55 protein-coding genes (1 of these 55 cut by a window edge) are annotated in these 54,021 nt (G+C 60.2%); 18 read left to right on the top strand and 37 right to left on the bottom strand.

The window, feature by feature from the left end:
* Nucleotides 1–520: 520 nt before the first annotated feature.
* On the top strand, nucleotides 521–1,774 hold the full coding sequence (locus MA884_RS20155) for an OprD family porin (protein ID WP_256232129.1): 1,254 nt from the start codon (nucleotides 521–523) through the stop codon (nucleotides 1,772–1,774).
* Between the two features lie 281 nt (nucleotides 1,775–2,055).
* Here MA884_RS20155 and pcaC read toward each other — a convergent pair whose 3' ends face one another.
* From pcaC to MA884_RS20095, 12 genes are all read right to left on the bottom strand, one after another.
* Nucleotides 2,056–2,448 (bottom strand): 4-carboxymuconolactone decarboxylase, encoded by a 393-nt coding sequence (gene pcaC / locus MA884_RS20150; RefSeq protein WP_122566795.1) that lies wholly within the window; start codon nucleotides 2,446–2,448, stop codon nucleotides 2,056–2,058.
* A gap of 11 nt (nucleotides 2,449–2,459) precedes the next feature.
* Entirely contained in the window at nucleotides 2,460–3,260 is an 801-nt protein-coding gene (gene pcaD, locus MA884_RS20145) for a 3-oxoadipate enol-lactonase (RefSeq protein WP_256232128.1), read from the bottom strand.
* A 12-nt stretch (nucleotides 3,261–3,272) separates the two neighbouring features.
* Nucleotides 3,273–4,637 (bottom strand): 3-carboxy-cis,cis-muconate cycloisomerase, encoded by a 1,365-nt coding sequence (locus tag MA884_RS20140; RefSeq protein ID WP_256232127.1) that lies wholly within the window; start codon nucleotides 4,635–4,637, stop codon nucleotides 3,273–3,275.
* Between the two features lie 45 nt (nucleotides 4,638–4,682).
* Nucleotides 4,683–5,978 (bottom strand): MFS family transporter, encoded by a 1,296-nt coding sequence (locus MA884_RS20135; protein WP_256232126.1) that lies wholly within the window; start codon nucleotides 5,976–5,978, stop codon nucleotides 4,683–4,685.
* A 251-nt stretch (nucleotides 5,979–6,229) separates the two neighbouring features.
* Entirely contained in the window at nucleotides 6,230–6,796 is a 567-nt protein-coding gene (gene pcaG / locus MA884_RS20130) for a protocatechuate 3,4-dioxygenase subunit alpha (RefSeq protein ID WP_047228311.1), read from the bottom strand.
* Between the two features lies 1 nt (nucleotide 6,797).
* On the bottom strand, nucleotides 6,798–7,502 hold the full coding sequence (gene pcaH, locus MA884_RS20125; RefSeq protein ID WP_256232124.1) for a protocatechuate 3,4-dioxygenase subunit beta: 705 nt from the start codon (nucleotides 7,500–7,502) through the stop codon (nucleotides 6,798–6,800).
* A 37-nt stretch (nucleotides 7,503–7,539) separates the two neighbouring features.
* Nucleotides 7,540–8,745, bottom strand: a complete 1,206-nt coding sequence (pcaF, locus tag MA884_RS20120; RefSeq protein WP_256232123.1) for a 3-oxoadipyl-CoA thiolase — start codon at nucleotides 8,743–8,745, stop codon at nucleotides 7,540–7,542.
* Nucleotides 8,742–9,524 carry a CoA-transferase subunit beta gene (locus MA884_RS20115; RefSeq protein ID WP_256232131.1) on the bottom strand — a complete coding sequence of 261 codons (783 nt, stop codon included), beginning with the start codon at nucleotides 9,522–9,524 and terminating at the stop codon, nucleotides 8,742–8,744. The genes pcaF and MA884_RS20115 overlap by 4 nt, the downstream gene beginning before the upstream one ends.
* The gene (locus MA884_RS20110) at nucleotides 9,521–10,378 is read right to left on the bottom strand and encodes a CoA transferase subunit A (protein WP_256232122.1); all 858 of its coding nucleotides are present in this window, start codon (nucleotides 10,376–10,378) and stop codon (nucleotides 9,521–9,523) included. The genes MA884_RS20115 and MA884_RS20110 overlap by 4 nt, the downstream gene beginning before the upstream one ends.
* 232 nt (nucleotides 10,379–10,610) lie before the next feature.
* Nucleotides 10,611–11,957 (bottom strand): MFS transporter, encoded by a 1,347-nt coding sequence (locus tag MA884_RS20105; RefSeq protein WP_256232121.1) that lies wholly within the window; start codon nucleotides 11,955–11,957, stop codon nucleotides 10,611–10,613.
* 285 nt (nucleotides 11,958–12,242) lie between these two features.
* The gene (gene pcaR / locus MA884_RS20100; RefSeq protein ID WP_256232120.1) at nucleotides 12,243–13,085 is read right to left on the bottom strand and encodes a pca regulon transcriptional regulator PcaR; all 843 of its coding nucleotides are present in this window, start codon (nucleotides 13,083–13,085) and stop codon (nucleotides 12,243–12,245) included.
* Between the two features lie 91 nt (nucleotides 13,086–13,176).
* Nucleotides 13,177–13,371 carry a hypothetical protein gene (locus MA884_RS20095; protein WP_256232119.1) on the bottom strand — a complete coding sequence of 65 codons (195 nt, stop codon included), beginning with the start codon at nucleotides 13,369–13,371 and terminating at the stop codon, nucleotides 13,177–13,179.
* Between the two features lie 288 nt (nucleotides 13,372–13,659).
* On the opposite strand from MA884_RS20095, the gene MA884_RS20090 reads away from it, so the two are divergent.
* Complete coding sequence (locus MA884_RS20090; RefSeq protein ID WP_047228318.1) at nucleotides 13,660–13,860, top strand: hypothetical protein; 201 nt, start codon at nucleotides 13,660–13,662, stop codon at nucleotides 13,858–13,860.
* Between the two features lie 365 nt (nucleotides 13,861–14,225).
* Nucleotides 14,226–15,701 (top strand): inorganic phosphate transporter, encoded by a 1,476-nt coding sequence (locus MA884_RS20085; RefSeq protein WP_256232118.1) that lies wholly within the window; start codon nucleotides 14,226–14,228, stop codon nucleotides 15,699–15,701.
* A 250-nt stretch (nucleotides 15,702–15,951) separates the two neighbouring features.
* On the opposite strand, the gene ccoM is transcribed toward MA884_RS20085, so the two are convergent.
* The 3 genes from ccoM to MA884_RS20075 all read right to left on the bottom strand — a co-directional run bounded on the left by ccoM (nucleotide 15,952) and on the right by MA884_RS20075 (nucleotide 16,814).
* Nucleotides 15,952–16,068, bottom strand: coding sequence for a cytochrome c oxidase subunit CcoM (ccoM, locus tag MA884_RS27890; protein WP_025212288.1), 117 nt, complete (start codon nucleotides 16,066–16,068; stop codon nucleotides 15,952–15,954).
* 148 nt (nucleotides 16,069–16,216) lie between these two features.
* Nucleotides 16,217–16,378 (bottom strand): hypothetical protein, encoded by a 162-nt coding sequence (locus MA884_RS20080; protein ID WP_256232117.1) that lies wholly within the window; start codon nucleotides 16,376–16,378, stop codon nucleotides 16,217–16,219.
* Between the two features lie 94 nt (nucleotides 16,379–16,472).
* Entirely contained in the window at nucleotides 16,473–16,814 is a 342-nt protein-coding gene (locus MA884_RS20075) for an aspartate-semialdehyde dehydrogenase (protein WP_256232116.1), read from the bottom strand.
* Between the two features lie 248 nt (nucleotides 16,815–17,062).
* On the opposite strand from MA884_RS20075, the gene rapA reads away from it, so the two are divergent.
* Nucleotides 17,063–19,909, top strand: a complete 2,847-nt coding sequence (gene rapA / locus MA884_RS20070; RefSeq protein WP_256232115.1) for an RNA polymerase-associated protein RapA — start codon at nucleotides 17,063–17,065, stop codon at nucleotides 19,907–19,909.
* Between the two features lie 230 nt (nucleotides 19,910–20,139).
* Here rapA and MA884_RS20065 read toward each other — a convergent pair whose 3' ends face one another.
* The 3 genes from MA884_RS20065 to MA884_RS20055 all read right to left on the bottom strand — a co-directional run bounded on the left by MA884_RS20065 (nucleotide 20,140) and on the right by MA884_RS20055 (nucleotide 23,068).
* Nucleotides 20,140–21,024: an ATPase gene (locus tag MA884_RS20065; protein ID WP_256232114.1), complete on the bottom strand. Its 885-nt coding sequence runs from the start codon at nucleotides 21,022–21,024 to the stop codon at nucleotides 20,140–20,142.
* Nucleotides 21,025–21,132: 108 nt separating this feature from the next.
* Entirely contained in the window at nucleotides 21,133–22,125 is a 993-nt protein-coding gene (locus MA884_RS20060; RefSeq protein WP_256232113.1) for an NAD(P)-dependent oxidoreductase, read from the bottom strand.
* Nucleotides 22,126–22,174: 49 nt separating this feature from the next.
* Nucleotides 22,175–23,068: a LysR family transcriptional regulator ArgP gene (locus MA884_RS20055; protein ID WP_092397134.1), complete on the bottom strand. Its 894-nt coding sequence runs from the start codon at nucleotides 23,066–23,068 to the stop codon at nucleotides 22,175–22,177.
* 96 nt (nucleotides 23,069–23,164) lie between these two features.
* Here MA884_RS20055 and MA884_RS20050 point away from each other — a divergent pair, with 96 nt between their 5' ends.
* Together MA884_RS20050 and MA884_RS20045 are read left to right on the top strand one after the other, a co-directional pair.
* Nucleotides 23,165–23,767, top strand: a complete 603-nt coding sequence (locus tag MA884_RS20050; protein WP_256232112.1) for a LysE/ArgO family amino acid transporter — start codon at nucleotides 23,165–23,167, stop codon at nucleotides 23,765–23,767.
* Nucleotides 23,768–23,942: 175 nt separating this feature from the next.
* Nucleotides 23,943–24,539: a superoxide dismutase gene (locus tag MA884_RS20045; RefSeq protein ID WP_256232111.1), complete on the top strand. Its 597-nt coding sequence runs from the start codon at nucleotides 23,943–23,945 to the stop codon at nucleotides 24,537–24,539.
* On the opposite strand, the gene MA884_RS20040 is transcribed toward MA884_RS20045, so the two are convergent.
* The gene (locus MA884_RS20040) at nucleotides 24,536–24,802 is read right to left on the bottom strand and encodes a hypothetical protein (protein ID WP_256232110.1); all 267 of its coding nucleotides are present in this window, start codon (nucleotides 24,800–24,802) and stop codon (nucleotides 24,536–24,538) included. The two genes, MA884_RS20045 and MA884_RS20040, sit on opposite strands and share 4 nt — an antisense overlap.
* 40 nt (nucleotides 24,803–24,842) lie before the next feature.
* On the opposite strand from MA884_RS20040, the gene MA884_RS20035 reads away from it, so the two are divergent.
* Nucleotides 24,843–26,894, top strand: coding sequence for a bifunctional diguanylate cyclase/phosphodiesterase (locus tag MA884_RS20035; protein ID WP_256232109.1), 2,052 nt, complete (start codon nucleotides 24,843–24,845; stop codon nucleotides 26,892–26,894).
* Between the two features lie 271 nt (nucleotides 26,895–27,165).
* Nucleotides 27,166–28,500: an imelysin family protein gene (locus MA884_RS20030; protein WP_256232108.1), complete on the top strand. Its 1,335-nt coding sequence runs from the start codon at nucleotides 27,166–27,168 to the stop codon at nucleotides 28,498–28,500.
* A 299-nt stretch (nucleotides 28,501–28,799) separates the two neighbouring features.
* Here MA884_RS20030 and MA884_RS20025 read toward each other — a convergent pair whose 3' ends face one another.
* The 4 genes from MA884_RS20025 to MA884_RS20010 all read right to left on the bottom strand — a co-directional run bounded on the left by MA884_RS20025 (nucleotide 28,800) and on the right by MA884_RS20010 (nucleotide 31,382).
* On the bottom strand, nucleotides 28,800–30,032 hold the full coding sequence (locus MA884_RS20025) for an RNA polymerase sigma factor (protein WP_256232107.1): 1,233 nt from the start codon (nucleotides 30,030–30,032) through the stop codon (nucleotides 28,800–28,802).
* A complete protein-coding gene (locus MA884_RS20020) occupies nucleotides 30,032–30,508 on the bottom strand; it encodes an SRPBCC family protein (RefSeq protein ID WP_256232106.1) in 477 nt (158 codons plus the stop codon). The genes MA884_RS20025 and MA884_RS20020 overlap by 1 nt, the downstream gene beginning before the upstream one ends.
* A gap of 27 nt (nucleotides 30,509–30,535) precedes the next feature.
* Nucleotides 30,536–30,880, bottom strand: coding sequence for a YciI family protein (locus MA884_RS20015; RefSeq protein WP_256232105.1), 345 nt, complete (start codon nucleotides 30,878–30,880; stop codon nucleotides 30,536–30,538).
* A 67-nt stretch (nucleotides 30,881–30,947) separates the two neighbouring features.
* Nucleotides 30,948–31,382, bottom strand: coding sequence for a nuclear transport factor 2 family protein (locus MA884_RS20010; RefSeq protein ID WP_256232104.1), 435 nt, complete (start codon nucleotides 31,380–31,382; stop codon nucleotides 30,948–30,950).
* 142 nt (nucleotides 31,383–31,524) lie between these two features.
* On the opposite strand from MA884_RS20010, the gene MA884_RS20005 reads away from it, so the two are divergent.
* Nucleotides 31,525–32,010, top strand: a complete 486-nt coding sequence (locus tag MA884_RS20005; protein WP_256232103.1) for a GNAT family N-acetyltransferase — start codon at nucleotides 31,525–31,527, stop codon at nucleotides 32,008–32,010.
* A gap of 109 nt (nucleotides 32,011–32,119) precedes the next feature.
* Here the strand turns inward: MA884_RS20005 and MA884_RS20000 are convergent, their stop codons facing one another.
* Nucleotides 32,120–32,608 carry a GyrI-like domain-containing protein gene (locus MA884_RS20000; protein WP_256232102.1) on the bottom strand — a complete coding sequence of 163 codons (489 nt, stop codon included), beginning with the start codon at nucleotides 32,606–32,608 and terminating at the stop codon, nucleotides 32,120–32,122.
* Between the two features lie 78 nt (nucleotides 32,609–32,686).
* Nucleotides 32,687–33,349 carry a LysE family translocator gene (locus tag MA884_RS19995; RefSeq protein ID WP_256232101.1) on the bottom strand — a complete coding sequence of 221 codons (663 nt, stop codon included), beginning with the start codon at nucleotides 33,347–33,349 and terminating at the stop codon, nucleotides 32,687–32,689.
* 210 nt (nucleotides 33,350–33,559) lie between these two features.
* On the opposite strand from MA884_RS19995, the gene alaC reads away from it, so the two are divergent.
* Nucleotides 33,560–34,777 carry an alanine transaminase gene (alaC, locus tag MA884_RS19990; RefSeq protein ID WP_256232100.1) on the top strand — a complete coding sequence of 406 codons (1,218 nt, stop codon included), beginning with the start codon at nucleotides 33,560–33,562 and terminating at the stop codon, nucleotides 34,775–34,777.
* Nucleotides 34,778–34,944: 167 nt separating this feature from the next.
* Here alaC and MA884_RS19985 read toward each other — a convergent pair whose 3' ends face one another.
* A complete protein-coding gene (locus MA884_RS19985) occupies nucleotides 34,945–36,297 on the bottom strand; it encodes a GntP family permease (RefSeq protein ID WP_256232099.1) in 1,353 nt (450 codons plus the stop codon).
* A gap of 91 nt (nucleotides 36,298–36,388) precedes the next feature.
* A complete protein-coding gene (locus MA884_RS19980; protein WP_256232098.1) occupies nucleotides 36,389–36,922 on the bottom strand; it encodes a gluconokinase in 534 nt (177 codons plus the stop codon).
* Between the two features lie 215 nt (nucleotides 36,923–37,137).
* On the opposite strand from MA884_RS19980, the gene MA884_RS19975 reads away from it, so the two are divergent.
* The 3 genes from MA884_RS19975 to MA884_RS19965 all read left to right on the top strand — a co-directional run bounded on the left by MA884_RS19975 (nucleotide 37,138) and on the right by MA884_RS19965 (nucleotide 39,588).
* Entirely contained in the window at nucleotides 37,138–38,169 is a 1,032-nt protein-coding gene (locus MA884_RS19975; protein ID WP_256232097.1) for a LacI family DNA-binding transcriptional regulator, read from the top strand.
* A gap of 159 nt (nucleotides 38,170–38,328) precedes the next feature.
* Nucleotides 38,329–38,883, top strand: a complete 555-nt coding sequence (locus tag MA884_RS19970; protein ID WP_256232096.1) for a hypothetical protein — start codon at nucleotides 38,329–38,331, stop codon at nucleotides 38,881–38,883.
* A 282-nt stretch (nucleotides 38,884–39,165) separates the two neighbouring features.
* Nucleotides 39,166–39,588, top strand: a complete 423-nt coding sequence (locus MA884_RS19965) for a GNAT family N-acetyltransferase (protein WP_256232095.1) — start codon at nucleotides 39,166–39,168, stop codon at nucleotides 39,586–39,588.
* 122 nt (nucleotides 39,589–39,710) lie between these two features.
* Here MA884_RS19965 and def read toward each other — a convergent pair whose 3' ends face one another.
* The 3 genes from def to MA884_RS19950 form a co-directional block, all read right to left on the bottom strand.
* A complete protein-coding gene (def, locus tag MA884_RS19960) occupies nucleotides 39,711–40,250 on the bottom strand; it encodes a peptide deformylase (RefSeq protein ID WP_256232094.1) in 540 nt (179 codons plus the stop codon).
* Between the two features lie 2 nt (nucleotides 40,251–40,252).
* Nucleotides 40,253–41,197 (bottom strand): YihY/virulence factor BrkB family protein, encoded by a 945-nt coding sequence (locus MA884_RS19955; protein ID WP_256232093.1) that lies wholly within the window; start codon nucleotides 41,195–41,197, stop codon nucleotides 40,253–40,255.
* Nucleotides 41,198–41,370: 173 nt separating this feature from the next.
* The gene (locus MA884_RS19950) at nucleotides 41,371–41,562 is read right to left on the bottom strand and encodes a CsbD family protein (RefSeq protein ID WP_058545733.1); all 192 of its coding nucleotides are present in this window, start codon (nucleotides 41,560–41,562) and stop codon (nucleotides 41,371–41,373) included.
* 195 nt (nucleotides 41,563–41,757) lie between these two features.
* On the opposite strand from MA884_RS19950, the gene MA884_RS19945 reads away from it, so the two are divergent.
* Nucleotides 41,758–42,135, top strand: a complete 378-nt coding sequence (locus MA884_RS19945; protein ID WP_025212261.1) for a hypothetical protein — start codon at nucleotides 41,758–41,760, stop codon at nucleotides 42,133–42,135.
* Nucleotides 42,136–42,345: 210 nt separating this feature from the next.
* Here the strand turns inward: MA884_RS19945 and fadD1 are convergent, their stop codons facing one another.
* Nucleotides 42,346–44,037 (bottom strand): long-chain-fatty-acid--CoA ligase FadD1, encoded by a 1,692-nt coding sequence (fadD1, locus tag MA884_RS19940; RefSeq protein WP_256232092.1) that lies wholly within the window; start codon nucleotides 44,035–44,037, stop codon nucleotides 42,346–42,348.
* A 369-nt stretch (nucleotides 44,038–44,406) separates the two neighbouring features.
* Entirely contained in the window at nucleotides 44,407–46,095 is a 1,689-nt protein-coding gene (gene fadD2, locus MA884_RS19935; protein ID WP_256232091.1) for a long-chain-fatty-acid--CoA ligase FadD2, read from the bottom strand.
* Nucleotides 46,096–46,331: 236 nt separating this feature from the next.
* On the opposite strand from fadD2, the gene MA884_RS19930 reads away from it, so the two are divergent.
* Nucleotides 46,332–47,276, top strand: a complete 945-nt coding sequence (locus MA884_RS19930; RefSeq protein ID WP_256232090.1) for an alpha/beta hydrolase — start codon at nucleotides 46,332–46,334, stop codon at nucleotides 47,274–47,276.
* Nucleotides 47,277–47,316: 40 nt separating this feature from the next.
* Nucleotides 47,317–47,787 (top strand): MaoC family dehydratase, encoded by a 471-nt coding sequence (locus MA884_RS19925; RefSeq protein WP_003184579.1) that lies wholly within the window; start codon nucleotides 47,317–47,319, stop codon nucleotides 47,785–47,787.
* Between the two features lie 165 nt (nucleotides 47,788–47,952).
* On the opposite strand, the gene MA884_RS19920 is transcribed toward MA884_RS19925, so the two are convergent.
* The 4 genes from MA884_RS19920 to MA884_RS19905 all read right to left on the bottom strand — a co-directional run bounded on the left by MA884_RS19920 (nucleotide 47,953) and on the right by MA884_RS19905 (nucleotide 51,644).
* A complete protein-coding gene (locus MA884_RS19920) occupies nucleotides 47,953–48,816 on the bottom strand; it encodes an HlyD family secretion protein (protein WP_256232089.1) in 864 nt (287 codons plus the stop codon).
* A 10-nt stretch (nucleotides 48,817–48,826) separates the two neighbouring features.
* Nucleotides 48,827–49,033, bottom strand: a complete 207-nt coding sequence (locus tag MA884_RS19915) for a DUF1656 domain-containing protein (RefSeq protein ID WP_047228349.1) — start codon at nucleotides 49,031–49,033, stop codon at nucleotides 48,827–48,829.
* A complete protein-coding gene (locus tag MA884_RS19910; protein WP_256232088.1) occupies nucleotides 49,020–51,020 on the bottom strand; it encodes an FUSC family protein in 2,001 nt (666 codons plus the stop codon). The genes MA884_RS19915 and MA884_RS19910 overlap by 14 nt, the downstream gene beginning before the upstream one ends.
* Before the next feature lie 159 nt (nucleotides 51,021–51,179).
* The gene (locus MA884_RS19905; protein ID WP_256232087.1) at nucleotides 51,180–51,644 is read right to left on the bottom strand and encodes a PA2169 family four-helix-bundle protein; all 465 of its coding nucleotides are present in this window, start codon (nucleotides 51,642–51,644) and stop codon (nucleotides 51,180–51,182) included.
* Nucleotides 51,645–51,850: 206 nt separating this feature from the next.
* Between MA884_RS19905 and MA884_RS19900 the strand changes: the two genes are divergently transcribed.
* Entirely contained in the window at nucleotides 51,851–52,087 is a 237-nt protein-coding gene (locus tag MA884_RS19900; RefSeq protein WP_047228352.1) for a DUF3820 family protein, read from the top strand.
* A 12-nt stretch (nucleotides 52,088–52,099) separates the two neighbouring features.
* A complete protein-coding gene (locus MA884_RS19895; RefSeq protein WP_256232086.1) occupies nucleotides 52,100–53,287 on the top strand; it encodes an aminotransferase class V-fold PLP-dependent enzyme in 1,188 nt (395 codons plus the stop codon).
* A 241-nt stretch (nucleotides 53,288–53,528) separates the two neighbouring features.
* Here MA884_RS19895 and MA884_RS19890 read toward each other — a convergent pair whose 3' ends face one another.
* Nucleotides 53,529–54,021: the 3' portion of a bifunctional 4-hydroxy-2-oxoglutarate aldolase/2-dehydro-3-deoxy-phosphogluconate aldolase gene (locus MA884_RS19890; RefSeq protein WP_256232085.1), read on the bottom strand. 173 nt of this gene lie beyond the right edge of the window; 493 of the gene's 666 nt are visible here — the last part of the coding sequence; the start codon falls outside the window, past its right edge; its stop codon occupies nucleotides 53,529–53,531.

The raw sequence follows: 54,021 nt of genomic DNA, 5'->3' as shown, positions 1-54,021 counted from the left end.
CCGGGATAGCCGCGCTGGGCCATGGATGGCCCTTCGCGGCGGGCCCACGGAGCAACGCCGGAGTGAGGGCATGCCGAGCCTAGGCGAGGTGCCGAGTGGTGGGGCATGAGCGTTTTGCTTACTTTTGACTGGGCCGGCTCCCGGGCTTTTCAAAAGTGAGCCGCCGTCAGGGCGGAACCCTAAGCGGCCGTTACCGCAGAAACGGATATGTACGCAATCAACAAAACCCTGGCTAGCTGTAAGGCCGCCTTCGCGAGCAGGCTCGCTCCCACAGAGATTACATCCATCCAATCAGTTTTTGCCGTTCGATAATCGCCCAAAACCCGTAAACGGCAATTGAACCGATCCCGGGTGGCCCTTCACCATCGCTCGCACAAAACCAATAACAACAGGTTCGACGCCATGCCCACACGCCCTACTTCGTCCGGCTGATCAACTGACCGCCCAGTTCCACCGCACCGTCTGCAACCCAAGGTTGCGGCAGCGACCCGCTTTGCCCACAAAAACTAGAGACATGCCCATGAAACCTACACAGCATTTGTTTCCCAGCCTTATCGCCATCGCCCTGTCTGGCGCCGCCCTGCCCGTTCTGGCCGCAGAGTCGGGGTTTGTTGAAGACGCCAAGGTCAATCTCAACCTGCGCAACTTCTACATCAACCGCAACTTCACCAACCCGGACAACGCCCAAGGCAAAGCCGAGGAATGGACCCAGAGTTTCATTCTCGACGCCAAGTCCGGCTTCACCCAGGGCGTGGTCGGTTTCGGCGTGGACGTGCTGGGCATGTACTCGGTCAAGCTCGACGGGGGTCGCGGCACTGCCAATACCGCATTGTTGCCGGTGCACGATGATGGCCGTCCGGCCGATGACTTCGGTCGACTGGGTGTCGCCCTCAAGGCCAAGGTGTCGAAAACCGAACTGAAGGTGGGCGAATGGATGCCGGTGCTGCCGATCCTGCGCTCGGACGACGGTCGCTCCCTGCCGCAAACCTTCCGCGGCGGCCAGGTAACCTCCACCGAAATCAGCGGCTTGAGCCTCTACGGCGGTCAGTTCCGCGCCAACAGCATGCGCAACGACGCGAGCATGGAAGACATGTCCATGAACGGCCGCGGTGCGTTCCTTTCGGACCGCTTTAACTTCGGCGGTGGCGAATACGCCTTCAACGACAAACGCACCCAGGTCGGTGTCTGGTATGCCGAACTGTCCGACATCTACCAGCAAAAGTATTTCAACCTGACCCACAGCCAGCCCGTCGGTGACTGGACCCTGGGCGCCAACCTCGGTTACTTCATCGGTAAGGAAGAAGGCAGCGCCTTGGCCGGCGACCTGGACAACAAAACCTTGTCCGCCATGCTCTCGGCCAAATACGGTGGCAACACCTTCTACGTCGGCCTGCAAAAACTCAGTGGCGACGACGGCTGGATGCGCGTCAACGGCACCAGCGGCGGCACCCTGGCCAACGACAGCTACAACTCCAGCTATGACAACGCCGAGGAAAGATCCTGGCAAGTGCGCCACGACTTCAACTTCGCCGCCGTCGGCGTACCGGGCCTGACCCTGATGAACCGCTACATCAGCGGTGACAACGTACACACCGGCACCATCACCGACGGTAAGGAATGGGGTCGCGAAAGCGAACTGGCCTACACCGTACAGAGCGGTGCGTTGAAGAGCCTCAATGTGAAATGGCGTAACTCGACAATGCGCCGGGATTACAGCACCAGTGAGTTCGATGAGAACCGCTTGATCGTCAGCTATCCGATCAGCTTGCTGTAAAAACCAACATGGATGGAGGCTGTACCACCGTCATCGCGAGCAGGCTCGCTCCCACAAGGGGATCAGCGTCGGGCACAAAATGTGTGCTCACTGAAGATCCACCGTGGGAGCAAAGCTTGCTCGCGATGGCGGCGTCCCATTCAACCTCAATGCAAACTGACCCACCACTTCGCGAGCAAGCCCGCTCCCACAGGAGGATCAGCGTCGGGCACAAAACTTGTGCTCACTGAAGATTCAGTGTGGGAGCAAAGCTTGACTCCCACAGGGGATGGCGGTGGATGTTAAGTCCGTGATTCGACGCCCAGTTCATCCCACACCGACTCGGCCAGGTGGAAGGTGGCGTTGGCCGCCGGGATACCGCAATAGATGGCGCTTTGCATGATCACTTCCTTGATCTCGCTGCGGCTCACGCCGTTATTGGCGGCGGCGCGCAGGTGCAGTTTGAGTTCTTCGTTGCGGTTCATGCCGATCAGCATGGCGATGGTGATCAGGCTACGGGTGTGGCGCGGCAGGCCCGGGCGGGTCCAGATGTCGCCCCAGGCATGCCGGGTGATCATCTCCTGGAACTCACTGTTGAACTCGGTCAAGGCATTGAGACTGCGGTCGACGTGGGCATCGCCCAGCACCGCGCGGCGTACTTGCATGCCTTCGTCGTAACGTTGTTTCTCGTCCACAAAAAACGCCCTCAAGAACGACTGGAATCGAGCAGGAAAGCCAGTACCCGCTCGCTGAACGCAGCGCCGGCCTGGACATTGGACAGGTGCGCGGCATGAAATTCGGCGTACTCGGCCCCGTTGACCCGCTCCTGGATAAAGTGCCCGCCCGACGGTGGCGTCACGGCATCTTCGGTGCCGGCGACCACCAACAGCGGTACGCGAATCGACGACAGCTGCTCACGGAAATCGGCATCGCGCACCGCCGTGCAGTTAGCCGCATAGCCCTGGGGCGAAGTGGCGGCAAGCATGTCGGTGATTTTCCTGGCCTTCTCTGGATGAGCCTGGGCAAAGTCCGGTGTGAACCAACGGGCAATCGAGGCACCCCGCAGCGCGACCATCGCCGCTTTGCCATCACGCAGTACGGTTTCGATCCGCGGGTCCCATACGGACGGGTCGCCAATCTTGGCAGCAGTGTTGCACACCACCAGTTTGTGCAACCGCTCGCCGGCATTGATCCCCAGCCATTGACCGATCAATCCGCCCATGGACAACCCACAAAAATGCACCTTGTCGATGTTCAACTGATCGAGCATCGCCAGCACGTCGCGGCCCAGCTGTTCAATGCTGTACGGGCCCTCTGTGACCAACGACTGACCGTGGCCGCGCGTGTCGAAACGCAGCACGCGAAAGTGTTCACTGAAGGCGGCGATCTGCTCGTCCCACATGTGCAGGTCGGTGCCCAGGGAGTTGGAGAGCACCAGCACCGGGCCATCTTGCGGCCCATCGAAGCAATAGTTCAGTTCGCCTTCGGCGAGTTTGACCAATCCCACAACAATCTCCTTTCAGGCGTTCAAGGCAAGGTGTTCAGCTACTGCGCGAGCGACCCAGGTCTGGGCCTGGCCCAGGTAATGGGCGGGGTCGAGCAAATGATCCAGCTCAGCGACGGACAGTTGTGCGGTGACTTGGGGCTCATCCCCCAGTACAGCCCGCAGATGACGTTGTTCGGCTACGGCACGCTTGCAGCATCGCTCCAGTAAATGGTGCGCGGTGTCGCGCCCCACACGCTGGGCCAGCACGATGCTCACCGCCTCGGCCAGCACCAGTCCCTGGGTCAGTTCCAGGTTGCGAGCCATGCGCGCCGCGTCCACTTCCAGACCTTCGGCCAGCAGTCGCGCCTGTTGCAGGGCGCCGGACACCAGGCAACAGATCTCCGGCAAGGTTTCCCATTCGGCATGCCACAGGCCCAGGCTGCGTTCGTGTTCCTGGGGCATAGCGCTGAACAGCGTCGACAACAGGCCAGGGACCCGGGTCGCGGCACCAATCAACACCGCCGCTCCCACCGGGTTACGCTTGTGCGGCATGGTGGACGAACCGCCCTTGCCCGGTGCCGAGGGTTCGAAGGCTTCACCGGCCTCGGTCTGCATCAATAAGCTGATGTCGCGGCCCAGTTTGCCCAGGCTGCCAGCGATCAACCCCAGCACCGAACCAAACTCAACCAGACGATCGCGCTGGGTGTGCCAAGGTTGTTCCGGCAAGCTCAGTTGCAGCTCGGCGGCCAGGGCTTCGGCGATGGGCAAGGCCTGTTCACCCAGTGCGGCAAGCGTTCCGGAGGCTCCACCGAACTGCAACACCAGTAAACGCGGCTTGAGCTCATTCAGGCGCTGGCGGCTACGGGTGATTGCTCCCAGCCAACCGGCGATTTTCATGCCCAGGGTCACCGGCGTTGCGTGTTGCAACCAAGTGCGTCCGGCCAGCGGTGTAGCAGCGTAGCGTTCAGCTTGCCTGGCCAGGGTTACGGCAAGTTGCGCCAGTTCGCCTTCAATCAGGTGCAGTGCCTGGCGTAATTGCAGCACCAGCCCGCTGTCCATCACGTCCTGGCTGGTAGCGCCCAGGTGCACGTAGCGTTCAGCCTCCGCGTCTTGCGCGGCAATGCGCTTGCCGAGGGCCTTGACCAGTGGAATCGCTGAATTGCCAGCACTGGCAATCGCTTCGCTCAACGCCAGAAAATCGTACAACCGGGCGTGACAGGCGTTCTCGATCGGCGCCACCACGCTCAGGGGAATCAACCCTACCCGCGCTTCAGCCCTGGCCAATGCTGCCTCGACATCCAGCATGGCCTGTACCCGGCCCGCATCGCAGAACACCTCGCGCATCTCGCGAGCCGTGAAGTAGGCATCGAACAGCTGATTGCCCGGTCGTTCGTTCATAAACAATCCTTGGATGCGCCCGCCTCTCGGTCGGACGCGGTTGGGTCAAAGGTCGTGATGCAAATACGCCGGTTGCTTGGGCAGGCGGAAGCTGAACAGAAACGCCACCACCATCATCACCGTGACGTACCAATAAAAGGTGTTTTCCATGCCTTGGGCCTTCAGGCTCAGGGCGACGTACTCGGCCGAGCCACCAAAAATCGCATTCGCCACCGCATAGGCCAACCCTACTCCCAGCGCCCGCACTTCAGGTGGAAACATTTCAGCTTTCACCAACCCGCTGATGGAGGTGTAGAAGCTGACGATCGCCAGTGCCAGGGTAATCAGCACAAACGCCAGGAACGGGCTGCTGATACTTTTGAGGGTCAGCAGGATCGGCACTGTGCACAACGCGCCCAGAGCGCCAAACCAGAGCATGGAGTTACGCCGACCGATCTTGTCCGCCAGCATGCCGAACAGCGGCTGCATGCACATATAGAGGAACAACGCACCGGTCATGATGTAGCTGGCGGTCTTGGCGTGCAGGCCGGCGGTGTTCACCAGGTATTTCTGCATGTAAGTGGTGAACGTGTAGAAAATCAGCGAGCCGCCAGCGGTGTAGCCCAGCACGGTGATGAATGCGGCCTTGTGGTCGCGAAACAGCGCGGCGATGCTGCCGGCGTCCTTGTTCTCACGCATTTCCTTGCTGCTGGTTTCCTTCAGGGAGCGGCGCAGCAACAGAGAGATCAACGCCGCCACCGCGCCGACCACGAACGGGATCCGCCAGCCGTAGGCGCGCAGTTCGTCTTCATTGAGAAACTGTTGCAGGACCACCACCAGCGACACTGCCAGCAATTGCCCGCCGATTAGCGTTACATACTGGAATGAGGCAAAAAAACCGCGCTGGCCCTTGAGAGCGACTTCGCTCATGTAGGTGGCCGTGGTGCCGTATTCACCGCCCACCGACAGGCCTTGCAGCAAGCGCGCGAGCAACAGCAGCACCGGCGCCCAGACGCCGATGTCCTTGTAGGTGGGCAGGCAGGCGATGAGCAACGAGCCGAAGCACATCATCAGCACCGAAATCATCATCGAGTTCTTGCGCCCGTGACGGTCCGCCACCCGGCCGAAAATCCAGCCGCCGATAGGTCGCATCAGGAACCCGGCGGCGAACACACCCGCGGTGTTGACCAGTTGCACCGTGGGGTTGTCCGACGGGAAGAACGCTGGCGCAAAATAAATTGCGCAGAACGCATAGACGTAGAAGTCGAACCATTCGACCAGATTGCCGGATGAGGCGCCGACGATGGCGAAGATGCGCTTGCTGCGTTCTTCGCCGGTGTAGTGACTGATTGGGACGGCCATGGGTTACTCACTCGTTGGGGACTGAACAACTCTAGACACACTTTGTAACAGTCCCGTTCCACAAACAGTCTTTCAAGCAGTGGCGCCGCCATCGCGAGCAAGCTCGCTCCTGTAGGAGCTGCCGAGCGAAGCGAGGCTGCGATCTTGTCCCAATCACTTGAGTTTCAAGTGAAAGATCAAAAGATCGCAGGCTTCGCCAGCTCCTACAGAGCCGAGCGGGAGCAATCTCTGCCCACAGGATGCCCCGTCACTCAATAATCGAAGAACACCGTCTCGGCATCTGTCCCCTGCAGGACCACGTTCCACTGATACACGCCCGAAGCATCGGGCTTGCTCACGATAGTGGCGCGACGTTCCTCGGGCACGCAGGCCAACAGCGGATCGGTCTCGTTGGCCTGTTCGCCATCGAAGTAGATTCGCGTCAGCAAATGCTTGACCAGGCCGCGGGCGAACACCAGCACGACAAGGTGCGGTGCCTGGGTCGTACCGCCAAGGCCCGGCACGGAGCCCGGCTTGATGGTGGTGAAGCGAAAACGTCCTTCGGCATCCACCGGCACCCGGCCAAAGCCTTCGAAATTCGGGTCCAGGGGTTTGTCCTGGTCGTCTTCCGGGTGCGCGTATTTTCCGGCGGCGTTGGCCTGCCAGACTTCCAGCATCGCGTCATTGACGAACTCGCCGTTGCCGTCGATCACCTGCCCGGTGATCGCCACGCGCTGGCCGAGGGTTTGGGCGACGGTCAGGTCTTCGCGGTTCAGCCACGTCAGGCCGATGTGGTAGTAAGGACCGACGGTGTGGGAGGTGGTGGCGGTGAGCGTCATCTTATTTCTCCATCGGCGTGGCATCGCGGCCGCGCAATACGATGTCCCAGCGATAACCGAGGGCGTAGTGAGGAATGGTTTTTTCCAGGTCGAAACTGGCGATCAGGCGTTCCTTGGCGCGGGTGTCCGGCACGCAGTTGTAGATCGGGTCGTAGGCCAGCAGCGGGTCGCCGGGGAAATACATCTGCGTCACCAAGCGCGTCAGGATGCTCGGGCCAAACAGTGAGAAATGGATATGCGCCGGGCGCCAGGCATTGTGGTGGTTGCCCCAGGGATAGGCGCCAGGCTTGATGGTCTGGAACTGGTACCAGCCTTCGGCGTCGGTGACCGTGCGACCGGTGCCGGTGAAGTTCGGATCCAGCGGCGCGTCGTGCTGGTCACGATCATGGTTGTAGCGACCGGCGGCGTTGGCCTGCCAGATCTCTACCAGGATGCCCGGCACAGGTTGGCCATGCTCATCCAGCACGCGTCCATGAATGATAATGCGTTCCCCCAGTGGCTCGCCGACATGCTGGGCAGTCAGGTCGCTGTCCTTCTCCTGCAGGCGATCGGCACCTACGGTCGGTCCGGTAATTTCCGACAGCGAATGGGGCAGGTACACCAACGGCTTGGACGGCGAACGCAGGTTGGTGGACTGGTACGGCGGGTGCAGGTACTCCGGTTGGCTGCCCGCTTGGGGGCGACGATAACCAGGCTTGTCAGTCATGAAGCATTCCTCGGTTTCTTATTAGTAGAACGACGTGTCAGACGCGTTCGATTGCCAACGCCAGACCTTGGCCGACGCCGACACACATGGTCGCCAGGCCTTTCTTGCCGCCGGTCTTTTCCAGATGATGCAGCGCCGTCAGCACCAGCCGCGCTCCGCTCATACCCAGCGGATGGCCAAGGGCGATCGCGCCGCCATTGGGGTTCACCTGCGGCGCATCGTCCGCCAGGCCCAGATCGCGCAGCACCGCCAGGCCCTGGCTGGCGAAAGCTTCGTTGAGCTCGATCACATCAAAGTCTGCGACCGCCAGGCCCAGGCGCTCAGTAAGCTTGCGCACTGCGGGCACCGGGCCGATGCCCATCACCCGGGGTGCCACGCCAGCGCTGGCCATGCCCAACACTTTGCCCCGAGGCGTCAACCCGTGCTTCTTCACCGCTTCGGCTGAAGCCAGGATCATAGCCGCCGCGCCATCGTTCACGCCCGAGGCGTTGCCGGCGGTGACAGTCTTGTCCGGACCGTTGACCGGCTTGAGTTTACTCAAGGTCTCCAGCGTGGTGTCGGCGCGAGGATGCTCGTCCTGCTCGACCACGGTTTCGCCTTTCTTGTGGGCAACGCGCACCGGGACGATTTCTTCGGCGAAAAAACCTGCGGCCTGGGCCGCCGCCGTGCGCTGCTGACTGCGCAAGGCGAAAGCGTCCTGGTCGGCGCGGGACACCGCATAGTCATCGGCCACGTTATCGGCAGTCTGGGGCATCGCGTCCACGCCGTACTGGGTTTTCATCAACGGGTTGATGAAACGCCAGCCAATGGTGGTGTCTTCCAGTTTCATGTTGCGGGAGAACGCTGCGTCGGCCTTACCCATCACAAACGGTGCGCGGGACATCGACTCCACGCCGCCGGCGATGGCCAATTCCATTTCGCCGCTGGCGATGGCGCGGAACGCCGTGCCGATGGCGTCCATGCCCGAGGCGCAGAGGCGATTGAGGGTCACGCCGGGAATGCTCTGCGGCAGGCCAGCCAGCAGCAGCGCCATGCGCGCCACGTTACGGTTGTCTTCACCGGCCTGGTTGGCGCAGCCGAGGAACACTTCGTCCACGGCATTCCAATCCACTGACGGGTTACGCGCCATCAACGCCTTGATCGGTACGGCGGCCAGGTCGTCGGCGCGCACCGCGGACAAACCGCCACCGAAGCGACCGATGGGGGTTCGAATCGCATCACAGATATAAACGTCACGCATCACGCTTCTCCCGGTGCCTGGCCGTGAGCCGCGGCGGTGCGAGCTTCCAGATCGCGCAGTGCGCGCAGCTCTGTTTCGGTCGGCTCGGCGGTGATTTGCACCTGGTCGGCAAAACGAATCGCCCAACCGGTGGCGGCAACGACTTGCTCGCGGGTCACGCCGGGGTGCAGCGCGGTGACCACGAACTCATGGCTGCCGGCTTCCGGTTCCATGATGCACAAGTCGGTGATGATACCTACCGGGCCTGCGCCCGGCAGGCCCAGGCGTTTACGGGAGTCCCCACCCTCGCCGTGACCGACCGAGGTGATGAAATCCAGCTTATCGACGAACGAGCGCGCCGACTGCTTGAGGATGATCAATACACTCTTGGCCGAACCGGCGATTTCCGGGGCGCCGCCGGCGCCTGGCAGACGGACTTTTGGCTGATGGTAGTCACCCACCACCGTGGTGTTGATGTTACCGAAACGGTCGACCTGGGCTGCACCGAGGAAGCCGACGTCGATGCGTCCGCCCTGCAACCAGTAGCGAAAAATCTCACCGGTGGGTACGACAGTGTCTGCAGTTTCAGCCAGCTCACCATCACCGATGGACAGGGGCAATACGCTGGGTTTGGCCCCGATCGGACCGGATTCGTAAATCAGGACGACATCCGGTGACGAGGTCAGCCGCGCCAGGTTGGCTGCCTTCGATGGCAGGCCGATGCCCACGAAGCACACAGCATTGTTCTGCAATCGACGGGCCGCGGCGACGGTCATCATTTCATTGGTGGAGTACGTCATTATTTCACCTGCGAAGTGGCAGCCAGTCGGGCCTGGAATTCACTGAAATCTTTCGTTGCGTGGATGTATTCGTTGATCCATGCGGTAAAGGTCTCACGGTCCCGGGCGATCGGATCCCACGCCTGGTAGAAACGGTTGTCACGTTCGGTGTAGCCGTGCGCGTAAGAAGGATGAGCGCCGCCCGGTACGTGGCACACCGCGCTTAACGCCCAGGTCGGCAGGACGCAGGCGTTCATTGGCGCGTTCAGGTCATCGACAATCTCTTCCACGGTGACGATGCAGCGCTTGGCGGCCAGGGCGGCTTCTTTCTGCACCCCGAGAATGCCCCACAACAGGACGTTGCCCTTGCGGTCGGCTTTTTGAGCGTGGATCACCGTAATGTCCGGGCGCACAGATGGCACGGCAGCCAGCACTTCACCGGTGAAGGGGCAGGTCACGCTTTTGATCAGCGGATTGACCTTTGGCAGGTCGGAGCCGGCGTAGGCCCGCAGCACCGCGAATGGCAGGCCCGAGGCCCCGGCGACGTAGGCATTGGCCAGGTCGGCGTGGCTGTGCTCTTCGATTTCCAGCGGGTGCGGCCATTGCTTTTCCACGGCATCGCGCAGCCGGTGCAGGGAGCCCACCCCAGGATTGCCGCCCCAAGAGAAAATCAGCTTGCGAGCACAACCGGCACCGATCAACTGATCGTAGATCAGGTCAGGCGTCATCCGCACCAGGGTCAGATCTTTCTTGCCTTGGCGAATGATTTCATGACCTGCTGCCGTCGGAATCAGGTGAGTGAAGCCTTCGAGCGCGACGGTATCGCCGTCATTGACGAATTGCTTCACCGCGTCGTGCAGCGAAAGGATTTCAGCCATGGGGCAGGCTCCCGTTTTTCAGTAAACCGATATGAAGAATAAGGCGCGAGGTCAGGCGCCGGAGTGACTGAAGATTAAGCTGAGGGTGAAAGCCAAACAATCCGATAATCGACTGAGTGTTCGTTTATCGAACAGATTGTTGTTTGGCTATCGATTTCTCCGACACCCCTGAGCCTGTGGGAGCGAGCAGGCTCGCTCCCACAGGTCTCCCGCCATGGTTCAGATCATTGCCTCACGTCGCATCCGCATGACTGACCATGCCCTTGATCACCACCGCTGCAGTCGCCAGGGCCGCGGGAATGACCAGGGCAGTCAGGACCTGTTCGAAGTTCCAGCCCAGGCCCAACAGCGTGGCGCCCATCCAGGCGCCGAGGATCGCGCCGAAACGACCGATGCCCAGCATCCACGACACACCGGTGGCCCGGCCTTGGGTCGGATAGAACCGCGCCGCCAGCGACGGCATCGCCGATTGCGCGCCGTTGACGCACATACCGGCCACCAGCACCAGCGTGGCGAGCAAGGTGATGCTGCCCAGGCTCTGCCCTACCGCGTAGGCAAATATCCCGGCCATCAAGTAGAAAATGCCGATGACCTTGTGCGGATTGAATCGGTCCATCGCCCAACCCACACCGACCGCGCTCAATACGCCGCCGAACTGAAACAACGCCCCAATAAACGCCGCCTGCTCCATGCTCGCGCCGCTGTCGCGCATCAGAGTCGGCAACCAACTGGTCAACAGGTAAACAATCACCAGCCCCATGAAGTAGGTCAGCCACAACAACAAGGTACCGGCGCTGTAGGTGCCGGAGAAAATCACCGCCAGCACATTGCGCGCTTTTACGGTTTTCTGTTCCGGCACGCTGAAGCTCGCCGCTTGGGCGACGGTATTCGGGTCGATCGGGGCCAGGGTCTTGCGCACTTTGTCAGTGCCGCGATTGCGCACCACCAGATAACGGGCCGACTCCGGCAGCCAGAACACCAGCACCACCGCCAGGATCAACGGCAGGATCCCGCCGATCAGCAGCAGGCTGTGCCAGCCGAATGCCGGTATCAACTTGGCCGAGATGAATCCACCACCGGCCATACCCAGGTTGAAACCGCAGAACATGCCGGTCACCAGCAACGACTTTTTACGCTCCGGGGTGTATTCCGACAGCAAGGTGGTGGCGTTCGGCATGCCGGCGCCCAATCCCAGGCCGGTCAGAAAACGCAGCACCAGCAATTGATCGATATTGGTGCTGTAGGCCGATGCCAGGCTGAACGCGCCGAACAGCACGACTGCGCCTACCAGCACAATTTTTCGCCCGAAGCGGTCCGCCAACGGACCGGAGCCGAGTGCACCGAAGACCATGCCGATCAGTGCGGCACTCATAACCGGCCCAAGGCTGGCGCGATCAATGCCCCAGTCCTGGGAGAGCGCCGGAGCGATAAAACCCATGGCCGCGGTGTCGAGGCCGTCGAGAAAAACAATCAGAAAGCACAGAATCACTACCCGCCACTGATAGCGCGAGATGGGTTGAGCGTTGATGAAGGACTGCACGTCAAGGCAATTGCCTACGGAGGTCTGGGGTTGGTTCATCTTGTTTTTATTCCACGCAAGAAAACGCAGGCGAACAGAGGCCGGCAAAAAACCGGAAGGCTGTAAAGAAGGTGTTGGGTTAGCGAACGATCTGGCAGGCCGGTCGATCGTCAAGGTGAAGGCCGAGGGAGGTATGCATGGCAGGTGTGCCTCTCATTATTATGGGGTCGCCATCCATCGCTCGAGCCAGGCTCGATCACGCCGGATGACGCTGTCGCGACATTAATGAGCCGAGGCAAATACCGTCAATTCGTCAGCGGCAACTCTGTGCGTTTATCGAACAGCTTAAGTGAACAGTTGCGCGCTCAAGTCGCGGCTGGCCCCCAACAGGCCCGGCAGGAAGCGCTGTTCCAGTTCGTTGCGGCTGACCCGCCCGGCATGGGTACTGACATTCAGCGCCGCCACCACCTGCCCGGACGCATCGTAGACTGGCACGGCAATGGAACGCAGCCCCTGTTCCAGTTCCTGGTCGACGATGCACCACCCCTGCTGCCGCACCTCTTGCAAACACTCCAGCAAAGCTTGGGGGGTATGCAGGGTCCGGCTGGTCTTGGCTTGCAGGTCGGCATGGTCGAGGTAATCACGCAAGGAAGCGTCGTCCAGCGCCGCCAGAAGAATCCTGCCCATCGAGGTGCAATAGGCCGGCAGGCGTCCACCGACGGACAGGTCCACGGATATCAACCGCTGGGTGGTGGCTGAACGGGCGATATAAAGAATGTCGTCGCCTTCTAGCGTCGCCATATTGCAGGCCTCATGCAGCTGTTCGCTCATGCGATCCAGATACGGTTGCGCGGACACGGCCAGGGGCGTCGATGACAGATAGGCATGACCCAGGGTCAATACTTTGGGCAGCAGCGAATAGGTCCGTCCGTCAGTGGTGGCGTAGCCAAGCTTGATCAAGGTATGCAGGCAACGCCTGACGGCGGCGCGGGGAATTTCCGTGCGGTGGCTGATCTGGGCGATGGTCAGGTGCCGCTTGCGCTCCTGGAACGCCTGGACCACGGCCAACCCGCGGGCCAGGGACGTCATGAAGTCCGGATCTCCGGTCAAAGCCTGGATCCGCTTGGCCGGCGAGGCGACGATCGGTGGCGCTACAGAAGTGAAGGCATTGCGCATTTGGTCGTTCATGTCTGGTCCTTCCGGGGAATGACGGCTATTACAAGCGGCTGCCCAAGGACAGACAAGAGCTGACCACCAGGACCGTTCGATTATCGAACCCTCAACCGATAATCGCAATCAGCGCGATACCATCGACCTCCGCTTTGACCTTAGCGGCGTGGCTGGCTTGATAAATAAGTTGAGGCACGACACGCAGTATTGAACGTATTGCCGAGTTTGGCGTCAGGATACCGACATGGCCTGTCAACACCCGAGACCTAATGGCCACAAGTTGCTCATACAAATATTGATTCACACAACAACAAACTCTTTTAACTTTTCCCGATAGTGTTCTTCGGGCAGGCCGCTATAATGCACCCCAGTGACGGAACGGCAATCGACCGCTCCCGTCCGCAGGCATTGCAGGTTTCTATCCTGCATGGTGCCGGCAGCCGGTGCCTGAAGCACCCGGATGGCGCTTCCCCGTATCGGCGATATACGAAAGTTCTGATGCTACGTCAGCTGTCAGTTCTGGTGCCGTGGCCGTCTGCATGTCTACATGCAGTGCGTATCACCAGATCAATTCAATCCATTAGGTAAGACTGTGACGAAAGACGAACTGCGCGCGGAACTTGAGCGCCAGGAACAACGTTACAAGGAAGTTTACGGCGGGGAAATCACCACCTACGCCGCGCAACCTGAACCAGAACGCAAGCCTTGGCGTAAACGCGCCACCGTTCAGGACCAGGCCTTTACCCAGGAACTTCAGAAAATGGAACAGGAACTCAAAGCGGAAGAGCGATGACGCTCCGGGTTTGATGTTCTTGTGAAGCGGCATCCGGTCAACACCCTGGCCGCCCCCCCCGTACTGGACGCCCGTCATGAGCGGGCCGCCATTTCCCCGACAACCGTCGAGGAATACCCATGACTGACCTTCATTTCAGATTTTTCGCACAACCGCTCAAGGCCCTTTCAGCGCCGGGGCAACCCCAGCCCTTTGCTCTTTCCACTCAAGAATCAATGGGTTGCACAACCCGTTAAAACCCTGGGTCCGATGGGTCTCCGACAAATTATTTCATTGAAGAATGTTACCGATGAGCAGGCAATGCATCGATTACCGAGGTTTTCTGGCATAATCGCGCCCCCTTACGACCGGGTCAGAAAACCTTCATGATCGATTTATTCAGCGGACTGGATGCTTGGGTGCTTGTGAGCCTCTTGCTCGCCCTGGCCTTTGTCCTCGCCTTCGAGTTCATCAACGGCTTTCATGACACCGCAAACGCGGTGGCCACTGTTATCTACACCAAAGCCATGCCGCCTCATCTGGCGGTGTTCTTTTCCGGTGTGTTCAACTTCCTCGGCGTGCTGCTGGGCGGTGTGGGCGTGGCGTATGCCATCGTTCACCTGCTGCCGGTAGAACTGCTGATCAATGTGAACACCGGACACGGGCTGGCCATGGTGTTCTCGCTGCTCGCAGCAGCCATCACCTGGAACCTGGGCACCTGGTACTTCGGTATCCCGGCCTCCAGTTCCCATACGCTGATCGGCTCGATCCTCGGTGTGGGCCTGGCGAACGCGCTGATCAACGATATCCCGTTGGCCGACGGGGTGAACTGGCAGAAGGCAATCGATATCGGTGCCTCCCTGGTGTTCTCCCCCATGGCAGGCTTCCTGGTTGCCGCCCTGGTATTGATTGGCCTGAAGTGGTGGCGCCCCCTGTCGAAGATGCACAAGACGCCGGAACAGCGCCGCAAGATCGACGACAAGAAGCATCCACCGTTCTGGAATCGCCTGGTGCTGGTGATTTCGGCCATGGCTGTCAGCTTCGTCCACGGCTCCAACGATGGCCAGAAAGGCATCGGCCTGATCATGCTGGTGCTGATCGGTATCGTACCCGCACAGTTCGTGCTTGACCTGAACAGCACCACCTATCAGATCGAGCGAACCCGCGACGCGACTTTGCACCTGAGCCAGTTCTACCAGCGCAACAGCGAATCCCTGGGTGAATACCTGGCGCTGGGCAAAAGCGTGAAGGGTGATCTGCCAGAGAAATTCCGTTGCAACCCGCAGCAGACCGAACCCACCATCGCAGCCCTGCTCGACACGCTCAAAGGCGTGGCGGATTACCACTCGTTGCCGTCGGAAAGCCGCATCGAAGTGCGTCGTTACCTGCTCTGCCTGGACGACACGGCGAAGAAGGTTGGCAAGTTGCCAGGGCTCGCCGCCCGTGAAAAAGATGACTTGAACAAGCTGCGCAAGGACCTGACCGCCACCACCGAATACGCCCCGTTCTGGGTGATTCTGGCAGTCGCCCTGGCCCTGGGCCTGGGCACCATGGTCGGCTGGAAGCGTGTGGTACTGACCATCGGTGAGAAGATCGGCAAGCAAGGCATGACCTACGCCCAAGGCATGTCTGCGCAAATCACCACCGCGTGCATGATCGGTGCGGCGAATATCTTCAGCCTGCCGGTATCCACCACCCATGTGCTGTCGTCCGGCGTGGCAGGCACCATGGTTGCCAACAAGAGCGGCCTGCAAAGTGGCACGGTACGGACCATCCTGCTGGCCTGGGTACTGACCCTGCCGGCGACGGTGGCCCTCTCGGCCGCGCTGTTCTGGCTGGCGTCCAAGGCCCTCGGCAGCTGATATCAGCGGCTCGTAAAAAAGGTGCGACCCTTGCGGATCGCACCTTTTTTTATGCCCAAGACACCACCCTTCCTGTGGGAGCGAGCCTGCTCGCGATAGTGTCGGGTCAGACACATCTGCATTGTTTGATGCATCGCCATCGCGAGCAGGCTCGCTCCCACAGTTGTTGTGTGTGGAACAAAAAAATGTAAAAAAAAGGGCGACCGAAGTCGCCCAAAATGCCTTGCGTGCTCGTTGTCGCCGGAAAAACCTATGGCTTTTTGCGCTTGTGTGCGTCTTTCCAGATGAATAATCCAAAACCTGCGAAAAATACGAACATGAGGCCGACGGTCAACACCCCGGCAAACACCACATTATCGAAAAACATGACTGGCCTCCTGGTCTTGCCCCCGTTGCGATGGGTTCAAGTTAACCAATCAGGCCTGGATGAAAATTGACCGGGGTCAATAACGCTCGCAACGCGGCGAAAAGGAGAGGAAATAACTGATCTGCATCAATGGATCGAGGGGGTAGTGTCAGCGTTTCTTCGGTTTTTTCTTCGGCTTTTTCTTGGCCTTGCCTAATGGCATGGCTTGCTCGAAAGCCTGGCGGACTTCGTTAAGGCGTTTTTCGTTGAGGTCGTGAACGCGTTTGGCGCGCTCAGCGCTGAGGTCGATCAGTTTGTCGTCTTGGCTCATGGCGTGTCGGCATCGTACGGTGAACTGCGGATGTTCCCATGATGAGGGCTGTTGACCGGGTTGACCAGCCTGCGTGCGTCGACAAAAACCGGGATCAGACCTGGATATCGACCCACAAACCCTGACGCTCCTCCCCTTCCACCAGCGGCACCACTGGCACAGTGTTATCGGCGTTCAGTTCAGTACCCGGTACGGCCAGGTGCTCTTCGGGATCTTCGTCGGCTTCGCGGCGGCGCTTGTTGCGTTCCTGCTGGCGGCGCTGCTCCTCGCGCAATAACAGCGCGGTCTCTTCCGGGTCACGCTTTTGCAGGTCGATGGTGCTTTCGTTGGAGCTTTGCTGCACCGGGACCACGGGCGGTATGTCCGGTCGCTGGCGGACCGGATCCTGTTGAGCGGTGACGGGTACGGCGCTCAAGGGGAGCATGGGTGGCAACATAAAGGTCTCCTGTCTTCAGGTTGTCGGCTGAGGCGGTGACAGCTTGAACCGCTGGTCTGAAACTTGTGACCCGGTTGGCATTATCACAATAGGCCGGGCCGAGCTCGTTTGATCACTCAATACACTTTAGTTCCGCACCGCCGGTAAGCAATCAATGCCGATGGCAGCCCGATGTCTACGTAAATCCTTTGGTCTGAGGGATCATTCCGTTAAGATAACCGGCTTTTTCAAGGCGGGAGTCAGGCAGCATGGCGCAGCAGTATCAACCGGGGCAACGCTGGATCAGTGACAGCGAAGCCGAGCTGGGTTTAGGCACCGTTCTGGCACAGGACGGCCGCTTGTTGACCGTGCTCTATCCGGCCACTGGCGACACTCGCCAGTACGCGCTACGGAATGCGCCCCTCACCCGTGTGCGGTTTTCGCCGGGCGATGTGATCACTCACTTCGAAGGCTGGAAAATGACTGTGCGCGAAGTCGATGACGTCGATGGGCTGCTGGTCTACCACGGCCTCAATGGGCAGAACGAAGTTGTTACCCTGCCGGAAACCCAGCTGTCGAACTTTATCCAGTTCCGCCTGGCCAGCGACCGTCTGTTCGCCGGCCAGATCGACCCGTTGGCGTGGTTTTCCCTGCGTTACCACACCCTGGAACACACCAGCCGCCAGTTGCAATCGCCGCTCTGGGGCCTGGGTGGCGTCCGTGCCCAGCCCATCGCCCACCAGTTGCACATCGCCCGGGAAGTGGCCGACCGCATTGCGCCACGGGTATTGCTGGCGGACGAAGTGGGCCTGGGCAAGACCATCGAAGCCGGCCTGATCATCCACCGTCAACTGCTCTCCGGCCGCGCCAACCGCGTACTGATCCTGGTGCCGGAAAACCTTCAGCACCAGTGGCTGGTGGAAATGCGTCGGCGTTTCAACCTGCAGGTCGCCTTGTTCGACGAAGAACGCTTCATCGAAAGCGATGCCAGCAACCCGTTCGAAGACACTCAACTGGCTCTGGTGGCGCTGGAGTGGCTGGTGGACGACGAGAAGGCCCAGGACGCGCTGTTTGCCGCTGGCTGGGACCTGATGGTAGTCGACGAAGCCCACCACCTGGTCTGGCACGAAGACCAGGTCAGCCCGCATTACGCCTTGGTCGAACAGCTTGCCGAGACAATCCCGGGTGTGCTGCTGCTGACCGCGACCCCGGAACAACTGGGCCAGGACAGCCACTTCGCGCGTCTACGCCTGCTGGACCCGAACCGTTTCCACGACCTCAAGGCCTTTCGCGCCGAGAGCGAGAATTATCGCCCGGTGGCCGAGGCCGTGCAGGAGCTGCTGGACAAGGGCCGTCTCTCGCCCGAAGCCCACAAAACCATCCACGGCTTCCTGGGCAACGAAGGCGAAGCGCTCCTGACCGCCGTCAATGATGGTGATGTAGAAGCCAGCGCCCGCCTGGTCCGTGAGCTGCTGGACCGCCACGGCACCGGCCGCGTGCTGTTTCGCAATACTCGCGCCGCCGTCCAGGGTTTCCCGGAGCGCAAGCTGCACGCCTATCCGCTGCCATGCCCGGATGAATACCTCGAACTGCCCCTGGGCGATCACGCCGAGCTGTACCCGGAAGTCAGCTTCCAGGCTCAGCCGGACGCCAGCGAAGAACAACGCTGGTGGCGTTTTGACCCACGGGTCGAGTGGCTGATCGACACCCTGAAGATGCTCAAGCGCACCAAAGTGCTGGTGATCTGCGCCCACGCCGAGACTGCCATGGACCTGGAAGATGCCTTGCGGGTGCGCTCCGGCATCCCGGCGACGGTGTTCCATGAAGGCATGAACATCCTGGAGCGCGACCGCGCGGCGGCTTACTTCGCCGACGAAGAGTTCGGTGCCCAGGTGCTGATCTGCTCGGAAATCGGCAGCGAAGGCCGCAACTTCCAGTTCGCCCACCATCTGGTGCTGTTCGACCTGCCGTCGCACCCGGACTTGCTGGAGCAGCGAATCGGTCGTCTGGATCGGATCGGCCAGAAACACACCATCGAGCTGCACGCGCCGTATCTGGAAACCAGCCCGCAAGCGCGGTTGTTCCAGTGGTATCACGAGGCCCTGAACGCGTTCCTCAATACCTGCCCGACCGGCAACGCCTTGCAGCATCAGTTCGGCCCGCGCCTGCTGCCATTGCTGGAAGAAGCCGACGATGGCCAGTGGCAAGCACTGATCGACGAAGCCCGTGCCGAACGCGAACGCCTGGAGGCCGAGCTGCACACCGGCCGCGACCGGCTGCTGGAGCTCAATTCCGGTGGTGCCGGTGAAGGCGATGCGCTGGTGGAGGCCATTCTTGAACAAGACGACCAGTTCGCCCTACCGATCTACATGGAAACCCTGTTCGATGCATTCGGCATCGACAGCGAGGACCATTCGGACAACGCGCTGATCCTCAAGCCGAGCGAAAAAATGCTCGACGCCAGCTTCCCGCTGGGCGACGACGAAGGCGTGACCATCACCTACGACCGCAACCAGGCACTGTCGCGCGAAGACATGCAGTTCATCACCTGGGAACACCCGATGGTGCAAGGCGGCATGGACCTGGTGTTGTCCGGCTCCATGGGCAATACCGCCGTAGCGCTGATCAAGAACAAGGCCCTCAAGCCCGGCACTGTGTTGCTGGAACTGCTCTATGTCAGTGAAGTGGTTGCCCCGCGCTCACTGCAGTTGGGCCGTTATCTGCCGCCGGCCGCCCTGCGCTGCCTGTTGGACGCCAACGGTAACGACCTCGCAGCCCGTGTCTCGTTCGAGACCCTGAATGATCAATTGGAGAGCGTGCCCCGAGCCAGCGCCAACAAGTTCATCCAGGCCCAACGTGACCAGCTCTCGCCACGGATCAACGCCGGCGAAGAGAAGATCGCCACGCGTCACGCCGAACGCGTGGCCGAAGCCCAGCGTCGCCTGGCGGCCGATACCGACGAGGAACTGGCGCGCCTGACCGCCCTGCAAGCGGTCAATCCGACCGTACGCGACAGCGAGTTGGTGGCCCTGCGCCAACAGCGCGAGCAAGGTTTGGCGATGCTTGAGAAGGCAGCGCTGCGTTTGGAGGCGATTCGGGTGCTGGTGGCGGGCTGATTGCCACAGCGACTCAACAAGAGGCCCGCAGCGATGCGGGCCTTTTTTGTGCATTGTTTCGTCCCGCTTGCCGATCAGCGCAAGGATCAGCTCGTCCACCGGTTTGCAGCGGCTGAAAATTTGCAGGCGCCAACGGCTCACAATGTGGGAGCGAGCCTGCTCGCGATGGCGGTGGCACATCAGTCACTGATGCAAACTGACTGAACCCACCGCGCGCGACTACAGCTTCGTCACTGAGCCCGGCTGCCGAGTTGCTGCTGCAGGTTACGGATCTGCGATTGCAGCGTGTTGATGTTGCGGGTGACCTGGCCGCGGAAGGCGTCGAACTCTGCAGTGCTGGTGCCACCGTTGTCCTGCTGGCTCTTGAGCACGATCATGTCCTGTTCCAGGCGGTCGATGGCAGAGTTGGAGGTGGCACGTTTCAGGGCGGTGATGTCGGCACCGATGCTCTTGAGCCGGGCATCGAGAGCACCATCCTCACCCTGGTTTTTCAGGGCGGAAACTTCAGCCGCCAGCGCCTTGACCTGGTCCTGGAGCTCCTTGTTGGAAGCTTGCAACTGAGTGTTGGTGTTCTGCTGCTCAGTGGTCTGGGCAATGATCTGGGCCAGTTCCTTGTCCAGGTCGGCGGACGGACCGAACGCGACCATCTGTTGTTTGTACTGCTCCTGCAGCTTGCTGTCGAATTGCTTGCCCTGATCCTGAAGCTTTACTTCCAGCTGTTTGATCTGCAACTTCAAGGCTTCACTGTCGCTCATGACGTTGGACTGACCGGCTACAACCTTGCCGGAAATGTCCTGCAAGCGCCCCGCCGCATCCTCACTGATACGGGCGAAACTTTCCTGGGTGGCCACCAGTTGCTGTTCCATCAGGGATATCTGCTGGAAGCTCCACCACGCCAGGAAGGCAAGCGCACACAACAGCGCACCGACCAGCGCCCACAGCGGCCCGGTGCTGGGGCCCTTGACCTTGGCCGCCGCAACGGGTGCCGGGCGCGCTTGCACGTGGGGCGGACGTTCGCGCTCAGGCAGAAAATCATCGTCATCGGGAATGTCGGCCCGCATCCGCAAGCTCGGTACATCATCGAAGTCGTCGTTGGCATCGTTACGCATGGGCATTGGGTTCAACCTTTGGGAAACCGGTGATGGCTTGATGCGGCGAGTATAACCCCCTCGCCCGCCGCACCGATTGACCCCGAACCTGGCACTCGGTTCATGACGGGGCGATCAGCGGGCATCCTGGGCTTTCCACCAGGCGCAGAACTCATCAAGAGCGGTCCACAGGCTGACCTGTGGATCGTAATCCAGATAATGCCGGGCCCGACTGATGTCCAGGGTGAAATTCCTGTTCATGACCTGCATGCCCAGCCGCGACAACGTCGGTTCGGGACGGCCCGGCCATAACGTGCAAAAGCTTTCATTAAGGGCGGCGACGCTGTAGGCCAACCCGTAGGAACGATAACGCCGGACCTGTGGGACTTCCATCTGTCGCATCACATAATTGACCACATCCCACAACGGCACCGGCGTGCCGTTGCTGATGTTGTATGCCTTGCCAAGGGCCGATTCACTGGCCAAAAGACTGCTGAGCAGCGCTTGATTGAGGTTCTGCACGCTGGTGAAGTCCACCTTGTTCAACCCGTTGCCGACAATGGCCAAGCGGCCCTTGCGCTGCATCTTCAACAGCCGGGGAAAAATGCTCATGTCGCCGGCGCCGGTCACGAAACGAGGGCGCAGGGCCAGCACTTCGAGGCCGAACTCCTGGGCACCGAAGACTTTCTGTTCGGCCAGGTATTTGGTGGCGGCGTAGGGATGTTTGAAGCGCTTGGGCACTTGTTCTTCGGTCAGGTCCAGATGGTCGCGGCCGTCGAAATAAATGGAGGGCGACGACAGATGAACCAGGCGCCGGACCTTCTGCTTGAGGCAGGCTTCAACAACATTTTCCGTGACCTGGACGTTGCCCTGATGAAAATCCTGGTAGCGGCCCCAGAGCCCCACGGCCCCGGCGCAATGCACGACGCTGTCTACGCCCAGGCACAGGTCGCGGGCCAGCAATGGGTCGCTCAGATCCCCCTGGATGAACTGCGCCCCGCGACGCACCAAGTGCTCCACGCTCTCGGCCCGGCGACCGTTGACCCGCACATCCAGGCCCTGCTCCAAGGCAAAACGCGCAAAGCGCCCGCCGATGAAGCCGCTTGCGCCGGTGACCAGAATTTTCATGAAGACTCCTAAAATCAGATTCGAGCTAAAAGCCTCAAGCCAATCGCTTTCAACTAACTGCTTGTAGCTTGCTGCTTGCCGCCTTGATCAATCGTTCAGTCAACAAACCAAGCAACTGCCCACCATTGCGCCAATGATGCCAGTACAACGGCACATCGATCGGTTTATCTGCCAGCAATTCCACCAACTCGCCCCGCTCCAGTTGCTCACGCATTTGCAACTCCGGCACCAGCCCCCAGCCAAGCCCCGCTTCGGCGAGCCGAATAAAACCTTCGGACGACGGGCACAGATGGTGCTCGAAACCACCTTCCACCCCCAGGGAAGCCAGGTAGCGATGCTGCAGGAAATCATCCGGGCCGAACACCAGCGCCGGCGTGCGCGCCAGTTGATCGGCGCGAACCCCATCGGGGAAGTGCCTGGCGATGAACGCCGGACTGGCCAACGCCCGGTAACGCATAGCCCCCAACAGTACGCTACGGGCACCGGCCACCGGACGTTCACTGGCGCAGACGCACGCCGCCACCTCACCAGCACGCATGCGCTTGAGCCCGACGTTCTGGTCTTCCACCACCAAGTCGAGCAACAGATGATGTTCAGCGCAGAAATCCCCAACGGCCACCGCCCACCAAGTGGCCAGACTGTCGGCATTCAGGGCGATGCGCAGTCGCTCGGGCAGGCCCTCTTCATCCAACGCCGGCACCAGGCTTTGCAGGTCGCGCTCCAACAGACGCACCTGTTGCACGTGGTTGAGCAAGCGGCGACCGATCTCGGTCGGTGCCGGCGGCGTGACGCGCACCAGCACAGGCTGGCCGACCCGCGCCTCCAACAGTTTGATCCGCTGTGAAATCGCCGACTGCGACAGCCCCAGCACTTGGGCGGCGCGCTCGAATCCGGCCTGTTCGACAACCGCCGCCAAGGCAGAAAGCAATTTGTAATCGAACATCATTTTTCCTAATGGGCAATCAGCAAGATTGGTTTTTCTTATAACGCTTCCCACCGGAGAATGGCCAGCATTCATCCATACATGGGGAGTAAATCTATGTGGCAAAGCTACATGAACGGACTGCTGGTGGCCCTCGGGCTGATCATGGCCATCGGCGCTCAGAACGCCTTTGTGCTGGCCCAAAGCCTGCGCCGCGAACATCATTTGCCGGTCGCCGCCCTGTGCGTCACGTGCGATGCGCTGCTGGTGGCCGCCGGGGTGTTCGGGCTGGCGACGCTGCTGGCCCAGAGCCCGGTGCTGCTTTCGATTGCCCGTTGGGGCGGCGCGGCGTTCCTGCTCTGGTATGGCAGCCTGGCACTGCGCCGGGCCTGTTCGAAACAGAGCCTGCAACAAGATGAAAAGCAGGTGGTGCGCTCGCTACGGGCCGTGCTGCTCAGCGCGTTGGCGGTGACGCTGCTCAACCCCCACGTGTACCTCGACACCGTGCTGCTGATCGGCTCACTCGGTGCCCAGCAAAGCGTGCCCGGCGCTTATGTCGTGGGAGCGGCCAGCGCCTCGTTGCTGTGGTTTTTCACCCTGGCTATCGGTGCGGCATGGCTGGCACCGTGGCTGGCCCGGCCGAGTACCTGGCGGATACTGGACGTGCTGGTGGCGACAATGATGTTCACCGTGGCAATACAGTTGATTGTCTCTGGCTGATTATTCCAAACCGCTCTGGAACCTCTATTCCACACAGTTGTTGCGTGGTTATGCCGTTCCCCCGGTGCTATGATCCGACTCCTGCGCCGCAATGAGTACAAACTCCCCGGCGCTAGTCTGGCCGCCCGTGATCGGCCTTGCGCTCACCGCAACTGACCTGGTTAGGAGAATCACCATGGCTTTCGAATTGCCGCCGCTGCCTTATCCACACGATGCACTGCAGCCGCACATCTCCAAAGAAACTCTGGAATACCACCACGACAAGCACCACAACACCTATGTCGTGAACCTGAACAACCTGGTGCCTGGCACCGAGTTCGAAGGCAAGACCCTGGAAGAAATCGTCAAGACTTCCTCGGGCGGTATCTTCAACAACGCCGCTCAGGTCTGGAACCACACTTTCTACTGGAACTGCCTGGCGCCAAACGCCGGCGGTCAACCTACCGGCGCGCTGGCAGAAGCCATCAACAGTGCCTTCGGTTCGTTCGACAAGTTCAAGGAAGAGTTCACCAAGACTTCCGTCGGCACCTTCGGCTCCGGCTGGGGCTGGCTGGTGAAAAAGGCTGACGGTTCCCTGGCCCTGGCCAGCACCATCGGCGCCGGCAACCCGCTGACCAGTGGCGACACCCCGCTGCTGACCTGCGACGTATGGGAACACGCCTACTACATCGACTACCGTAACCTTCGTCCGAAATACGTCGAAGCGTTCTGGAACCTGGTCAACTGGAAGTTCGTGGCCGAGCAGTTTGAAGGCAAGACCTTCACCGCTTAAGCCGTGATGCCAGACAAAAGAACCCGGCGCGTTGCCGGGTTTTTTTTACCTGGCACAAAACGCCCGGATTTGATCCGGGCGAATACCTCGCGTCTGAAACCCAACAAAAATAAAACCCAGGCCTCAAGTTGCGGCTCCTTCCATCCGACACAATGGTCGTAGAGCAATAGCTCGGGAAACACCGTATAACGGCCAGGTTTCAGGCGAAAACCCTTGTGTTTGATTGTCCCTTTGACTGACATCACAGGATTGCCAATACTCATGGCAACTTGACGCTACCCGCACGGAACAAGGAACCCCTCTTTGAAGCTGGAACTCAAGAACAGCTTGTCTGTGAAGTTGCTCCGGGTCGTGCTCCTTTCGGCATTGATCGTCGGCGTGGTATTGAGCTGCGCCCAGATCGTGTTCGATGCCTACAAAACCGACCGTGCCGTCGCCAGCGACGCCCAGCGAATTCTTGATATGTTCCGGGACCCTTCGACCCAGGCTGTCTACAGCCTTGACCGGGAGATGGGCATGCAAGTGATCGAAGGGCTGTTTCAGGACGAAGCCGTCCGCATGGCCTCCATCGGTCACCCTCATGAAACCATGCTCGCTGAAAAAACCCGGCCCTTGCAGCAATCGGGGAGCCGCTGGCTGACCGACCTGATCCTCGGCAAGGAACGCACATTCACTATCCAATTGGTGGGGCGTGGGCCCTACAGTGAATATTACGGCGACCTGAGCATTACTCTCGATACCGCCACCTACGGTCAGAGTTTTATCGTCAACTCCGTGATTATCTTTATATCGGGCATGCTGCGAGCCCTGGCGATGGGACTGGTGCTGTACCTGGTCTATCACTGGCTGCTGACGAAGCCGTTATCGCGGATCATCGAACACCTGACCGAAATCAACCCCGACCGTCCCAGCGAACACAAAATCCCCCAGCTACGGGGCCACGAGAAAAACGAGCTGGGTTTATGGATCAATACCGCCAACCAATTGCTCTCATCCATCGAGCGCAATACGCACCTGCGCCATGAAGCGGAAAACAGCCTGCTGCGAATGGCCCAGTACGACTTCCTCACCGGCCTGCCCAATCGTCAACAGCTTCAACAGCAACTGGACAAGATCCTGGTGGATGCCGGGCGCCTGCAGCGTCGGGTGGCAGTGCTGTGTGTGGGGCTGGATGATTTCAAGGGCATCAACGAACAGTTCAGCTATCAAACCGGCGACCAGTTGCTGCTGGCCCTGGCCGATCGACTGCGAGCCCACAGCGGACGCCTTGGCGCGCTGGCGCGACTGGGGGGCGACCAGTTCGCCCTGGTCCAGGCCGATATCGAACAACCTTACGAAGCCGCCGAGCTGGCCCAAAGCATCCTTGATGACCTGGAAGCACCGTTCGTCCTCGACGATCAGCAAATCCGCCTGCGGGCCACCATCGGCATCACCCTCTTTCCTGAAGACGGGGACAGTACCGAGAAGCTGTTGCAGAAAGCCGAGCAGACCATGACCCTGGCCAAGGCTCGCTCACGCAATCGCTATCAGTTCTACATCGCCAGCGTCGACAGCGAAATGCGCCGCCGGCGCGAACTGGAAAAAGACCTGCGCGAGGCCCTGCTTCTCGAGCAGTTCAGCCTGGTGTACCAGCCGCAGATCAGCTATCGCGACCTGCGGGTGGTCGGTACCGAGGCCCTGATCCGCTGGCATCACCCCGAACATGGCCTCGTGCCGCCGGACCTGTTCATTCCCCTGGCCGAGCAGAACGGCACCATCATTGCCATCGGCGAATGGGTCTTGGATCAGGCCTGCAAACAGTTGCGCGAATGGCATGACCAGGGCTTCGTCGACCTGCGCATGGCGGTCAACCTGTCGACGGTGCAATTGCACCACGCCGAACTGCCGCGAGTGGTGAACAACTTGCTGCAGATGTACCGTCTGCCGCCGCGCAGCCTGGAGCTTGAAGTCACGGAAACCGGCCTGATGGAAGACATCACCACAGCCGCCCAGCACTTGCTCAGCCTGCGCCGCTCCGGCGCGCTGATTGCCATTGATGACTTCGGGACCGGCTATTCGTCCCTGAGTTATCTCAAGAGCCTGCCGCTGGACAAGATCAAGATCGATAAGAGCTTCGTCCAGGACCTGCTCGATGACGAGGATGACGCAACCATCGTCCGGGCCATCATCCAGTTGGGCAAGAGCCTGGGGATGCAGGTGATCGCCGAGGGTGTCGAGACGGTCGAGCAGGAAGCCTACATCATCTCCGAGGGTTGCCATGAAGGTCAGGGGTATTACTACAGCAAACCGCTGCCGGCACGAGAATTGGGCATTTATCTGAAGCAGGCCGAGCGCAGCAAGGTTTCCATCATCTGATTCCTCCCCCATCTGCCACGTCCCTGTAGGAGCTGGCGAAGCCTGCGATCTCTTGATCTTTCGCTTGAGACTCAAGTGCCGGGGGAAAGATCGCAGCCTCGCTTCGCTCGTCAGCTCCTACGGACGTTTGCCGAAAGCGGCAATCTCGTCTCATTAAATAAGAAATATTTACAGCCACAACCCTTTACACATAATGCAAATCTTTCGCATTATGTCGCAGCTTTGCGCACCTCGCGCCTGTCCCATCCATCACCGAAGCAGGATGTTCGCCATGATTCGTATGCCTCTGGCTACCGCCAGTTTGCTGGCCATCGCTATTTCCCTCGCCGGTTGCGGCGAAGGCAAAGACAAAGCCGCCGCGCCGCAAGCGCCAACGCCCGCAGCCAGTACCGCCGCCCCAGCCGCAGCCGGAAAAATCGACGAAGCCGCTGCCAAGGCTGTTGTCGCGCACTATGCCGACATCGTCCATGCGGTCTACAGCGATGCCGAATCCACCGCGAAAACCCTGCAAACCGCGATCGATGCGTTCCTGGCCAAACCGAACGACGAGACCCTCAACGCCGCCAAGGCCGCTTGGGTCGCTGCGCGCGTCCCTTACCTGCAGAGCGAAGTGTTCCGCTTCGGCAACACCATCATTGACGACTGGGAAGGCCAATTGAACGCCTGGCCGCTGGATGAAGGCCTGATCGACTACGTCGACACCTCCTACGCGCACGCATTGGGCAACCCGGGCGCCACCGCCAATATCGTCGCCAATACCGAAGTCCAGGTGGGCGAAGACAAGGTCGACGTGAAAGACATCACCCCGGAGAAACTCGCCAGCCTGAACGAGCTGGGCGGCTCCGAGGCCAACGTCGCCACCGGCTACCACGCCATCGAATTCCTGCTCTGGGGCCAGGATCTCAACGGCACCGGCCCTGGTGCCGGCAAGCGTCCGGCTTCCGATTACCTGGAAGGTGCCGGTGCTACTGGCGGCCACAACGACCGTCGTCGCGCCTACCTCAAGTCCGTGACCCAACTGCTGGTCAGCGATCTGGAAGAGATGGTCGGCAACTGGAAGCCAAACGTGGCTGACAACTACCGCGCCACCCTGGAAGCCGAACCTGCCGAAACCGGTCTGCGCAAAATGCTGTTCGGCATGGGCAGCCTGTCCCTGGGTGAACTGGCGGGCGAGCGCATGAAGGTGTCCCTGGAAGCCAACTCGCCAGAAGACGAGCAGGACTGCTTCAGCGACAACACCCACAACTCGCACTTCTACGATGCCAAAGGCGTACGCAACGTTTACCTGGGCGAATACACCCGCGTCGACGGCACCAAGATGACCGGCGCCAGCCTGTCGTCCCTGGTGGCCAAGGCTGACCCGGCCGCGGACACCGCCCTCAAGGCCGACCTGGCCGACACCGAAGCCAAGATCCAGGTCATGATCGATCACGCCAACAAGGGTGAGCACTACGACCAACTGATTGCTGCAGGCAACACTGCTGGCAACCAGGTCGTACGCGACGCCATCGCCGCACTGGTCAAGCAGACCGGCGCGATCGAACAGGCCGCGGGCAAACTGGGTATCAGCGACCTGAACCCGGACAGCGCTGATCACGAGTTCTGATCAATGCCAGCTGACGGGTTATGCCCGTCAGCCAAGCCATAGAAACCCTGTGGGAGCGAGCCTGCTCGCGATAGCGATGTACCAGCCAACAGCAATGTGACTGACATGACGCTATCGCGAGCAGGCTCGCTCCCACAGTTGGTTTCGGGTGTTCATAGATACGATGCACACCACAACTCTCCTTGTGGGAGCGAGCCTGCTCGCGAAGACGCTGGGTCAAGCAACAGCGATGTTGACTGTGCCGACGCTTTCGCGAGCAAGCCCGCTCCCAGAGGAAATTTCATCGCTTATGATCATCACTACAACCCCGCAAGCCGCCCCTCGATAAACCGCCTCTCCGGCAATTGCTGCGTTAATTCGAGCGCGCGTCGATACGCCACCCTCGCCTCCTCCAAGCGTCCCAACTGCCGGCAAAGTTCTGCCCGCGCCGAATGGGCCAAGTGATAGTCGAGCAATTCACCACGGCCTAGGATCGCGTCGATCAGCCGCAGTCCCGCTTGCGGTCCATCGCGTTTGGCCAGGGCCGCGGCGCGGTTGAGTTCGATCACCGGCGAAGGCACCCCACGCAGCAACACGTCATAGAGGCCGACGATCTGCGGCCAGTCGGTCTCCTGCGCCGTGGGGGCTTCGGCATGCACAGCCGCAATCGCAGCTTGCAGGCAATAAGGCCCGAACCTTCGGGTATTGAGCGCGGCTTCCACCAAGGCGCAGCCTTCGGCGATCATCTCGGCATCCCACAAGGAACGGTCCTGCTCATCCAGCAGAACCAGCTCACCGCTCAGTGAGGCTCGCGCCCGCCGCCGCGACTCGTGCAGTAGCATCAACGCCAACAAACCCATGACTTCGGCTTCAGGCAACAGCTCCATCAACAAACGGGCAAGGCGGATGGCTTCGCGGGTCAGGTCTTCGCGCGTGAGCTCGGTCCCCATCGAGGCCGAATAACCTTCGTTGAATACCAGGTAGATCACTCGCAACACGCTGTCCAGCCGTTCGGGCAGCTCCGAGCGGGACGGCACCTGGTAGGGGATCTTCGCATCACGAATTTTCGCCTTGGCCCGTACGATGCGCTGGGCGATGGCCGTCGGGGCGGCGAGAAAAGCCCGGGCGATCTCTTCGGTGGTCAGGTCGCACACTTCCCGTAACGTCAGCGGCACCTGGGCATCAGCCGCCAGGGCCGGGTGACAACAGGTAAAGATCAGCCGCAGGCGATCGTCTTCCACGTCCTCATCACTCCAGTCGCTCTGCTCCAGTTCTTCGAGCTGGGCGATCAGCATCGGCCGGGACGCTGCGAAGCGAGCGCGCTTGCGCAAGCTGTCGATGGCCTTGAAACGCCCGGCCGATACCAGCCAGGCCCGAGGGTTGTCTGGCACCCCGTCGCGCTGCCAGCGCTCGACCGCGATGAAGAAGGCCTCGTGCAAGGCCTCTTCAGCAAGGTCGAAATCCCCCAGCAGACGAATCAGCGTCGCCAGGATGCGTCGCGAGTCTTGCCGATAAACCTGCTCGACCCGTGCGCTGACTTCTTCGGCCGACATCAGTCGGGCATGCCCTGGGTTACCAGCGCCTCGAGTCGGTCAAGGCTCTGGCCCCAGCCGTCATGAAAGCCCATGGCTTCGTGCGCCTGGCGGTCTTCTTCGTTCCAGTGCAGCGCGCGGGCGGTATAACGGGTTTTACCGCCGACCTCCTCAAGCAACACTTCGCACGTCATGAAGGCTTTGCCGGAGGGAATCCAGCCGGGCACAAACGCATCGGTGAACACCAACCGCTGCGGGGCGACGATCTCCAGGAACACACCCATGGTCGGATACTCACTGCCGTCCCGGGCGCGCATCAGGGTGCGAAACTGACCACCGACCCATAGCTCCATTTCGCACTCCGGCGTGGCCATGCCGTGGGGCCCCCACCATTGGACAAGCAGCGTCGGCTCGGTCCAGGCACGGAAGATTTTCTGGCGCGGGGCATCGATCAACCGGCTGATGGATAACTCGAACGAGGCAGGTTTGAGGTTCATGAAAGAAATCCTGTTTGTGATTGTTGTTCAGGGGTTCAGTTGGCGCACCGGTCGGACCTCGACGCAGCCGACCCGGGCCGCCGGAATGTTACCGGCGACCTGGAGCGCTTCATTCAGGTCCTTGGCGTCGATCAGGTAGAAACCCGCCAGTTGCTCCTTGGTTTCGGCAAACGGGCCGTCCGTGATCGACAGCTTGCCGCCGCGCATGCGCACCGTGGTAGCGGTCTGTACCGACTCCAGGGCCTCGGCTGCAACCATCCGCCCACTGCCCTGGATTGATTCGGCATAGGCCATGCATTCAGCGTCCTGCGGGCTGTCGGGTGAATTGTGCAGCGCGTGTTCGTTGCTATAGACCAGGCATAAGTACTTCATGGAAAGCTCCGTGATCGAACTGATCAACTATGGACCGCAGAAAGACGCTCGGCGAAAAAACCGACGATCAGGGCTGCAGGTCGAACATCACCGTACCGGCCATCGGATCAAACGGTGCGGACCAGTGCTCGTGGACAATTTTCCATTGCCCGGCCACCCGTTGATAGCAGGCCGTCGTGCGCATCCAGCAAGCCTGCTCTTCACCTTTTTCATTGGTACCGCCGCAATAAGTCAGCCAGTGAGCGAAGGCGATAGTGTCGGCCGAGGTAATCTCGACTTGATGGAAGTCGAACTTGTGCGGGCCGGGGCACATTTCCATGCACGCTTGCCAATGAGCCTGGTAAGCGACCTTGCCCTTGAATTGCAGGGCCTGGATGGCATCGAACGAAACGATGTTGTCGTCATAGAGCGCCATGACTTTTTCAACGTTCTTTTCCATCACGGCCTGGCGATAGGTCTCGATCAGGGCCTGGATTTCGGTTTCGATGGTTTGGGTATTCATGGTGATTCTCCGCAGGTTTTTGTTGAAGACACCCTTTGTCGTTTTAAGAAACTGTGAATCGACACCCCAAACAAAAATAATTCAAAGAAAAAAATTCGCTAGAATCCCAGGCCCATTCTGTCGGCAAACAATGGACGTTTTTGTGACCGCTCAGCTCGTACCCTATGAAGACCTCACCGCGCTTCAACGCACGCAGGTCGAAGCCATCGAAATCCACCCCGAACAGATCAAGTTCGCCGGCGATATCCACGGCGCGCTGCACACGCTGCTGTCCAGGCCCGGCCCTGGCGTCAAGGGGTTTGCATTACTGGCCGGCGACGTGCCAGTGGCGTTCCTGTTGCTCAAGCGCCCGCCAGTGTTGCCAGCCTGGGCCAACGAACACAGCGCCACCCTGCACGCCCTGCAAGTCGATTATCGGGCCCAGGGCAAAGGTTACGGCAAGGCTTGCCTGCAAGCGCTCCCTGCCGTGGCTCGGGCGGCATGGCCGCAAATCAGGGGGCTTGAGCTTTCGGTCGACGCCGATAATGACTCGGCCATTGGCCTGTACACCCGGCTGGGCTGGGTCGACAGTGGCGAGGCGTACAAGGGCCGCATCGGTTATGAGCGGCGGATGGGGTTGGTGTTTTGATACAGGCTGTGGGAGCAAAGCTTGCTCGCGATACAGGCGCCTCGATTTCCGAACGACCGCATCGTCTCCATCGCGGGCAACCCTTGCCCCCACAGGGACCCCGCGTCGATCAGTTCTGTTTGAGAGGAATCCAGATTTCCAGAGAGCCTTCGCCAGTCCTGGGATTGAAGTCTTCGCTGTAGCGTTCGAACTCCGGTGCGTCCGCAGCGGTGTGGCCCGATTGCGGCAACCACTCCTTCCAGATGTAGTGGAACGTCTGCGGCAGGCTTTTCAACGGGCCTTTGTGTTCGAACACGGCGTAGTGCCCGGGCTGTATTTCGATCCAGCGGAATTGTTCGGGTAAATCGTCGAGCCGACTGATTTCCACTCCAGCAATGTATTCAAACCCACCTTCCCCGTCCGGGTTGCAACACACGCCATAGGTAACCTCGTTTTTCTGCCCTGGCACCTTACCGAGCCAGGGCAAAAACTTTTCCCAGAGCAGAGGGATATCCTGGGCGGTGTCTTGGGTAAAACGGCCACCAAAACCGGCGATGAGCTGAAAGCGTCCCTGTTCGAAGCGTGGTTGGGCTGCGTTATCGGGTTCGTGCTTTTCCATGCGTCAACACTCCAGAAACATGAGGTCGGGTCTGGCAGTATAGAAGCGAAACGGTGATTGCCAGGGCCGTTTCGCTTGTCAGAGTCCAGGCACAACGGCCCTGGCGGTTTTACCGACAAACTCGTTGTAGCCAGAAACAATCACGTACACCGCGAAATAGCAGAAGATCCCAGCCGATACCCAATAGCAATAGCGCAGCAGTTTATCGCCCAACAGCTTGCCGCCCTGGGTCGCTGCCAGGCACAACCCCGCGCACCACAGGAGCCCGGCGCAGAGAAAACCGCTGAGAAACAGCGCTGAGCTGAGAATGGTTGCGCCACCTGAACGAGCAATCAATGTGCCACCCACCGCTGCGAACCAGAGGATGGCGCTGGGCGACGACATGGCCAGGAAAATCCCGCGAAAAAACTCCTGCCCCGCTGAATTGCCCCGCACCTCACCGGCCTCGGCCAGCACCGCGTCGTGATAGACCGCCGAATGAATCATCTTCGCCGCAAAGTACAGCAGCAACACCGAACCGCCGATCCACAGCACCCAGCGCACCGTTTCGTATTGCAGCAGCACCGTCATGCCGGCCAAGGCCAGGACCGCGTAGACCAGGTCCCCCACGCACGTACCCAGGCCCAGGGCAAAACCCTGGAAATAGCCACGCTGCATGGCCAGGGTAATCATCGCGATATTGGCCACGCCAATGTCCAGGCACAAAGAAAGGCTCAGCAGGAAACCGCTGGAAAATTCCATCATTCAGTCCGTTCGATTTTTGGGTACGGCGAGTCGTACAGGGCGCAGGCGTGACTGAAAGTCCCACGAGCGGGTCGACAGTGTCGTCGAAAATAGTTCCGGGCCGCTACTGGACAATTGGCCATCAGCCCCTTTATCTTGCGCCGCAGGCCACCGCAGTGGCCGACGTCGCTCGGACGGTTCCGGGCGCTCACGTATCTCGAGGCAACAATGGCCAACCAAGGTTCGCCGCGCCGCTTTGCGCGCATCGATCGACTCCCCCCGTATGTATTCAATATCACTGCCGAGCTGAAGATGGCTGCGCGTCGGCGCGGCGAAGACATCATTGACTTGAGCATGGGTAACCCCGACGGCGCCACGCCGCCACACATCGTGGAAAAACTGGTCACCGTCGCCCAGCGTGAAGACACCCACGGTTATTCCACCTCCAAAGGCATACCGCGCCTGCGCCGCGCCATTTCGCGCTGGTACAAGGACCGTTACGAGGTGGACATCGACCCGGAAACCGAAGCCATCGTCACCATCGGTTCCAAGGAAGGCCTGGCGCATCTGATGCTGGCGACCCTGGACCAGGGCGACACCGTGCTGGTGCCCAACCCCAGTTATCCGATCCACATCTACGGCGCGGTGATCGCCGGCGCCCAGGTGCGTTCGGTGCCACTGGTACCGGGGGTGGACTTCTTCGATGAGCTGGAGCGCGCCATTCGCGGCTCGATTCCCAAGCCGAAAATGATGATCCTGGGGTTTCCGTCCAACCCTACCGCGCAGTGCGTGGAGCTGGATTTCTTCGAGCGGGTCATCGCCCTGGCCAAACAATACGACGTGCTGGTGATCCACGACCTGGCCTATGCCGACATCGTCTACGACGGCTGGAAAGCCCCTTCGATCATGCAGGTGCCCGGTGCGAAAGACATTGCCGTGGAATTCTTCACCCTGTCCAAAAGCTACAACATGGCCGGCTGGCGTATCGGCTTCATGGTGGGCAACGCGGAACTGGTCAACGCCCTGGCACGGATCAAGAGCTACCACGACTACGGCACCTTCACACCGTTGCAAGTGGCGGCCATTGCCGCGCTTGAAGGCGACCAGCAGTGCGTGCGTGATATCGCCGAGCAGTACCGCCAGCGCCGCAATGTGCTGGTCAAGGGCCTGCATGAACTGGGCTGGATGGTGGAAAACCCCAAGGCGTCGATGTACGTCTGGGCCAGGATTCCCGAGGCTTATGCTCACTTGGGTTCGCTGGAGTTTGCCAAAAAACTGTTGGCCGAAGCCAAGGTCTGCGTCTCACCGGGCGTGGGATTCGGCGAATATGGGGATGATCACGTGCGCTTTGCCCTGATCGAAAACCAGGACCGGATCCGCCAGGCTGTGCGCGGGATCCGCGGGATGTTCCGGGCGGATGGGTTGGTGAACAAACCTAACGCCTGACAGCAAAACCATTGTGGGAGTTTGCCCCCACTCTGGATTTTCAGATCACCAGAAGCCAATGTGGGAGCGAGCCTGCTCGCGATTGCGGCCTGACAGTCGACATCGTCGCTGACTGTCAGTGTGCTATCGCGAGCAGGCTCGCTCCCACAGTTGTTTTGTGGTGTTTGTTAGATCACCAGCGACAACAACAGGATAAAGACCAGCGCTACCACGGACAGGATGGTTTCCATCGCGGTCCAGGTCTTGAAGGTTTCGGCCACAGTCATGTTGAAGTACTGCTTGACCAGCCAGAAGCCGGCATCGTTGACGTGAGAGAGGATCAGCGAACCGGCACCGGTCGCCAGGACCAGCAGCTCACGGTTCACGCCCGGAATCATCCCGACCACCGGCACCACGATCCCCGCGCCAGTAATGGTTGCCACGGTCGCCGAACCTGTAGCGATGCGAATCACCGCCGCCACCAGCCAGGCCAACAGGATCGGTGAAATCTGCGCACTCACCGCCATGTGACCGATCACATCACCCACGCCGCTGGTGACCAGCATCTGCTTGAAGCCACCGCCAGCACCGATGATCAGAATGATCGCGGCGGTCGGCGCCAGACTCGCGTCCAGCCATTTGAGCATCTGGCTGGAACCGATGCCCTGCTTGTAGCCGAAGGTATACAGCGACAACAGTAATGCCAACAGAAGTGCAGAAATCGGATGCCCGATCAGGTCCATGAACGTGCGGAAGAAATTGCCTTCCGGCAGCACCACATCGGCAAAGGTCTTGAGCAGCATCAGGAACACCGGCGACAGCACGGTGATCAGCGTGATGTTGAAGCTCGGCAGATCGGCAGAATCGGTCTCACGCGCCAGTTGATCCACCAGTTCCTGATTCGGATGGCCGGGGATGTGCTTGGCAATGAATGTACCGAAAATCGGCCCGGCAATAATGGCCGTTGGCAGCGCCACGATCAGGCCGTAGAGAATGGTCTTGCCAATGTCGGCACCGAACACACCAATCGCCAGCAGTGGCCCCGGGTGCGGTGGTACCAGGCCGTGGACTGCGGAAAGACCGGCCAGCAGCGGGATACCGATCTTGATGATCGAGACACCGGTGCGGCGCGCCACGATGAACACCAGCGGGATCAGCAGCACGAAGCCGATTTCGAAGAACAGCGGAATACCCACCAGGAAGGCGGCGAACATCATGGCCCACTGCACTTTATCCTTGCCGAAGGCGCGGATCAGGGTCTGGGCGATCTGATCGGCACCGCCCGATTCGGCCATCATTTTGCCGAGCATCGTGCCCAGCGCCAGGATGATGCCGACAAAGCCCAGCACGCCACCGAAGCCGTCCTGGAACGCCTTGATGATAGTGTCGATCGGCATGCCCGAGGTCAGGCCGAGAAAAGCAGCGGCGATGGTCAGCGCAATGAACGGATGGAGTTTGAACTTGGTGATGAGGACGATAAGTCCGATCACCGTGACCACTGCATCAAGCAGCAGGAACGTCTCGTGGGACATGCCGAACATGGGAGGTGTCTCCTGATTTGTTGTTGTTATTGAAGCGGTTATTTGTAAGCCGTCGGGACAGCGCTATCTTTCTGACGCAAATTTTTGAAACTCAACAGGCAAGCTTCAAACCGTGGTCTACCCACCAGACGTAAGCCTGTTGAGCCAGTTCATCGACGCTGTGGCTGGACGCGTCCAGAGCCAGGGTCAGAGGCTCGCCAACAGGGGATTGAAGGGTGGCAAACTGGCTGTCGATCAGGGTCGACGGCATGAAATGCCCCGGGCGATGGGACACGCGCTCGGCGGCCACCTCAGGGGTCAGTTCAAGAAATACAAAGCCCAGGCCCGGCAAGGCACTGCGCAGACGCTCGCGATAACTGTGCTTGAGGGCCGAGCAGGTCAGCACCGGGCGCTCGCCCGTGGCATCGACACGGCGCAACTCGTCACACAGGCTGTCGAGCCAGCCGGCACGGTCGTCGTCGTTCAAGGGGATACCGGCGCTCATCTTCTGGATGTTGGCCGCAGGGTGGAAAGTGTCGCCTTCAATGGCGGTGGCGCCGCTCAACTGGCACAGGGCCTGGCTGACGCAAGTCTTGCCGCAACCGGCAACGCCCATGATGACCAGGGCGGTGATGGGATTATTCATGTAACACCTCAGCGCGCAGACAGCGCTACCTTTGCAAGTTGTGACACCAGAGCAAAAGCAGAAGTTGCCGACGCCTTCTTGTCATTTTTGTGGTTGCAGCATGTTCGTTCACAACGCCAACGGTCAGGGCTCAGGCAAACCCCGCTCACGCATTTGCAGCCGCGTCGAGACAGCGCTACCTTAGTGCCTTGATTTTTGTTTGGCAAGCCGCCCTGATGACCGTCACTAAAAACGATAAAAATACCCGCACCACCGGTCGCCCTACGCTCAACGAAGTCGCACGCCTGGCCGGTGTCAGCCCCATCACCGCCTCCCGTGCCCTGCGCGGCGTCAGCACCGTTGCCGAAAGCCTGGTGGAAAAAGTCCGCCAGGCCGCCCGCGACCTGAACTACGTGGTCAACCCCGCCGCCCGAGCCTTGGCTTCGGCCCAGAGCCATTCGGTGGTGGTACTCGTGCCGTCGTTGTCCAACCTGTTGTTCATCGACACCCTGGAAGCCATTCATCGGGTGCTCAGGCCCAAGGGCTTCGAAGTGGTGATCGGCAACTATCACTATTCCCGGGACGAAGAAGAAGACCTGCTGCGCAACTACATGGCCTATCAGCCACGCGGCCTGTTGCTGACCGGCTTCGACCGTACCGAAAGTGCCCGACGCATGATCGAGGCCAGCAACATTCCCTGCGTGTACATGATGGAACTGGACCCCGGCGCAGGCCTGAACTGTGTCGGCTTTTCTCAACTCAAGGCCGGCGAGACGGCGGCCGAGCACCTGATCTCCCGGGGTCGCAAGCGTCTGGCCTATGTCGGCGCGCAACTGGACCAGCGCACGCTGCTGCGCGGCGAAGGTTTTCGCCGCACTCTGCAGAAAGCCGGCCTGTACGACCCGGATCTGGAACTGCTGACCCCACGGCCATCCTCGGTGGGCCTGGGTGGCGAATTGTTCCTGCAGCTACTGGCCAGTCATCCGGACGTCGATGCGATCTTCTTCGGCAACGACGACTTGGCCCACGGCGCGCTGTTCGAAGCCCTGCGCTGTGGCATCAAGATTCCCGAGCAGGTTGCTGTCCTGGGCTTCAACGATTTGCCCGCCTCGGCCTACATGGTGCCGCGCCTGAGCAGCATCAACACGCCACGGGAAGCCATTGGCCGTCGCGCCGCCGAACAGATGCTCACGTTGATGGCCGGCAACCGCATCGCTCAGCCGGTGGTGGACATGGGGTTTGAACTCAAGGTGCGCGAAAGCACCTGAGCCCGACGGTTACGTGCGGTCGATCCATGCCGTCCAGCGGCAAGGATTAGCCGCCATGATCGCTGTCCATGGCTGCACAGCCCTTTGGATCCGGGGCTCGCGTTGGCGGCATGGGAATTGCTCCGGCACATGGCTCAGCCATCACCACAGGTATCCATCATGTTGATCAGTGCACAACAGCAAAAGATGATTTTGCTGCCCAAACGTCCGGGCGAGGATCCCACCGCAGAAGCCGCCGGCGGTCTGCAAAGCGCCGCGCTGCAGGCATTGCGCGATAACGTCCAGGCCCAGGCCAACCAAGGCAGCACGCAGGTGCAGGCTTCGATCGCCCGGCAAGCCACGCAGCAGGTCAATGCGAGCACCGCCATCACCGACAAGGTCGACGAGGCGTTCGCCAAGACCCGGGTTCAGTTGCAGACCGTTGCTTCTTCCACATCCGATGCGGCCAAGGTGCCAGACAGCACTGCTATGGCGGACTTCAAGGAATACATGAGCAAGACGCCAGAGGAGCGTCTGCGCGACAGCATTCTTCAAGAGATGGGCATAACGCAGGAAGAGGTCGATGCGATGCCGCCCGAGAAGCAACTGGCGATCGGCCAGGAAATTGCCCAGCGCATGCAGGACAAGATGGCGATGGCACAAGTCGAGAAGGACCAGCAGAGCCGAGCCACTGACAAGGAGCCGGCTACGGACATGTTCCTCGCCTCGCTTTGATCGGCTTCGGGGTTTTCAGCGGGCGATGGCCGGGATGCGACCCTGGCTCGTTGCCCGCTGGCGTCAACTCAATGACCGAACAGATTCACCTTCTTGGCCTTTTTGTCGGCGCGCTTTTCATCGGCGGTTTTCGCCGGTTTTTTCTTTGCCGCTTTTTTTGAATCCATGCCTTTGGCCATGATACGTACTCCACTCCTACGGGATGTGAAGTCAGGTATACACCTATCGCCGCAGACATGTTCTTTTATAATCGCCCTCCCCTCACCGCACCCTGACTTTGCCATGGCCCAGATCCACTACACGCTGCTCGATGAACCCTTGTGGCCGCTGATGAACAAGTTCTATCGCGCCCACCAGTCCTCAATGAAAGCGGTGCGTGAAGCTCAGCTGTGGGTGGCGCGACAGGATGAAATCATCGCAGCCCTGTGCTTGCGAACGGTGTCGGGTGGTCATTGGCTGACGGGGTTATTCGTCGACCCGGCGTATCGCATGCAGGGGATTGCGGCGCGCTTGATCGACGAAGCGGTGAAAGGTGTGGGAGGGCCGGTCTGGTTGTTCTGCCATCCTGATTTGCGCGGCTTTTATGAGCGACAGGGATTCCGCTTCGACCCCGTGCTGCCGTATGCGATGGCCGAGCGCCTGAGTCGTTATGCGCGCAGCAAGCCGATGATCGCAATGGAGTTGGAGCCGAAAACACTCTCCTGAAGTGGCAACACAGTCCAATGTGGGAGCGAGCCTGCTCGCGATAGCGGCGTGTCAGTCAACAGCTTCATAGCTGACTCACCGCTATCGCGAGCAGGCTCGCTCCCACAGAGGGTTTGCGTAGGCTAGTCGTCCGCCGCCGGGTCCAGGTCCGGAAACATGACCTCGGTAAAGCCGAACTTACTGAAATCGGTGATGCGCGAGGGGTACAGCCGCCCGATCAGGTGGTCGCACTCATGCTGCACCACCCGCGCATGAAAGCCCGAGGCCACGCGCCCAATGGCTTCGCCTTTGGGATCAAAACCTTCGTAACGAATATGCTGATAGCGATCAACCGCACCGCGCAGGCCCGGCACCGACAGACAACCTTCGAAGCCTTCTTCCACCTGCGGGCTGAGTGGCGTAATCAGCGGGTTGATCAGGATGGTCTGGGGCACCGCCTCGGCGTCCGGGTAACGCTCGCTGTGCTCGAAACCAAAGATCACCAGTTGCAGGTCGACACCGATCTGCGGCGCGGCCAGGCCGACGCCGCCCACGCTCTCCATGGTCTGGAACATGTCGTCGATCAGTTGCCACAATTCTGGGCTGTCGAACATTTCCGGCGGCACCGGCGGGGCAATACGCAGCAGGCGTTCGTCGCCCATTTTCAGGATTTCACGAATCATGGTCAGGTTTCGTCAGTGTGGGGGTGAGGAATGGAATGGTCACGGCCCAGGCCCGACACATGCTGTTTTTCGTGCTCGCCCGGAGCCTTCTCGCCACGGTCCTTGCCCTCGGCGGACATGTGCTCGATCACCGCATTCATCTCCGCTCCGAGTAACAGCACCGCCGAAGAAATATAGAAGTACAGCAACAGCACAATGATCGCGCCGATACTGCCATACATGGCGTTGTAGTTGGCGAAGGTCTTGACGTAAAACGCGAAGCCCAGGGACGCGATGATCCACACCACCACCGCCAGCACCGACCCCGGCGTGATAAAGCGAAACTCCTGCTTGACGTCGGGCATCACGTAATAGATCAACGCCACGGCCACCATCAGCAAAAACACGATTATCGGCCAGCGTACGATGGTCCAGAGCGTGACGATGAATTCCTCCAGCCCGACCTGGGCCGCGATCCAGCCCATCACCTGCGGCCCGAGCACCATCAGCGCCGCGGCGGCCAACAACATGCCGGCGATGCCAATGGTGTAGAAAATCGACAGCGGAAAGCGCTTCCAGACCGGACGGCCCTCCACCACATCGTAGGCGGCGTTCATCGCACTCATCATCAACCGGACACCGGCCGAAGCCGTCCACAACGCAATGACGATACCCACCGACAACAACCCCCCCTTGGATTGCTGGAGCTGGTCGATCACCGGGTTGACCTGCTCCAGGGCCTGGGGCGGCAACACCAGTTCCGATTGCAGGCGCAGCCATGAGAAAAAATCCGGCAGGTGCAAGAAACCGATCAGTGCGATCAGGAACAGGATGAAGGGAAACAGCGAAAACAGCATCTGGTAGGCCAATGCCGAGGCGTAGGTCGACATCTCGTCGTCGAGAAACTCAGTCACGGTGCGCATCATCACACGATGCAAGGGCAAGCCTTTCAAGGCCGGGAACATCATGAGCGTCTCCTTTCGCCGCAAAAAAGGAAGGTCGCCTGGCGACTCAGGGGGTTGCTATCCAAGACAAAAGTAACCTGTTGGCGACTTTGGAACAATTTCCCCGGTGCAAGTTCGAGCCGACATGAAAACGGCCACCCGCGGATGGCCGTTCCAATCGCTTATTCAACAGGCGATTATGCCTCGTCAACGCCTTTCTTGACTGCATCCTTGGCCTTGCCCACGGTTTGCTGGGCCTCACCTTTTTTCTCCTGGACCACGCCCTCGGCGCGCATGCGGTCATTGTCGGTGGCCTTGCCGACGCCTTGCTTGATGTTGCCGACGGCTTCGTTGGCAACGCCCTTCACTTTATCGCTCGTGCTACCCATGATGTCTCTCCTGTGAACAACTGTACGAAAAATCATTACATAAGGGTTGACCGAGGCCGTTTGCGGGGAGTTTCATTTTTTCAGCAGCGCATTTCATCGTCAGATGCAGGTTGCGCTTTATGTTTGCCAATCCACCCCCGAGAATGCCTCACGTATTCAGGCTGCGGCCTGAAGCTCCAATCTCGTAGGAACGTTATGAAACTCGATAAAAAGCAGGCCATCGCCCGCAGAAACCAGGAACTGGGCGGCGCCGTACTGGGCGTCAATAACTGCCACTTCAGCGAATTGAACCGCAACCGCAACATCTTCTGGTTCGATATCCCGGTGGCTCGCCTGGCCATCGGTCAGTACGAATGGATTCATCTGCTGCTGCACACCCCGGCCACCGATGAATTGCTGCACCTTAAAGTGCCGACGGTGTTCCTGCGCGAAAAACTCGAGGGCCTGGAAGTGCGTAACCAGGGCAAGCGCAAGGCGGCCCTGAGCCTGGAACTGAGCGCCGACAAGGATTCGTACCTGCAGGACATGCGGCCAGGTGGCACCAACCTGGATTTTGCCCAGTTTCGGTTATAACCAATCGCCAAGTAACAGATTTCTTCTGTGGCGAGGGAGCTTGCTCCCGCTGGACGCGTAGCGGCCCCTTGCAGTGGATCAGCTGGATCAGAGGGGCTGCTGCGCAGCCCAGCGGGAGCAAGCTCCCTCGCCACAAAAGCTACCCCACCCCAAGACATCGCTGCGTAACAAAAAGCCCCGCATTTGCGGGGCTTTTTATTGGCAGCGGGCTTACTTCTTCAGACCCAACTTCTTCAGCTCTTCATCACGCAACTCACGCCGCAGGATCTTGCCCACGTTGGTGGTCGGCAACGCATCGCGGAACTCCACCGTCTTGGGCACTTTGTAACCCGTGACGTTGGCGCGCATATGCTCCATCACCTGTTCCTTGGTCAGCGTGACACCGGGGCGGGCAACAATGAAAATCTTGATCGCCTCGCCGGACTTCTCATCCGGTACACCGATGGCCGCGCATTGCAGCACGCCCGGCAGGGTCACTAGCACGTCTTCCAGCTCGTTGGGATACACGTTGAAACCGGAGATCAGGATCATGTCTTTCTTGCGATCGACGATGCGCATGTAACCGTCCGGCTGGATCAGCGCGATATCACCGGTCTTGAGCCAGCCTTCGCTGTCAAGGATCTCGTCGGTGGCGTCCTGGCGCTGCCAGTAGCCCTTCATGACCTGTGGACCTTTCACACACAACTCGCCGATTTCGCCCAATGGCAGTTCGTCGCCCGCGTCGTTGATAATCTTGCACAGCGTCGACGGCACAGGAATGCCGATGGTGCCAATGTGAATTTTCTGGATCGGGTTGACCGTGGCGACCGGGCTGGTTTCGGTCATGCCATAACCTTCGCAGATCGGGCAACCGGTCACCGCTTTCCAGCGCTCGGCCGCCGCCAATTGCAGCGCCATGCCGCCGGACAACGTCACCTTCAATGCCGAGAAGTCCAGGTTGCGGAAGGCTTCGTTGTTGCACAGGGCCACGAACAATGTGTTGAGGCCGACAAAACCGCTGAACTTCCACTTCGACAGTTCCTTGACCATCGCCGGGAGGTCGCGCGGGTTGCTGATCAGGATGTTGTGGTTGCCGATCAGCATCATCGCCATGCAATGGAAGGTGAAAGCGTAGATGTGATACAGAGGCAGCGGCGTGATCAAGACCTCGCAACCTTCATTGAGGTTGGAACCCATCAGTGCCTTGCACTGCAACATGTTCGCCACCAGGTTGCGGTGGGTGAGCATCGCACCCTTGGCCACGCCGGTGGTGCCGCCGGTGTACTGCAGCACGGCCACGTCGTCGCTGGTCGGGTTGGCTTCGGTCACCGGCTGGCCGTGGCCCTTGCTCAGCACATCGTTGAACTTGATGGCCTTGGGCAAGTGATAAGCCGGGACCATCTTCTTGACGTACTTGATCACGCTGTTGATCAGCAGACGCTTGAGTGGCGGCAGCAGATCGGCGACTTCGGTGACGATCACATGCTTGACGCCCGTCTTGGGCACCACAGCCTCGGCCAGGTGCGCCATGTTCGCCAGGCACACCAGCGCCTTGGCACCGGAGTCGTTGAACTGGTGTTCCATTTCCCGCGCGGTGTACAGCGGGTTGGTGTTGACCACGATCAGGCCGGCACGAATCGCACCGAACACGGCAACCGGATACTGGAGAACGTTGGGCAGTTGCACGGCGATTCGATCGCCTGGCTGCAAATCGGTATGCTGTTGCAGGTACGCAGCAAAGGCACCGGACAATTCGTACAACTCACCGTAGGTGATTGTCTTGCCAAGGTTGCTGAATGCCGGCTTGTCGGCGAAGCGTTGGCAGGACTGCTTCAACACCGCCTGAATATTCGGATACTCGTCTGGATTGATGTCGGCAGCAATCCCAGCTGGGTACTTATCCTTCCAAAAGTCTTCGATCATGGAAGCCCACTCCTCAGCAACGCGAATTCTCACCGCATTTGATGCGATTATTATTGGTGTGTGTTTATTGGTGAATCTGGCCTAATTCAACGCCGAGAAGTCACAAAAGCGCGCCGAGAGTAGCAGCTTTGCCAAGGGTCGCCTAGAGCCAAAAGTGGCCCCTACAGTCATAAACATGACTCAAGAATGTGCAATGGTCATTTTTAGAGTAAAAATTCTAAGCGCCGGTTAATCCCTGCGAATACATAAAAAACCGAGGGAGCGAGCCTGCTCGCGATGGCGGCGCCTCAGTCGACATCTCTGTCACTGATACACCGCTATCGCGAGCAGGCTCGCTCCCACAGGGTTTATTCCAAAGGATGGCCGGCCTCAGGCGATATCCCGCAACTCGCGGCGCAATATCTTGCCCACTGGCGTCATCGGCAACGACTCTCGCAGCACGATGTGCTTGGGTATCTTGTAACCGGTGAAGTTCTCCTTGCAGTACGCCTTGAGCTCTTCAAGGCTGACGCCTGTCTCGCGGGGCACCACGAACAGTTTCACCGCCTCCCCCGAGCGTTCGTCCGGCACGCCGATCACCGCGCAGTTGGCGACTTTCGGATGGGCCATCACCACGTCTTCGATTTCGTTGGGGTACACGTTGAAACCCGAGACGATGATCATGTCTTTCTTGCGATCGACGATGCGCACGAAACCGTCCGGGTCAATCACCGCGATATCACCGGACTTGAACCAGCCTTCACTGTCCAGCACCTCGGCGGTGGCTTCGGGCTTGTTCCAGTAGCCTTTCATGATCTGCGGGCCCTTGATGCACAATTCGCCGCGCTCGCCCAGGGGCTGTTCGACGCCACCGTCGTCGATCACTTTCATCAGCGTGCCCGGCACCGGCATCCCTACCGTGCCCAGCCGGGATTTGCCGCCATAAGGATTGGCACTCGCCACCGGTGAGGTTTCGGTCAGGCCATACCCCTCGGTAATGCCGCAACCGGTGATCTGCTGCCAGCGCTCGGCGGTGGCCTTGATCAAGGCGGTGCCGCCGGAGTTGGTGACCTTGAGGTGGGAAAAATCCAGGGTCTTGAAATCTGGATGATCCATCAACGCCACGAACAGCGTGTTGAGCCCCAGCAGCAACGAGAAACGCCAGTTCTTCAGTTCCTTAATGAAGCCGCCGATGTCCCGCGGATTGGTGATCAGCACGTTGTGGTTGCCGGTGACCATCATGCACATGCAATTCGCCGTGAACGCATAGATATGGTACAGCGGCAGCGGCGCGATCATGACCTCCTGGCCTTCACGCAGCAGTGGATGGCCGTCATCGCCGAGCTGGCCCAGGCATGCCCGGGCCTGCTGCATGTTCGCCACCAGGTTGCCATGAGTCAGCATCGCGCCCTTGGCCAGTCCGGTGGTGCCGCCGGTGTATTGCAGCACCGCAATGTCATCGAGGCTGACTTTCAACGGTTTGATGCCATGGCCTCGACCCAGACGCAACGTGCTCTTGAAGGAAACGGCCTGGGGCAGCGAATAGTCCGGGACCATCTTTTTGACCTTGCTCACCACCGTATTGACCAGCCAGCCCTTGGCGGTTGGCATCAGGTCGCCCATCTTCGCCTCAATGAGATACTGCAGATCGGTGTCAGGCAGTACTTCCTGGACTTTCTGTCCGAACAGATTCATGTACACCAGTGCCCGGGCGCCGGAGTCCTTGAACTGGTGACGCATCTCCCGCGGGGTATACAACGGGTTGGTGTTGACCACGATCAGCCCGGCGCGCATGGCTCCGAATACGGCGATGGGATATTGCAGGACGTTGGGCATCTGCACCGCGATGCGATCGCCAGGCGCCAGGTCGGTATGGGCTTGCAGGTAACCGGCGAAGGCGGCGCTGTAGCGTTCGAGTTCGGCGTAGGTCAGGGTGACCCCCATGTTGCTGAACGCCGGACGGTCGGCGAATTTCTTGCAGGAACGCTCGAACACCTCGATCACCGATTTGTAGGCCCCCAGGTCAATGTCCAGGGGCACGCCGGCCGGGCGCTTGTCATTCCAGAAATCAGGCTGCATTGTTTTTATCCTCTTTACCTGAACGTGTCCGGGCCGCTTCTGTGGCTCTTGCACAGGCGGTGCTCTTGGGACACTAGCAGCTATGGCCAATCAGGCAAATATGGCGACCTGCGTCATAGATTGTGTGAATCTTCCTGCCTCGACGTAGCCTGATCAGGCGAGACGCAACGGATGCGCTATACAATGCAGCGACGCTGTGTTTGCCCTTGTGTATGCCCGTGAGTAAAGGAATGACCATGATCCACCAAACGTTCATGCTCAGCGCCACCGACCACAGCCGCCTGTTCGTCAATCAATGGCTGCCTGAAACCGCGCCTGAAGCGGTGATCATGCTGGCCCATGGCATGGCCGAACACAGCGGCCGCTACGCGCGTCTGGCCCAGGCGCTGTGCGATGAAGGCTACGGCGTCTACGCGCCGGACCTGCGCGGTCATGGCAAAACCGGCGAAGCGGCGACGCTCGGCCATTATGCAGACGAAGACGGCTGGGCCAAGGTGATCGGCGACCTGGCCAGCCTCAATCAACACATCGGCCAACAACATCCCGATGTCCCCATCGTGTTGCTGGGCCACAGCATGGGCAGCTACATCGCCCAGGGTTACCTGCTGCATCACAGCGCCAGTCTGCACGGGGCAATTCTCAGCGGCTCGAATTTCCAGCCCGTGGCGCTCTATCGCGCCGCGCGCCTGATCGCTTGCTTCGAGCGCAAGCGCCAGGGCCCCAAGGGCCGCAGCGCCCTGATCGAGTGGCTGTCCTTCGGCAGTTTCAACAAGAAATTCAAACCGACACGCACGCCCTTCGACTGGCTCAGCCGCGACCCGGCCGAAGTCGACAAGTACCTTCACGACCCGCTGTGCGGCTTTCGTTGCACCAATCAGTTGTGGGTCGACCTGCTCGGCGGGTTGCAGCAAATCAGCAAAGCGTCCAATCTCGCCCAGATCGATCCGGGCCTGCCCCTGCTGGTGATCGGCGGTGAATGTGATCCGGTGAGTGAAGGCAGGCGTCTGAAGGATCTGGCTGACGCCCTGCGCGGCGCCGGTAGCCAGCACTTGCAATTGACGATTTACCCGCAAGCCCGGCACGAACTGTTCAACGAAACCAACCGCGATGAAGTGACGGCCGACGTGCTGGCCTGGATTGCCCAGGCCCTGAGTCACAAGCGACCGCCACGCAGCGAATAGGTTTGCAGCGTTTTCCTTTACTCGTCACAGGATTTGATAGATGACCCAGGTTACCAACATCCCCTACGAAGCCCTCGAAGTCGGCCAGACCGCCAGCTACAGCAAGACCGTCGAAGAGCGCGACATCCAGCTGTTCGCCGCGATGTCGGGCGATCACAACCCAGTGCACCTGGACGCCGAATTCGCTGCGGCGAGCATGTTCAAGGAGCGCATCGCCCATGGCATGTTCAGCGGTGCGCTGATCAGCGCGGCGGTGGCCTGCGAGCTGCCTGGGCCGGGCACCATTTATATCGGCCAGCAGATGAGCTTCCAGAAACCGGTGAAGATTGGCGACACCCTGACCGTACGCCTGGAAATCCTTGAGAAACTGCCGAAATTTCGCGTACGCATTGCCACTCGCGTGTTTAATCAGCGCGATGAGCTGGTGGTGGACGGCGAAGCTGAAATCCTCGCGCCACGCAAGCAGCAGACCGTGACTTTGCCGACGCTGCCGGCGATCACCGTCGGCTGAAACAATCACCTGTAGCGACGCAACACTCTGTGGCGAGCCGCAGTGTGGGAGCAAAGCTTGCTCGCGATGAACATGACTCGGACTCTCAGGGAGCCGAGGCGCCTGCATCGCGAGCAAGCTTTGCTCCCACACAGGTCCTCGCCACAATGACGGTGGTGCGGCAAGTTATTGATGGTTCTCCCGCACCTGCACGCTCGCCGTCATCCCCGCGCTCAGGTTCACCCCTTCCGGTACCTTGTCCAGCTTGATCCGCACCGGAATCCGCTGGGCCAGGCGCACCCAATTGAAAGTCGGTTCGACCTCCGCCAGCAACTGCGCATCGGGATTGGTGTTGCGGTCAGTGATGCCGCGGCTGATGCTTTCGACGTGGCCTTGCAGGGCATGACCGGCGCTCATCAACCAGACGTTGACCGGATCGCCCACGCGGATCCTGGGCAGTTTGGTTTCTTCGAAATAGGCCTGCACATAGAACGTTGAATCGTCGATCAGCGCCATGACCGGTTGCCCGGCATTCACGTAGTTGCCCTCGGCCAGGCGCAGGTTGGTGATGTGGCCACCCCGTGGGGCCAGCACCTGGCTGCGGGCCAGGTTGAGTTCGGCGACCTTGGCCTCGGCCTGGGCCTCGCGCAGTTCGCCTCGGGCGATGCCGGCGTTGATCTGGGCGTTTTCCCGCAACTCGGCGCTGATAGCCTGGGGCCCCAGGGCGGCGCGTCGACTGGCTTCGTGTTCGCGCAGGCTCAATTGCTGCTGCCGGGTCTGGACCACCGCCCGGGCTTTCTCCAGCGCGGCCTCGAAACGTTCGCGATCGATGCTCAGCAATACATCGCCAGCCTTGACCTGCTGGTTATCCACCGCCTTGAGCTCGCGCACCCAACCCGACACGTCGGGCGCGATCACCACCACGTCGGCGCGAATCCGCGCATCCCGGGTCCAGGGCGTGAGCATGTAGTACTGCCACAGATGAAACCCGGCGAAGATCGCCACGGCCACCACGCTCAGCGTGACGGCAACACGTACGGAGGTACGCATGTTCAACTCCTTATAGCGGTCCGAGGACCACGGTAATAACAGTCAGGACACAGACATACAGGGCGCAGTCGAACAGGGCTTCATGCCAGATCCAGCGCCCGGCCGGCACGAGGCTGAGCAACAGGCGTAGCCCACCGGTCACCAGCAAGGCCAGCACCACATAAATCAAGAACGGGCTGAGCAATACCCCGCCTATCGACCACTCACGCAAGCCCATGGCTGTGCTCCCGTTGTTCAGGTTCATGCTGACGGCACCAGGCGCGCCAGCTGTTCTGCAATTGCACCACCGCACCCTGGGCCAGTTTCAGCGCATCGCCGGGCGGTTGCGTCGACAACACGTTCAGGAACTCGTCGCTCGCCGGGCCCAGTGCTTCGGCCTGATCAACGGCCGGACCGCGCTCAAGCGCTTGCTCCAGCGCTTCGAAGTAACGACGCTGGGCTCGGGTGTCGGGCATTTGGGCGACAGCCAGACTCAAGCGCAGATGCAGCAATTCATCGCCGATGTCCAGGCCAAGCAATCCGTCATCCCAACGGCTACGCGCCGGCACCGACAGTTCGGGGTAATGCCGCGCCAGTTGTAACAGCCGATCGGCCATGCGTCCGCCGAACCAGCTCTCGGCGCCCCGCAGGTTACGGCGCGTCAGGCGCACCAGATCGTCAAGCGTGGCGGCCAGCAGGCGACGGCTATGCCAGGCTGGGTCGCGCAGGATCAGCAGATTGAATGCCAGCACCGCCGCGCCAACACCGATCATCATCGCCTGAGCATTGTTGAAGAACGCCGCCACGTCATATTTCATGGCGTTGAGCGGCGATATCAGCACCACGAAATGCAGGCAAAACGAGGTGGCCGTGGCGAAAATCTGCGGTTTGGCCATGCCCAGCGCCCCCAGGAACAGCGGCACGCCCATGGCCATGCACAGCATCGCGAAACTGCTCCACTGCGGCAGCAAAATCTCACCGATCACAAACGCCGTCGGCACCGCCAACACAATTCCCCTAAGAAAGCTCATGCCGATCTGCGCGCCGTTTTCACGACTGGCGAACAGACTGCACACCACGCAAGTAAGCACCAGCGCGCCTGAGGCGGCCGGCCAGGCAGTCGCCAGCCAGAAACAGGCGACCGCCAGAAACGCCAGGGCGCTACGCGCACCGAACACCATGGCCAGGGGCAGGTCACGATGGGGAGCCAGGGTCCTCGGCGGATCCACCGCCTCCCTGCCCTCTTGCACCGCCTTCAAGGCTGCGCAGGCAGCCAGGGCGGTATCGAGCAACAAGGCGAAGCGCGCCAGGCAATAACTTTGCGCCGGGCTGATCAGTGGATCGTGGGATGCATCCAGTACCCGAGGCCGCAGGGCTTGCAGGGTCGCGCTGTCGGCGTCAAGGGCTTGTTGCACCTCGCTCATCCACGGCTTGAGGGCCTCGGCTTCCTCGGGGTCGAGTTGTTTCCATTGCCGCCGCACCGAGCGGGAGATGCGCAGCAGCATCAACAGTTTCTGGCTCAGAGCGCTGATGGCCCGGGCCCGCTGGCGACCCTGGCTGCCTTCGAACCAGGCGTGTTCGCGCTGGGCGTCCACGGCGACGATCTTGCCGAGGATTTCCAGCAGCCCTTTACGAGCCTGGGCATCGCCCGTCAGGGTGGCTCGAGCCGCCTGCATGCCGCTTTGCCAGGCGGCACGGGCCTGATCGGCCAATTGCCGCTCGACCCGCAACGGCCAGAGCAACGCGCTGGCCGCCGTGGCGCAGACAATGCCCAGGCTGATCTCCGTACAGCGCGCCACGGCCTGATCGAACACCCCCAACGGATGGGAGATTGCCGGCAAGGCGATGATTGCCACCGTGTACCCGGCCAGCACGAAGGAATAGGACCAGGCGCTGCGCAGCAGTGTGGAACAAGCCGTGCACAAGCCCAGCCACAAGGCCAGCGCCAGCAGGAACAACCAGGGCGCCTGGCCGAACAGCCCCATGAACACCACGGACATGACGGTGCCCACCAACGTTCCGAGCAGCCGCGCCAAGCCTTTCTGCACCACCATCCCGGACAGCGGTTGCGCCACGATGATCGCGGTCATCAACGCCCATGAAGGCTGCTCCAGCCCCCAGCGCAAAGCCAGCCAAAGCGCCAGGCCGCCACCGAGCACGGTCTTGATGGCGAATTGCACAGCGAGGCGGTCGGGAGCGAACAGGGCCTGGAAAGTAATGGGCACGCGAAAAACTCTTCTGGGGACGCAGTAACGATAGATGCAATAAAGGGTGATGGAGGGTGCAATTATTAGCTGGCTATCTATTTGAGTCCAGAGCCACAGTTACATGATGGGCATAAAAAAACGCCAGACAGGCTGGCGTTTTTTGTACAGCGCGTGTGTTTAGCTGGCGCGCGCCTGATTACGCAGGAATTTTACCTGGTCATGGTTACGTTGCACGCCATGGTACTGACGCTCAACCAGGTCGCGAATGCCTACCAGGTTGTGCTTGCTGATCTTCTCCATGGCTTCCTTGTAAGCCTTGAGAGCATGGTCTTCACCGCGCTCAGCTTCGTTGAGCACCGCTTCTTCGTCCTTGCCAGTGAACATGGATTTCACGTCCACCCAACGGCGATGCATATCACCGGCAACGCTGGTGGAAGTTTCCGGGTCGCCACCCAGCGAACGTACGGCAGCTTGCAGCTCAGCCGCGGCAGCTGCGCAGTCTGCGGCGCGCTGGACGAACAAATCCTTGAGTTCTGGATGCTTGATGTCTTCAGCGCAAGTCTTGAAACCTTCCTGACCATCTTTACTGGTCTCGATCAGGTCGTTCAGGACGGAGATGGATTCTTTATTGATGTCGGTCATTTTTCAATTCCTTTGCTCGGTGAATAAAAAACCTACAAGGAGTATTGCATTGGCCGTGCCAGTCGCCATCTCAAATAAAATAATTAAAAATCAATTAGTTATACAATCACTCGATCACTGTATCCGTGTTCTTTGCATGATCTGTCATTTGGCCTGCATGCAGAATGCCTGTATTTTCCGGGTTGACTGAATCAAGACCCAATACCATGAACCCGGAAAAGCTCGAACTGCTGGTGACACGCCAGATGCCCTTCGGCAAATACAAGGGCCGAATCCTGGCCGACCTGCCCGGGCAATACCTGAACTGGTTCGCTCGCGAGGGTTTTCCGCACGGGGAACTCGGCGGTTTGCTGGCGCTGATGCAGGAGATCGACCACAACGGTCTGTCGGATCTGCTTGACCCCCTGCGTGCCAAACACGGCAAACCCAAGCCCCAACATTGATTGAGCCCCGCCATGCCCGAGAACACCCTGCGCGCCCACGATGAAGCTTTCTGGAAGACTTTCGTGGGTCGCTACGATGTCGACCCCGATGGGCCGCTCAATCTGGAAAACGGCTACTTCGGCCGCATGTCCCGGACGGTGGTCGAGGAGTACCAACGCAACATCGAGTTCGTCAATCGAGGCAGCTCAGTGTACGTGCGCCAGCATTTCGACCAGGACCATGGCGAAGCGATTCGCCAGCAAGTGGCGCAACTGATCCACGCATCCCCCACTAGCGTAGCGCTGGCCAACAGTGCCGGAGACGCCCTGCAAACGCTGATTCGCAACTACAACGGCCTCAAGCCTGGCGATCAGGTGCTGATCTGTGATCTGGAATACGCTTCGGTCAAAAGCGCGATGCGCTGGCTGGCCCGGCAGCGTGGTGTGCAAGTGATTGAACTCGTCCACCCGCACCCCGCCAGTTTCGAAAGCCTGGTGGGCACTTATCGCCAAGCGTTCATTCGCTATCCGCGCCTCAAGCTGATGGCGCTGACCCACGTCAACCACCTCACAGGGCTGGTGATGCCGGTCCAGGCCATCGCCGAGACTGCTCGTGAGTTTGGCGTCGATATCATTCTCGACGGTGCCCACGCCCTGGGCCAGATCGATTTCGATCTGAAGAAGCTGGGTATCGAATTCGCCGGCTTCAACCTGCAGAAGTGGATCGGCGGGCCATTGGCCTCGGGCTTTTTGTACATAGCACCGCAACGGCTGGCCGACATCGACCCGGACATGGACGAAGATCATTATCCTGCCACTGACGTGCGCTCGCGAACGCCCCACAGCACACCCAATATCCCTGCCTTGCTCACCCTGCCCCTGGTCTTCGAAGAACACCGGGCCCTGGGCGGAGCTTCGGCCAAAGGCGCGCGCCTCTGTTATCTGCGCGACCTGTGGGTGAACGCCGTGCGTGATGTACCGGGTATCGAAATCATGACCCCGGACGATCCGCGCCTGTACTGCGGCATCACGTCGATGCGCTTCACCGCCCAGCCCGATCAACAGGCGATGGCTGATCGATTGCTCAATGACTACGGGATCTTCACCGTGGTGCGCCACACCAGCGTTGGGCCGTGCATTCGCATTACCCCAGGGTTGATCACCTTGGCGAATGATATCGAGCGGTTGACCAAAGCACTGCTTGAACTGAGCCGTACCTAGATCCCTTGTGGCGAGGGAGCTTGCTCCCGCTGGGCTGCACAGCAGCCCCAAAAAGGCACAATGAGACTGACCTGGCGGACCGCGGTGACAGACTTCAGGACTGCTTCGCAGCCCAGCGGGAGCAAGCTCCCTCGCCACAGAAAATTTTTGCTGTGCAATAAAAACCCAGGCAAAAAAAACGGTGCGCCGACCAAGCGCACCGTAAAACCGTAGAACACCCAACGAAGGTTCGGTAAGACAATCAGTCCAGCAGCGCCAGCGCCTCGGCGGTGCACTCCTGGATGCGGGCCCAGTCGCCGTTCTTGATCCACTCAGGATCAAGCATCCAGCTACCGCCCACGCACATCACGTTTTTCAACGCCATGTAGCTCTTGATATTGGCCGGGCTTACGCCGCCGGTCGGGCAGAACTTCACTTCGCCGAACGGGCCGCCCAGGGCCTTGATGGCCGCGACACCGCCGCTGACTTCCGCCGGGAACAGTTTGAAGCGGCGATAGCCCAGGCCATAGCCTTCCATGATGCCGGAAGCGTTGCTGATGCCCGGCAGCAACGGGATCGGGCTGTCGACGCTGGCTTCCAGCAGATCACGGGTGATGCCAGGGGTGACGATGAACTGCGAACCGGCAGCCTCGGCAGCGGCCAGCATATGGCGGTCCAACACCGTACCGGCACCGGTCACCAGTTCCGGACGTTGCTCACGCAGCACCTGGATGGCCTTGAGGCCGTACTGGGAA

The organism is Pseudomonas sp. Q11, from assembly GCF_024494355.1.
GTDB classification, from domain to species: Bacteria; Pseudomonadota; Gammaproteobacteria; order Pseudomonadales; family Pseudomonadaceae; genus Aquipseudomonas; species Aquipseudomonas hefeiensis.
This window is presented reverse-complemented; position numbering and strand designations above follow the sequence as displayed.

Bases quoted from the DNA above. Each gene is read 5' to 3' on its own strand.
- MA884_RS20155 (WP_256232129.1), top strand. From the start codon at position 521: ATGAAACCTACACAGCATTTGTTTCCCAGCCTTATCGCCATCGCCCTG.
- MA884_RS20140 (WP_256232127.1), bottom strand. From the start codon at position 4,637: ATGAACGAACGACCGGGCAATCAGCTGTTCGATGCCTACTTCACGGCT.
- MA884_RS20135 (WP_256232126.1), bottom strand. From the start codon at position 5,978: ATGGCCGTCCCAATCAGTCACTACACCGGCGAAGAACGCAGCAAGCGC.
- pcaG (WP_047228311.1), bottom strand. From the start codon at position 6,796: ATGACGCTCACCGCCACCACCTCCCACACCGTCGGTCCTTACTACCAC.
- pcaH (WP_256232124.1), bottom strand. From the start codon at position 7,502: ATGACTGACAAGCCTGGTTATCGTCGCCCCCAAGCGGGCAGCCAACCG.
- MA884_RS20110 (WP_256232122.1), bottom strand. From the start codon at position 10,378: ATGGCTGAAATCCTTTCGCTGCACGACGCGGTGAAGCAATTCGTCAAT.
- MA884_RS20105 (WP_256232121.1), bottom strand. From the start codon at position 11,957: ATGAACCAACCCCAGACCTCCGTAGGCAATTGCCTTGACGTGCAGTCC.
- pcaR (WP_256232120.1), bottom strand. From the start codon at position 13,085: ATGAACGACCAAATGCGCAATGCCTTCACTTCTGTAGCGCCACCGATC.
- MA884_RS20085 (WP_256232118.1), top strand. From the start codon at position 14,226: ATGATCGATTTATTCAGCGGACTGGATGCTTGGGTGCTTGTGAGCCTC.
- ccoM (WP_025212288.1), bottom strand. From the start codon at position 16,068: ATGTTTTTCGATAATGTGGTGTTTGCCGGGGTGTTGACCGTCGGCCTC.
- MA884_RS20080 (WP_256232117.1), bottom strand. From the start codon at position 16,378: ATGAGCCAAGACGACAAACTGATCGACCTCAGCGCTGAGCGCGCCAAA.
- MA884_RS20075 (WP_256232116.1), bottom strand. From the start codon at position 16,814: ATGTTGCCACCCATGCTCCCCTTGAGCGCCGTACCCGTCACCGCTCAA.
- rapA (WP_256232115.1), top strand. From the start codon at position 17,063: ATGGCGCAGCAGTATCAACCGGGGCAACGCTGGATCAGTGACAGCGAA.
- MA884_RS20065 (WP_256232114.1), bottom strand. From the start codon at position 21,024: ATGCCCATGCGTAACGATGCCAACGACGACTTCGATGATGTACCGAGC.
- MA884_RS20060 (WP_256232113.1), bottom strand. From the start codon at position 22,125: ATGAAAATTCTGGTCACCGGCGCAAGCGGCTTCATCGGCGGGCGCTTT.
- MA884_RS20055 (WP_092397134.1), bottom strand. From the start codon at position 23,068: ATGTTCGATTACAAATTGCTTTCTGCCTTGGCGGCGGTTGTCGAACAG.
- MA884_RS20050 (WP_256232112.1), top strand. From the start codon at position 23,165: ATGTGGCAAAGCTACATGAACGGACTGCTGGTGGCCCTCGGGCTGATC.
- MA884_RS20045 (WP_256232111.1), top strand. From the start codon at position 23,943: ATGGCTTTCGAATTGCCGCCGCTGCCTTATCCACACGATGCACTGCAG.
- MA884_RS20040 (WP_256232110.1), bottom strand. From the start codon at position 24,802: ATGAGTATTGGCAATCCTGTGATGTCAGTCAAAGGGACAATCAAACAC.
- MA884_RS20030 (WP_256232108.1), top strand. From the start codon at position 27,166: ATGATTCGTATGCCTCTGGCTACCGCCAGTTTGCTGGCCATCGCTATT.
- MA884_RS20025 (WP_256232107.1), bottom strand. From the start codon at position 30,032: ATGTCGGCCGAAGAAGTCAGCGCACGGGTCGAGCAGGTTTATCGGCAA.
- MA884_RS20020 (WP_256232106.1), bottom strand. From the start codon at position 30,508: ATGAACCTCAAACCTGCCTCGTTCGAGTTATCCATCAGCCGGTTGATC.
- MA884_RS20015 (WP_256232105.1), bottom strand. From the start codon at position 30,880: ATGAAGTACTTATGCCTGGTCTATAGCAACGAACACGCGCTGCACAAT.
- MA884_RS20010 (WP_256232104.1), bottom strand. From the start codon at position 31,382: ATGAATACCCAAACCATCGAAACCGAAATCCAGGCCCTGATCGAGACC.
- MA884_RS20000 (WP_256232102.1), bottom strand. From the start codon at position 32,608: ATGGAAAAGCACGAACCCGATAACGCAGCCCAACCACGCTTCGAACAG.
- MA884_RS19995 (WP_256232101.1), bottom strand. From the start codon at position 33,349: ATGGAATTTTCCAGCGGTTTCCTGCTGAGCCTTTCTTTGTGCCTGGAC.
- alaC (WP_256232100.1), top strand. From the start codon at position 33,560: ATGGCCAACCAAGGTTCGCCGCGCCGCTTTGCGCGCATCGATCGACTC.
- MA884_RS19985 (WP_256232099.1), bottom strand. From the start codon at position 36,297: ATGTTCGGCATGTCCCACGAGACGTTCCTGCTGCTTGATGCAGTGGTC.
- MA884_RS19980 (WP_256232098.1), bottom strand. From the start codon at position 36,922: ATGAATAATCCCATCACCGCCCTGGTCATCATGGGCGTTGCCGGTTGC.
- MA884_RS19975 (WP_256232097.1), top strand. From the start codon at position 37,138: ATGACCGTCACTAAAAACGATAAAAATACCCGCACCACCGGTCGCCCT.
- MA884_RS19970 (WP_256232096.1), top strand. From the start codon at position 38,329: ATGTTGATCAGTGCACAACAGCAAAAGATGATTTTGCTGCCCAAACGT.
- MA884_RS19965 (WP_256232095.1), top strand. From the start codon at position 39,166: ATGGCCCAGATCCACTACACGCTGCTCGATGAACCCTTGTGGCCGCTG.
- def (WP_256232094.1), bottom strand. From the start codon at position 40,250: ATGATTCGTGAAATCCTGAAAATGGGCGACGAACGCCTGCTGCGTATT.
- MA884_RS19955 (WP_256232093.1), bottom strand. From the start codon at position 41,197: ATGATGTTCCCGGCCTTGAAAGGCTTGCCCTTGCATCGTGTGATGATG.
- MA884_RS19950 (WP_058545733.1), bottom strand. From the start codon at position 41,562: ATGGGTAGCACGAGCGATAAAGTGAAGGGCGTTGCCAACGAAGCCGTC.
- MA884_RS19945 (WP_025212261.1), top strand. From the start codon at position 41,758: ATGAAACTCGATAAAAAGCAGGCCATCGCCCGCAGAAACCAGGAACTG.
- fadD1 (WP_256232092.1), bottom strand. From the start codon at position 44,037: ATGATCGAAGACTTTTGGAAGGATAAGTACCCAGCTGGGATTGCTGCC.
- fadD2 (WP_256232091.1), bottom strand. From the start codon at position 46,095: ATGCAGCCTGATTTCTGGAATGACAAGCGCCCGGCCGGCGTGCCCCTG.
- MA884_RS19930 (WP_256232090.1), top strand. From the start codon at position 46,332: ATGATCCACCAAACGTTCATGCTCAGCGCCACCGACCACAGCCGCCTG.
- MA884_RS19925 (WP_003184579.1), top strand. From the start codon at position 47,317: ATGACCCAGGTTACCAACATCCCCTACGAAGCCCTCGAAGTCGGCCAG.
- MA884_RS19920 (WP_256232089.1), bottom strand. From the start codon at position 48,816: ATGCGTACCTCCGTACGTGTTGCCGTCACGCTGAGCGTGGTGGCCGTG.
- MA884_RS19915 (WP_047228349.1), bottom strand. From the start codon at position 49,033: ATGGGCTTGCGTGAGTGGTCGATAGGCGGGGTATTGCTCAGCCCGTTC.
- MA884_RS19905 (WP_256232087.1), bottom strand. From the start codon at position 51,644: ATGACCGACATCAATAAAGAATCCATCTCCGTCCTGAACGACCTGATC.
- MA884_RS19900 (WP_047228352.1), top strand. From the start codon at position 51,851: ATGAACCCGGAAAAGCTCGAACTGCTGGTGACACGCCAGATGCCCTTC.
- MA884_RS19895 (WP_256232086.1), top strand. From the start codon at position 52,100: ATGCCCGAGAACACCCTGCGCGCCCACGATGAAGCTTTCTGGAAGACT.